Source organism: Serratia sp. TMDUHS_CL, from assembly GCF_037137105.1.
GTDB classification, from domain to species: domain Bacteria; phylum Pseudomonadota; class Gammaproteobacteria; order Enterobacterales; family Enterobacteriaceae; genus Serratia; species Serratia nevei.
On record NZ_JBBBDV010000002.1, the window covers coordinates 1 to 57,441 of the forward strand.

At 58.0% G+C, this 57,441-nt stretch carries 54 protein-coding genes (1 of these 54 only partly in view); 30 read left to right on the plus strand and 24 right to left on the minus strand.

Annotated features, from left to right (window positions below; translation table 11 throughout):
- Positions 1–172: 172 nt before the first annotated feature.
- From WCL58_RS03770 to WCL58_RS03800, 7 genes are read right to left on the minus strand one after another with little or no spacing between them, the layout of a single operon-like run.
- Positions 173–418, minus strand: a complete 246-nt coding sequence (locus WCL58_RS03770; protein WP_336850556.1) for a hypothetical protein — start codon at positions 416–418, stop codon at positions 173–175.
- 3 nt (positions 419–421) lie between these two features.
- Positions 422–844 (minus strand): hypothetical protein, encoded by a 423-nt coding sequence (locus WCL58_RS03775; RefSeq protein ID WP_019456293.1) that lies wholly within the window; start codon positions 842–844, stop codon positions 422–424.
- A gap of 44 nt (positions 845–888) precedes the next feature.
- The gene (locus WCL58_RS03780; RefSeq protein ID WP_336850558.1) at positions 889–2,262 is read right to left on the minus strand and encodes a replicative DNA helicase; all 1,374 of its coding nucleotides are present in this window, start codon (positions 2,260–2,262) and stop codon (positions 889–891) included.
- Positions 2,259–2,981 carry a helix-turn-helix domain-containing protein gene (locus WCL58_RS03785; protein ID WP_336850560.1) on the minus strand — a complete coding sequence of 241 codons (723 nt, stop codon included), beginning with the start codon at positions 2,979–2,981 and terminating at the stop codon, positions 2,259–2,261. Before WCL58_RS03785 ends, WCL58_RS03780 begins: the two co-directional genes overlap by 4 nt.
- Positions 2,982–2,983: 2 nt before the next feature.
- Positions 2,984–3,202: a hypothetical protein gene (locus WCL58_RS03790; RefSeq protein WP_047568246.1), complete on the minus strand. Its 219-nt coding sequence runs from the start codon at positions 3,200–3,202 to the stop codon at positions 2,984–2,986.
- 23 nt (positions 3,203–3,225) lie between these two features.
- On the minus strand, positions 3,226–3,678 hold the full coding sequence (locus tag WCL58_RS03795; protein WP_336850561.1) for a toxin YdaT family protein: 453 nt from the start codon (positions 3,676–3,678) through the stop codon (positions 3,226–3,228).
- Between the two features lie 60 nt (positions 3,679–3,738).
- Complete coding sequence (locus WCL58_RS03800) at positions 3,739–3,972, minus strand: YdaS family helix-turn-helix protein (RefSeq protein ID WP_072269162.1); 234 nt, start codon at positions 3,970–3,972, stop codon at positions 3,739–3,741.
- 109 nt (positions 3,973–4,081) lie between these two features.
- On the opposite strand from WCL58_RS03800, the gene WCL58_RS03805 reads away from it, so the two are divergent.
- From WCL58_RS03805 to hspQ, 11 genes are all read left to right on the plus strand, one after another.
- Positions 4,082–4,540, plus strand: a complete 459-nt coding sequence (locus WCL58_RS03805) for a helix-turn-helix domain-containing protein (protein WP_102984540.1) — start codon at positions 4,082–4,084, stop codon at positions 4,538–4,540.
- Positions 4,541–5,365: 825 nt separating this feature from the next.
- Positions 5,366–5,683 (plus strand): hypothetical protein, encoded by a 318-nt coding sequence (locus WCL58_RS03810; RefSeq protein ID WP_099032783.1) that lies wholly within the window; start codon positions 5,366–5,368, stop codon positions 5,681–5,683.
- Positions 5,684–5,693: 10 nt separating this feature from the next.
- On the plus strand, positions 5,694–5,972 hold the full coding sequence (locus WCL58_RS03815) for a hypothetical protein (protein WP_019454490.1): 279 nt from the start codon (positions 5,694–5,696) through the stop codon (positions 5,970–5,972).
- Positions 5,973–6,023: 51 nt separating this feature from the next.
- Positions 6,024–8,159 (plus strand): hypothetical protein, encoded by a 2,136-nt coding sequence (locus tag WCL58_RS03820; protein ID WP_336850562.1) that lies wholly within the window; start codon positions 6,024–6,026, stop codon positions 8,157–8,159.
- The gene (locus tag WCL58_RS03825; protein ID WP_122004081.1) at positions 8,156–8,656 is read left to right on the plus strand and encodes a siphovirus Gp157 family protein; all 501 of its coding nucleotides are present in this window, start codon (positions 8,156–8,158) and stop codon (positions 8,654–8,656) included. Before WCL58_RS03820 ends, WCL58_RS03825 begins: the two co-directional genes overlap by 4 nt.
- 41 nt (positions 8,657–8,697) lie before the next feature.
- On the plus strand, positions 8,698–8,874 hold the full coding sequence (locus tag WCL58_RS03830; RefSeq protein WP_168166355.1) for a hypothetical protein: 177 nt from the start codon (positions 8,698–8,700) through the stop codon (positions 8,872–8,874).
- 50 nt (positions 8,875–8,924) lie between these two features.
- Positions 8,925–9,125: a hypothetical protein gene (locus WCL58_RS03835; RefSeq protein WP_047568267.1), complete on the plus strand. Its 201-nt coding sequence runs from the start codon at positions 8,925–8,927 to the stop codon at positions 9,123–9,125.
- On the plus strand, positions 9,091–9,351 hold the full coding sequence (locus WCL58_RS03840) for an excisionase (protein ID WP_336850564.1): 261 nt from the start codon (positions 9,091–9,093) through the stop codon (positions 9,349–9,351). The genes WCL58_RS03835 and WCL58_RS03840 overlap by 35 nt, the downstream gene beginning before the upstream one ends.
- Positions 9,293–10,363: a site-specific integrase gene (locus tag WCL58_RS03845; protein ID WP_336850565.1), complete on the plus strand. Its 1,071-nt coding sequence runs from the start codon at positions 9,293–9,295 to the stop codon at positions 10,361–10,363. Before WCL58_RS03840 ends, WCL58_RS03845 begins: the two co-directional genes overlap by 59 nt.
- A gap of 67 nt (positions 10,364–10,430) precedes the next feature.
- Positions 10,431–11,615, plus strand: coding sequence for a 23S rRNA (cytosine(1962)-C(5))-methyltransferase RlmI (gene rlmI / locus WCL58_RS03850; protein ID WP_336850566.1), 1,185 nt, complete (start codon positions 10,431–10,433; stop codon positions 11,613–11,615).
- Between the two features lie 60 nt (positions 11,616–11,675).
- On the plus strand, positions 11,676–11,993 hold the full coding sequence (gene hspQ / locus WCL58_RS03855) for a heat shock protein HspQ (RefSeq protein ID WP_033637900.1): 318 nt from the start codon (positions 11,676–11,678) through the stop codon (positions 11,991–11,993).
- Positions 11,994–12,050: 57 nt separating this feature from the next.
- Here hspQ and WCL58_RS03860 read toward each other — a convergent pair whose 3' ends face one another.
- Positions 12,051–12,464, minus strand: a complete 414-nt coding sequence (locus WCL58_RS03860) for a CoA-binding protein (RefSeq protein WP_060419657.1) — start codon at positions 12,462–12,464, stop codon at positions 12,051–12,053.
- Between the two features lie 256 nt (positions 12,465–12,720).
- Here WCL58_RS03860 and WCL58_RS03865 point away from each other — a divergent pair, with 256 nt between their 5' ends.
- Both WCL58_RS03865 and WCL58_RS03870 read left to right on the plus strand, forming a co-directional pair.
- The gene (locus tag WCL58_RS03865; RefSeq protein ID WP_070913941.1) at positions 12,721–13,386 is read left to right on the plus strand and encodes a DUF2057 family protein; all 666 of its coding nucleotides are present in this window, start codon (positions 12,721–12,723) and stop codon (positions 13,384–13,386) included.
- Positions 13,387–13,508: 122 nt separating this feature from the next.
- Positions 13,509–13,967, plus strand: a complete 459-nt coding sequence (locus tag WCL58_RS03870) for a methylglyoxal synthase (RefSeq protein WP_060440261.1) — start codon at positions 13,509–13,511, stop codon at positions 13,965–13,967.
- A 33-nt stretch (positions 13,968–14,000) separates the two neighbouring features.
- Here WCL58_RS03870 and helD read toward each other — a convergent pair whose 3' ends face one another.
- Positions 14,001–16,055 (minus strand): DNA helicase IV, encoded by a 2,055-nt coding sequence (helD, locus tag WCL58_RS03875; protein ID WP_336850567.1) that lies wholly within the window; start codon positions 16,053–16,055, stop codon positions 14,001–14,003.
- Positions 16,056–16,221: 166 nt separating this feature from the next.
- Here helD and WCL58_RS03880 point away from each other — a divergent pair, with 166 nt between their 5' ends.
- Positions 16,222–16,674: a YccF domain-containing protein gene (locus WCL58_RS03880; protein WP_004928120.1), complete on the plus strand. Its 453-nt coding sequence runs from the start codon at positions 16,222–16,224 to the stop codon at positions 16,672–16,674.
- Positions 16,675–16,700: 26 nt separating this feature from the next.
- A complete protein-coding gene (gene yccS / locus WCL58_RS03885) occupies positions 16,701–18,836 on the plus strand; it encodes a YccS family putative transporter (RefSeq protein WP_087762286.1) in 2,136 nt (711 codons plus the stop codon).
- A 4-nt stretch (positions 18,837–18,840) separates the two neighbouring features.
- Here yccS and WCL58_RS03890 read toward each other — a convergent pair whose 3' ends face one another.
- The gene (locus tag WCL58_RS03890; RefSeq protein WP_060419667.1) at positions 18,841–19,497 is read right to left on the minus strand and encodes a TfoX/Sxy family DNA transformation protein; all 657 of its coding nucleotides are present in this window, start codon (positions 19,495–19,497) and stop codon (positions 18,841–18,843) included.
- A gap of 229 nt (positions 19,498–19,726) precedes the next feature.
- Between WCL58_RS03890 and sulA the strand changes: the two genes are divergently transcribed.
- Together sulA and ompA are read left to right on the plus strand one after the other, a co-directional pair.
- Positions 19,727–20,233, plus strand: coding sequence for an SOS-induced cell division inhibitor SulA (gene sulA, locus WCL58_RS03895; protein ID WP_336850568.1), 507 nt, complete (start codon positions 19,727–19,729; stop codon positions 20,231–20,233).
- 357 nt (positions 20,234–20,590) lie between these two features.
- Entirely contained in the window at positions 20,591–21,670 is a 1,080-nt protein-coding gene (ompA, locus tag WCL58_RS03900) for a porin OmpA (RefSeq protein WP_336850571.1), read from the plus strand.
- Between the two features lie 101 nt (positions 21,671–21,771).
- Here the strand turns inward: ompA and matP are convergent, their stop codons facing one another.
- Complete coding sequence (matP, locus tag WCL58_RS03905; protein WP_019454505.1) at positions 21,772–22,230, minus strand: macrodomain Ter protein MatP; 459 nt, start codon at positions 22,228–22,230, stop codon at positions 21,772–21,774.
- A gap of 210 nt (positions 22,231–22,440) precedes the next feature.
- Between matP and WCL58_RS03910 the strand changes: the two genes are divergently transcribed.
- Together WCL58_RS03910 and fabA are read left to right on the plus strand one after the other, a co-directional pair.
- Positions 22,441–24,189, plus strand: a complete 1,749-nt coding sequence (locus WCL58_RS03910; protein ID WP_060419669.1) for an AAA family ATPase — start codon at positions 22,441–22,443, stop codon at positions 24,187–24,189.
- Positions 24,190–24,257: 68 nt separating this feature from the next.
- Positions 24,258–24,776: a bifunctional 3-hydroxydecanoyl-ACP dehydratase/trans-2-decenoyl-ACP isomerase gene (gene fabA / locus WCL58_RS03915; protein WP_049200448.1), complete on the plus strand. Its 519-nt coding sequence runs from the start codon at positions 24,258–24,260 to the stop codon at positions 24,774–24,776.
- Between the two features lie 317 nt (positions 24,777–25,093).
- Here fabA and rmf read toward each other — a convergent pair whose 3' ends face one another.
- The 6 genes from rmf to rlmKL form a co-directional block, all read right to left on the minus strand.
- Entirely contained in the window at positions 25,094–25,264 is a 171-nt protein-coding gene (gene rmf, locus WCL58_RS03920; protein ID WP_004928150.1) for a ribosome modulation factor, read from the minus strand.
- A gap of 270 nt (positions 25,265–25,534) precedes the next feature.
- Complete coding sequence (gene pqiC, locus WCL58_RS03925; protein WP_049272921.1) at positions 25,535–26,095, minus strand: membrane integrity-associated transporter subunit PqiC; 561 nt, start codon at positions 26,093–26,095, stop codon at positions 25,535–25,537.
- Positions 26,092–27,738, minus strand: a complete 1,647-nt coding sequence (gene pqiB / locus WCL58_RS03930; protein WP_060440264.1) for an intermembrane transport protein PqiB — start codon at positions 27,736–27,738, stop codon at positions 26,092–26,094. The genes pqiC and pqiB overlap by 4 nt, the downstream gene beginning before the upstream one ends.
- Entirely contained in the window at positions 27,725–29,041 is a 1,317-nt protein-coding gene (pqiA, locus tag WCL58_RS03935; protein WP_060440265.1) for a membrane integrity-associated transporter subunit PqiA, read from the minus strand. Before pqiA ends, pqiB begins: the two co-directional genes overlap by 14 nt.
- 73 nt (positions 29,042–29,114) lie before the next feature.
- Complete coding sequence (locus WCL58_RS03940) at positions 29,115–31,019, minus strand: ABC transporter ATP-binding protein (RefSeq protein ID WP_070913944.1); 1,905 nt, start codon at positions 31,017–31,019, stop codon at positions 29,115–29,117.
- 5 nt (positions 31,020–31,024) lie between these two features.
- A complete protein-coding gene (gene rlmKL, locus WCL58_RS03945; RefSeq protein ID WP_336850573.1) occupies positions 31,025–33,151 on the minus strand; it encodes a bifunctional 23S rRNA (guanine(2069)-N(7))-methyltransferase RlmK/23S rRNA (guanine(2445)-N(2))-methyltransferase RlmL in 2,127 nt (708 codons plus the stop codon).
- Between the two features lie 103 nt (positions 33,152–33,254).
- Here rlmKL and WCL58_RS03950 point away from each other — a divergent pair, with 103 nt between their 5' ends.
- Positions 33,255–34,358 carry a YcbX family protein gene (locus WCL58_RS03950; protein ID WP_197780194.1) on the plus strand — a complete coding sequence of 368 codons (1,104 nt, stop codon included), beginning with the start codon at positions 33,255–33,257 and terminating at the stop codon, positions 34,356–34,358.
- A 6-nt stretch (positions 34,359–34,364) separates the two neighbouring features.
- Here the strand turns inward: WCL58_RS03950 and WCL58_RS03955 are convergent, their stop codons facing one another.
- On the minus strand, positions 34,365–34,913 hold the full coding sequence (locus WCL58_RS03955) for a cell division protein ZapC (RefSeq protein ID WP_004928171.1): 549 nt from the start codon (positions 34,911–34,913) through the stop codon (positions 34,365–34,367).
- Positions 34,914–35,089: 176 nt separating this feature from the next.
- Entirely contained in the window at positions 35,090–36,100 is a 1,011-nt protein-coding gene (gene pyrD, locus WCL58_RS03960; protein WP_019454516.1) for a quinone-dependent dihydroorotate dehydrogenase, read from the minus strand.
- Between the two features lie 258 nt (positions 36,101–36,358).
- Between pyrD and ssuE the strand changes: the two genes are divergently transcribed.
- From ssuE to ssuB, 5 genes are read left to right on the plus strand one after another with little or no spacing between them, the layout of a single operon-like run.
- A complete protein-coding gene (ssuE, locus tag WCL58_RS03965) occupies positions 36,359–36,937 on the plus strand; it encodes an NADPH-dependent FMN reductase (protein WP_060440267.1) in 579 nt (192 codons plus the stop codon).
- Positions 36,938–36,961: 24 nt separating this feature from the next.
- A complete protein-coding gene (locus WCL58_RS03970; RefSeq protein ID WP_197768604.1) occupies positions 36,962–37,927 on the plus strand; it encodes a sulfonate ABC transporter substrate-binding protein in 966 nt (321 codons plus the stop codon).
- A gap of 20 nt (positions 37,928–37,947) precedes the next feature.
- On the plus strand, positions 37,948–39,096 hold the full coding sequence (gene ssuD / locus WCL58_RS03975; protein ID WP_060440269.1) for an FMNH2-dependent alkanesulfonate monooxygenase: 1,149 nt from the start codon (positions 37,948–37,950) through the stop codon (positions 39,094–39,096).
- An 11-nt stretch (positions 39,097–39,107) separates the two neighbouring features.
- Complete coding sequence (ssuC, locus tag WCL58_RS03980) at positions 39,108–39,902, plus strand: aliphatic sulfonate ABC transporter permease SsuC (RefSeq protein WP_060440270.1); 795 nt, start codon at positions 39,108–39,110, stop codon at positions 39,900–39,902.
- On the plus strand, positions 39,899–40,672 hold the full coding sequence (gene ssuB / locus WCL58_RS03985) for an aliphatic sulfonates ABC transporter ATP-binding protein (protein ID WP_038874242.1): 774 nt from the start codon (positions 39,899–39,901) through the stop codon (positions 40,670–40,672). The genes ssuC and ssuB overlap by 4 nt, the downstream gene beginning before the upstream one ends.
- A 56-nt stretch (positions 40,673–40,728) precedes the next feature.
- Here the strand turns inward: ssuB and pepN are convergent, their stop codons facing one another.
- Positions 40,729–43,347, minus strand: coding sequence for an aminopeptidase N (pepN, locus tag WCL58_RS03990; RefSeq protein ID WP_060440272.1), 2,619 nt, complete (start codon positions 43,345–43,347; stop codon positions 40,729–40,731).
- 335 nt (positions 43,348–43,682) lie between these two features.
- Between pepN and WCL58_RS03995 the strand changes: the two genes are divergently transcribed.
- From WCL58_RS03995 to WCL58_RS04015, 5 genes are all read left to right on the plus strand, one after another.
- A complete protein-coding gene (locus WCL58_RS03995) occupies positions 43,683–45,383 on the plus strand; it encodes a GGDEF domain-containing protein (protein ID WP_060440273.1) in 1,701 nt (566 codons plus the stop codon).
- Positions 45,384–45,638: 255 nt separating this feature from the next.
- Entirely contained in the window at positions 45,639–46,844 is a 1,206-nt protein-coding gene (pncB, locus tag WCL58_RS04000) for a nicotinate phosphoribosyltransferase (protein ID WP_336850574.1), read from the plus strand.
- Positions 46,845–47,057: 213 nt separating this feature from the next.
- On the plus strand, positions 47,058–48,458 hold the full coding sequence (gene asnS, locus WCL58_RS04005) for an asparagine--tRNA ligase (protein WP_038874233.1): 1,401 nt from the start codon (positions 47,058–47,060) through the stop codon (positions 48,456–48,458).
- Between the two features lie 301 nt (positions 48,459–48,759).
- Entirely contained in the window at positions 48,760–49,902 is a 1,143-nt protein-coding gene (ompC, locus tag WCL58_RS04010) for a porin OmpC (RefSeq protein ID WP_049272947.1), read from the plus strand.
- Positions 49,903–50,147: 245 nt separating this feature from the next.
- A complete protein-coding gene (locus WCL58_RS04015; RefSeq protein ID WP_060440276.1) occupies positions 50,148–51,338 on the plus strand; it encodes an amino acid aminotransferase in 1,191 nt (396 codons plus the stop codon).
- Positions 51,339–51,410: 72 nt separating this feature from the next.
- Here WCL58_RS04015 and WCL58_RS04020 read toward each other — a convergent pair whose 3' ends face one another.
- The 4 genes from WCL58_RS04020 to mukB form a co-directional block, all read right to left on the minus strand.
- Positions 51,411–52,058 carry an MBL fold metallo-hydrolase gene (locus tag WCL58_RS04020; protein ID WP_038880818.1) on the minus strand — a complete coding sequence of 216 codons (648 nt, stop codon included), beginning with the start codon at positions 52,056–52,058 and terminating at the stop codon, positions 51,411–51,413.
- A gap of 64 nt (positions 52,059–52,122) precedes the next feature.
- On the minus strand, positions 52,123–52,671 hold the full coding sequence (locus WCL58_RS04025; RefSeq protein WP_336850576.1) for a YcbK family protein: 549 nt from the start codon (positions 52,669–52,671) through the stop codon (positions 52,123–52,125).
- Positions 52,672–52,851: 180 nt separating this feature from the next.
- A complete protein-coding gene (ldtD, locus tag WCL58_RS04030) occupies positions 52,852–54,660 on the minus strand; it encodes a L,D-transpeptidase (protein ID WP_071605332.1) in 1,809 nt (602 codons plus the stop codon).
- Between the two features lie 220 nt (positions 54,661–54,880).
- Positions 54,881–57,441, minus strand: the 3' portion of a protein-coding gene (gene mukB / locus WCL58_RS04035; RefSeq protein WP_087762279.1) for a chromosome partition protein MukB. Its footprint extends 1,888 nt past the window's final position; only the last 2,561 of its 4,449 coding nucleotides appear in the window; the start codon falls outside the window, past its right edge; it ends in the stop codon at positions 54,881–54,883.

Here is a 57,441-nt window from a genome sequence, read left to right on the forward strand (position 1 = left end):
TCACTGGGCGCTCTTTCATTTGGCCTCCATTTGCTTCAGTGCTTCATAGGTCAATACTTCGGTCATACCAGCACCCTACCGGCGAACACCGCCGCCACAACAGCCCAGAAAATTGCGCACGCCCAGAACATCGCCGCCCACGGTTTGCGTATTACCCACTCTTTGAATTTTTTCACCGTCCCTTCCCCTCTCTGCGATCACGCCAGTAATTCAGGCGTGCTCTGAAATGTTCCCGGTATTGCTCCGGCGCCTCTTCAATCGCCACCAGCACCTTGGTGCGGGTGATCTTCCTCGCGAATAAATCGCGTACCAGGCCACATGCGCGCAGGTCGAACTGCTCTAAATCGCGTTGTTCCTGCGTCCAGGTGCCTCGATTGAATGGCAGGCCGGGCGGTAGATAGTCCGATTGCCCGGCCATGGTTTATGCCCTCGATTCGGCCGCCAGACGGCGCATGACGTCTTTTTCACGTGGGGGTAACCCACTTGCCACGCTTTTCTGTATCTCGCGGCGTACGGCCGTTAGAGGCTTCAGGATGTGCAGCACCCGATCGAGTGGCATGCGGAGCATCAGCGCGATGCACTCGGGGGAGCGCCCTAGGCGCTGCAGCTCGTAGATACCGGTCATCACCCGGCGGCCGTAGCTGATACGGTCACCGATTTTGACGATCGGGCCAGACTCGGCTGCCGGCCGGGCGACGCGCTGGGGTTTTGGCGGTGGGCAGTACGGCGCGCGGGAACGGGCGCGGGCCGCCTGGTTGATTCTGTCCATGATGGCCGGCAGGTGGTCGCAGCCGTCATCCATCACAAACCGCTTATCGCGGATCATTTCGTTGATAGTGCTCATGGTCTTTCCTCGTTTTGGTCGTTCAAGCGCTGGTCAGGCGCCGGTTAAAATGGCTTTGTCGCGTAACGTCGTTCTTTCGGTTTGGGTTGCTGTGCCTCCTTCTGAATGCGGGTTGCCTCCTCTGCCACTACCTGATCGCAGGCGACGAAGTGGCCGTTTTTAAACTCCTGGTAAACTGTGCCACAGGGGCCGAATCGGTTTTTACCAACGATGATTTCTGCGTAGCGCGCCGCCGGTCCGTCCGGGTTATAAACCCCGTCACGGTACAGCAACACGATGCTGTCGGCGTCCTGCTCAATCCTGCCGGACTCGCTGAGGTCGGACATTGTCGGCCGCCGGGCGGTGACCGGACGATCATCGACTTTCCGCGATAACTGGCTCAGCGCCAGCACTGGCGTTTTGCTCCGCATGGCCATGGTTTTCAGGCTGCGGGAAATATGGCCCATGGCCAGATCATTGCGCTCTGCTTTGGGCTTGGCGATCAGGCCCAGATAATCGACCATGGCGACCGCCAAGTGCGGGTAGCGGCGTTTGTGCGTTTCGGTTATGGCGCGGATCTGGTCAACGTTGAGATCGGTGGCGTCAACAATCCAGATGTCGCGGTTGTTCAGCACCTCGAGCGCCGTGTGTATCCGCCCCCAGTCCTCGTCACAGAGCGATTCCGGCTTGCGCAGCTTCGACACGGACAGGTTTCCGGCCCCGGCAACTGAACGCTCTACCATCTGCAGCGCCGCCATTTCCATGCTGAAAATCAGTGCCCCGCCGCCGTCGCGCGTAGCGCCCTCGATCACCTTCAACGCAAATTCGGTTTTACCCATACCCGGGCGGCCGGCGACAACGATCAGATCTTGCGGGTTCCAGCTGCCGGTAATCGCGTCCAGCTCAGCAATGCCGCTGTGCAGGTTGCGCATTTCAGCGTCGCCCTTCATGCGGCGATCCATCAAGTCCATGTAACCGCCCAGCAGCTCGCCCAGGTGCACCGGCACCACGCCGCCGGTATCGGCAGACATTTCAATCAGCTTGCTTACTGCCGACTGGATCGCCGCGTCGCGCTGCTCTTGGTTTCTGGCGTTGCGGATGCTATCGGCGCCATCTTGCAGCAGCGTGGCCATTTGGCGGCTGCGCCAGCCCTTGGTTGCCAGCGTCGCGAAGCCTTTCAGGTTGGCCAGCGTGCCTGGCATGCGGCTGACTTCCACCAGCGAAGCCAGGCTATCGCCGCCGAGCGCCTCGCTGATCAGCACCACGTCGATCACACCGTGCGTCAGCGCCTGTTTTTTAATTTCCCGGTAGGCCTCGCGGTAAAACCGGATGCTGAAAGCGTCCTCGGGCATGGTCGCAATTACGTCCAGCGCGTCAGGTGTGGCGCCGCCAACCAGCAGGCCGCTCAGCACGGTCGCTTCCATCTCCTGCGGCGTCATAGCGAACCCTCGCGGGTTTTAACCAGCACTTCGGAGCGGAGCAGGTAATCGAACCCAGCGCGCCAGCCGCGGTTGTTGTCGCCGAAGTAAAACGGTCCGGCAGTGTCGGCGAACGTCTCGAGGTAGGCTTTCACCGCGTCAAGGGTCGGTTCATGCAGCTCGCCCAGCAGGCGCTTGATTTGGCGTTTGCGCTTGTCGTTCAGCTCCTGCACCTTCGGCAGCCGATCACCCAGGATTTCGTTGTAGGCGTCAGCCACGTCCTGATATTTAATTTTTGGAGGATTACCCGGCGCGCCAGCGTCGTCCCCCTCCTGGGGGTTAGGGGGTGATTCATTGACTGATTCAAAAGACTGACTGATTCTGGGTGCAGGAGCTGCACCACCCCCTGGTGCAGGAGATTCACCACCTGGTGCAGGAGCTGCACCATAGGGTGCAGGATTTGCACCACTGCCAGATAAGGTGATGTGGTAAACATTTGAGCGATTAAGCCCGTTCTCCGCCAGGCGTTTTTCGATGCGCACCAGTCCATCTTTAACCAACTGTTGAATGTGATTTTGCACCGACCGCTCCGAGATTTCGCACTGCTCGGCGATGTACGGTACCGATGGCCAGCATTCACCCTGATCGCTGGCGTTGTCGGCCAGTTTCAGCAGCACCAATTTGCGCAGCGGGTTGCCGACTTTGATTTTCATGGCCTGCACCATCATTTCCATGCTCATGATCAGATCCCCAGCGAGTCTGCAAGCTGGCGGCACGCGTCCTGGTACTGCTCCGGCGATAAGTTTTCTTCACGCAGCGCGGCCTTGCCCTGCTCGTATTGTTCCCAGACGGCATGCGCGGCAGCCTGGCGATCTTCAAAGATCGGTCTGATTTCTGCGGCGTCGGCGGGCATGCCATTCAGGCGCCAGCCGTTCCGGTATGTGATGTGGTTGGCTTGCATTGGTCTTTCCTCGGTACAAAGTTTTACGCGGCGCTGGTCAGGCGCTGGGTTTCCTGCAGGGCGACAAGTGCGCCGGCAATGCGCTGCGGCGTGTCACAGGCGCCGAGCAGAATTGCGATAATCGCGGCGGCAAATTCACGGATGGCCACCGAAAGCAAATACTGTTGAGTCGGGCCGGCCAGCCTGGCGCGACGTTCCGCTGGCAGCGCTGCTAGCATGGCGTCGGCCAGTTCCAGCACCTTCTCGCGCGCGGCTTTCGACTCGCTGCGCATATGGCGGAAAATCGCCTGCCGGTTGGTATTGATCGCCCGCCAGTCGGCGGCGCCGGTTTCATCCTCGATCGGGTACAGCCGAACCCGGTCACCGTCGGCGCCGAGCTGGAACCATGCACGGGAGATCTCGATGGCAACGTGTTCCTGCCCCTGCTCCGCCGCCCAGCCCACGATCTCGTTTTTCAGTTTCTCGATGTTTTCCACTTCGCGTCTCCTGTCGCTCGACCCCGATTACGCATAATCAGATTTCGGTGGGGTTGGTTGTTAAGCTGCTGTCTGCTCCGGTAAACCATCTGTCGGTTTGGGATAAATATCTGGTCGCAAGTCGTGAGGTGTAACTTGGAATTTTGTTGCTGCTGCCCATATCAAAACAGCCGGGCCACCCAACAAGCATTCCCCCGTTGCAACGCGACTTACATACCCCTGGGTTTTACCAACGAGCGCGGCGAACTCTTTCTGCTTCACGCCCGAATCTTTCAAAAAGGACTTTAAATCCATGATCGGCTCCTAGTGTCTATGGCTTACCCAAATATTAGTTTTAATAATATCCATGTGTCAATAGTAATGCGATTGGCCGATAATTAATTTTGCGAATAACATTGGCAATATGAGAAAAAAGACATTGCTTGACGCTGCTGAGATTGAGGCAGCAAGTCGCCTCAAGAGGATTTGGGACGAGAAAAAAATCACCCTGCGCCTTACCCAGGAGAAGGCGGCGGACGCCCTTGGATTTAGCACGCAGGCTACAGTTAGCCATTACCTGAATGGAAACATACCACTAAATACAGATGCCACGTTGAAGTTTGCCGCTCTTCTTGGTGTTAAGCCGGAGGATATCCGCCCTGACCTGGCTGAAATGATGAATTACGTCAGGAAATCGGGATCCCATACCGAGGATTACGCGGCCCCTGGCTGGAGATTACTTAAGCCTGAATATTCAGAGCTCATAGACCTGTATGAGCGTCTACCACAAAGCGAGAAAGAGCGACATTTATCTGAATTAAAAGAAAAAACCAAAGACTTTGATCGTCTCTTCGAAGAGCTCCTCGCGGCAAGAAAACAGTAATCCCTCCAAATCCCGGTCACCGGGATTTTTTTATCCTTGTTTTTCAATCACCTAATTAAAATATTATTTTTAGTATTATTTTCTGCTTGACCTTGAATATGCTCAAAACTAATATTCATTCCATCAACAGCGCACTAACCCTGCAGCGGTTGTTCAGAAATGTTCCGCCAGCCGGGCGATACGCGGCAAAGAATTTTGATTTGAAACGCTCCCCACCTGACGGTTGCATAGCGCTGAATGGTGTGTTTTACGAGTCCATAGGGAGTTCATGGGCCGGCCGGCCGAGGCGCGTAAACGGGCAAGCCTGATGCTCGATAAACCCGGTTAAACAGTGCCGTCCGCTCCACGTTACGGAGCACACAACGGCGTGAATCATTTCCGGCTCATCCATTAGTGCGAATGGATCGGTCACGGAAGCCACACAAGCCAGTATGCACACTGGCCCGAGTGGAGTTAAGCACGGGGATCCTTACCGGGAGAGTGAAGACTCGGGGAGATGGTTCACACCGTTGTGGCAATTGGCCAGAGGCTTCGGGGCGTTGCTTCTGGCCACCACAACCACGTTATTGCTGTGTGTAGTCTTTCGCCCCGCGCGCCGTGGCAATTTTTTCACCCAGCAAATTGAGGAAAGACCAGCGGCCTGACCAGCCTGACAGCCGGGAAAGACCGGCAACCACCAGACGTAAAAAAACCCGCCGAAGCGGGTTCTTTTACCCCGGCGCCGACCAAAGCAACCGGGAATGATACAGGGGACCAACCCTGTATCGAGGAAAGACCAACAACCCAATGAGCTGCCGATCAGCTCCGATTATATCAGGAGTCGCTATGAAAGCACTACAGATACCCGTCACGCTGTTTATCCACGCGAACGTTAGCCAGTACACCCAAGAGAAAATCTCCGTGTTCACCATGGATATGTCTCAGTACCCGGAATACGTGCTGCTGGAAACCCGCACAATCCACATCGACGTTAACCAGCCTGAGCCGATCGATATCATCGGGAAACAGGTTGAAGCGTTGAAGCTGGAAAAAGCCCGTCTGGCCGACGCCACTTACAAACGCATTGCCGAGATCGACGATCAGGTGCAGCAGCTGCTTTGCATTGAGCACTGCCCTGTCGACGCCGACGAACTCCCGTACTGAGGGCGCGGCCATGGATATCGAAACCCACAACCTGAGCGCCGAGCTGGCGCTGTGGCAGCGCCATGATGAGGCCGGGCAACGCGACCAATTCGAAGCCGCAGCGACGCACGGCTATTCCGACGAGGCGATCGAGGTTTTCACACACATCGATGGCACCGCCGCCGACACCCGCGACCGCCTGCTGATGGCCGTAATGATGGCGACGCCGGACACCCTGCAGCAACGCCAGCGTGAGCTTTACAGCTGGTATTGCGACAACGTGAAAGCCGTAGCGCTCGAGAAGTTTTAACCCACCCCGGCGCCTGACCAGCGCCGTTTTTTAACAGAGGAAAGACCCAAAATGCCTATCTACATTTCACTTTTTGAGCCGAAGAAAAAGGCTCTGGTTAACGGCGCGGTGGCGATGGTGATCGCGCTTGATGCGCCGAACAAGAAAGCGGCCGAGGGGATCGCGATCGGCAAGCTTTACGAAAAACACCCTGAAAGCGTTGATAACTTTTTCGGGGCGAAAACCGTGGAAGATCAGACCGGGCACCCTCGCCCAGCTATTGGCCAGTTCGATGAAAAGTTTGCCGCCGAGAACACTTTCGACGGCAACGCTTGGACGCCAAAAGAACCTGAGCCAGAAGTGCCGGCCGGCCCGGTCGATTTGATGGCGCAGCCTGCGGATATTCGGATCGCCGCCGTCGTCATGTACTGCAACACTGAGATCGATAACCATCAGTTGTCGATGGCTGCGGATTTCATCAACGACGAAGAAACCCCGGACGATACCGGCATGCGCGACCTGATCACTGGCCTGCAGTCGGTAAAAGCGGTCGGTGCTATGTCCCCCGAGGCGATTTTACGGCTGGCGCAGGCTGTCATTCAGAGCTTTGGGGATGATATGCCGTCGCATGACGATGTTGTCGAGTTTGCTCAGGCCTGGGTCGATAATCCGCGCGATCGCGAAAACCTTACTCAAACCAGCACCGACAATACCGGCGGCGCGGCCGACTACAACACCCTGAGCATGCACACCGCACTGTCGATCATGGGCGTTAATCCTGCGAATGCGAAAGCGGCTGACGTGAAGAACGCGAAAGAAATTATCGCGAACCGCGATAACGCCTGGCGCGCGTGGGACAAAACGCTGCGGGTGATCGTCGGCATTCTCAACGTCGAAACCGATGTGCGCCACGGCATCATTTCCGATGGACTGAAAAACCTGAAGCTGATCAGCGACGACGCCGAACGCCTGCACTTTGTGAAATCCCGTCTTGCTGGCCACCCTGCATGCCCTGAGCTGGAGTACTACGGCAAGAACCCACCTCCGTTAGCAGTGGAAAACCTTGGCGGCGGCCGCTTATCTATCGACGGCCTGATCGGCAGTGGTGAGCAGCAGCATATGGATCCAGAGACGGCGCAATCCTCCGCCTCAAGTCAGGGTGAAAAAACGGAAGTGGCGCAGCAGCAGGTTACCGACGCCGCGGCTGCGCAGGCCAAGCAGCAACTGGATCAGATGGGCTATGGCGTTTACGCCAACGTGCCAGCGGAGAAATCCCCGCAACTGCAGCAGGCGGAAGAAAACGCCGACCGCGCCGAAGCGCTGGCGCAGCAGCTGAAAGCCGACGATTTCCAGCAGCGCGCCGCGCAGGTTGCGCTAGTTATCGCTGAGCAATCGGCGGAGGATGGCAACAACCTCGGAATCTGGAACCGCGTTTATAAGACCGACGCCAAGTTTACCAAGGCATTCAGCAATAACGGTGGCGGCACATCGATCAACGGCACCTACATGGTGATGCAGGCCACCAAGGTATTCGGGCCGCAGGGCATTAACTGGGGCGTAGAAATCATCGAGGAGCGTTTTGACAATGGCGCCCCAATCCTGCGTCCGGTACGGCAGCAGGACGGGAGCACCATTCAAGAGATCATCCCGAACGGTGCCGGCGGTTATCTGTGCGAAGTAAACCACACCGTGAAAATACGTCTGTGGTACAAGCACGGCGGTAAAACTGGCGAAGTGACCTCTTACGGCTGTACCCCATACATCTACGCTACGAACAGTGGCAAGCTTTTTAGCGACGGCGAAGCTCCGAAAAAGTCCCTCACCGACGCAACCAAAAAAGCTCTATCACAACTCGGCTTCTCCGCCGACGTGTTCCTCGGCCTGTACGACGATCTCACCTACCGCCAGGAGAACGACGCAGAATTCGCGCTCAAGAACGCCAGCGAGAAAGCCGAGGGCGTAACCCGTATGCGCGAAGAGCTGGACGAGCATCTGTCGAAAGTGGCCGAGACCCTTAAAGGCGCGGTTACGGCGAATGAAGCGACCAAGGTTCACGGTTCTGTCGCACGTGAGATTGAAGCCCATCGCAAGGCCGCCGACGGCAAAGGTGATAAAGAGTTTGCCCAATACCTGGCTGGCCGCCTGCGCCGCCTGACCGCACTGAAAGATGAACGCATCGCCGCATTGACCGAGGAGAAAGCATCATGAGCACTACCGCCATTGCACTGGCCGCTGATTACGCCAAGTTTCACGAACTGATCGAAACCTCTGACGACCTGACGCCGGAGATGATCGCCGACACGCTGGAGGGAATTGAAGGAGCGCTGGGCGACAAACTGGACGCCGCTTTTATCCACGTTCGCAATATTGAGGGGCAAGCCGACACGCTGGCGGCGGAAATCAAACGTCTGACCGACCGTAAAAAATCATTCGAGAACCGCGCAAAGTCGATCCGCAAGTATGTGCTGGCGTGCCTGCTGGCCAGCGGTCAGGGCTCCATTAAAACCATCGCAAATACTTTCACGGCGCGCAAAGGCTCCGCCAGCGTGGTGGTCGACAATGCCGACCTGCTACCAGATGAACTGGTAACGGTGCAAACGGTGGTGGCGCCGGACAAGAAAGCCATCAAAGAGGCAATCGAGAACGGCGTGGAAGTCAAAGGCGCGCATATCGAAATCGGCGAGCCGTCACTGCAGGTGCGGTGATCACCCGGCCCCGGCGACGGGGCCACTACTGAGGATTTCCCATGCTGAGAATGTACCTGGCCAAAGGCGATGCGGTGCATGTGACCTTCCCTGACGGTACCACCGGAATCATTGAGGCCGAGAGCCGCGGCGAGCTGGCTTTCCATTTCCCGCAGTCTGTACGCCTGACGCGCGAGAAAGAAGCCTTTAAAAAACCAATTACGCCAAATCAGAAATAACCACCCCCGCCATGTTTGCATTGTTGGAAACCACACAACGGGGAACAGCAATGCAACCATGGCAACCAGGCGCCCGCCTACTCTCTGATTTCGATATCAAGATCGGCCGGCTGTCAGCCAGCGTCAGAAAAGCGACGCTGAGCGATGACGATATCACCCGGGCGTGTCGTGTGACCGACGACGCAATCGCCCAATTGCTGAAACCGAGGAAAGACCATGTCCAACAAACTGACCCTGGGGGAGTGGAATAAGCGGCTCCCGCGCCCGCGCAGCCATGAAACCATTCGCCGCTGGATCCGCGCAGGGAAAATCTACCCTGCACCGGTGCTGGATGGCCGGGAATATCTTTTTGATGAGCAGGCCGTGCGGCTCGATACGCCGTGCAGCCCAACAAGCGAGCTACTGCAGAGAATCACCAATGGCAAGAACCAGAAACCACGCAAGGCGCGATCTCCCGCCAAACCTCTACGTCCGTAACGGCGGCTATTACTGCTACCGCGACCCGCGCACCGGTAAAGAATACGGGCTCGGGCGCGATAAGCGCCTGGCGGTGACCGAGGCGATCGCCGCCAACATGGCGTTTTTTGGTAGTGAAGAAATGAAGCCGCTGGCGCAACGCCTGCAGGATGAAAACAATGTCACGCTGCACGCCTGGCTCGATCGGTACGACGAGATAGTGCTACGCCGCGAGCTGAAGGAAAAGACAATGGCCAACCACCGCAGCAGAATGAAAGCCTTTCGCAGCACCCTGCCGGATAAGGCGATGTGCGATTTTACAACGCGGGATATTGCCGACTTCCTGAATGGATACGTCGAAGCCGGCAAGGCGGCCAGCGCCAAGCTGATGCGCGGCGCGCTATTGGATGTATTCCGCGAGGCGGTTGCCGACGGCATCATTCAGCACAACCCTGTCGAGGCTTCGCGCAACCCGAAAGTGGAAGTGAAGCGCGCGCGGCTGCTGCTGGATGAATTTTTAACGATCCGGGCGCAGGCGGTTAACTTTCCGCACTGGTTCCGCATCGCGATGGACATAGCTTTGGTGACCGGTCAGCGTATTAGCGATATTTGTAACATGCGATGGGCCGACATTATCGATTTTCGTCTGCGAGTCGTGCAGGAAAAAACCGGTGCCAGAATAACGATCCCGGTTGAACTGTCTATCGCTGGGTTATCTCTGGAAAACCTAATCGAGGAATGCTGGGAACTGTCCGCCGGCTGCGAGTTTATTTTGGTGAGCCGTAAAGGTGAGAAAATCGCGCAGCGGACAATGACGGACTACTTCACGAAATCGCGCCGGCTCACGCCACTATCGTGGGATGCCGACAAGGAGCCGCCATCATTCCATGAGATCCGGAGTTTGTCGGCGCGTCTGCATACTGACGCGCGCGGCGGCGAGTTTGCGCAGCATCTTCTCGGCCACAAATCGGCGGAAATGACAGCCCGCTATCAGGATTCACGCGGTAGTGAATGGGATGATATTCAGATATGATTATGAACTTATTTCGACTAATAATGACCTTAGTCTCCCAACCAATTGATAATAAAGTAGTTTTAAAATGCGCTTATTTCTCGCCAAAGGACGTGAAAAGTCCTTACTCCGTCGCCACCCTTGGGTGTTCTCCGGCGCCGTTCAACGCGTTGAGGGCAAAGCCCACTCCGGTGAAACCATCGATATTCTCGACAGCCAGGGAAAATGGCTGGCGCGCGGCGCCTATTCGCCCGAGTCGCAGATCCGCGCACGCGTCTGGACCTTCCAGCCAGATGAAGAGATTAACATCGATTTCTTCATCCGCCGCCTGCAGCAAGCGCAAAGCTGGCGCGATTGGGTCGCGCAGCGCGACGGTCTGGACGGATACCGCCTGATCGCCGGCGAGTCCGACGGCCTGCCGGGCATCACTATCGATCGTTTCCAGAATTTCCTGGTGCTGCAGCTGCTGTCCGCCGGTGCCGAATACCAGCGCCCGGCCCTGCTTTCCGCCCTGCAACATTGCTACCCGGAATGTTCGATCTACGATCGCTCCGACGTTGCAGTGCGCAAAAAAGAAGGCCTGCCGCTGGCACAGGGCCCGGTGCTGGGCGATCTGCCCCCGGAACTGCTGCCGATCACCGAACACGGCATGAAGCTGCTGGTGGACATTCAGCAGGGGCACAAGACCGGTTTCTACCTCGACCAGCGCGATAGCCGCCTGGCGGCGCGCAATTACTCCGCCGGCCGTCGGGTGCTGAACTGCTTCTCCTACACCGGCGCCTTCGCCGTTTCCGCTCTGATGGGCGGCTGCGCGCAGGTAATCAGCGTGGATACCTCGCAGGCGGCGCTGGATATCGCCCGGCAGAACGTCGAGCTCAACAAGCTGGATCTGAGCAAAGCGGAGTTCGTCCGCGATGACGTGTTCCAACTGCTGCGCAACTACCGCACCCAGGGCGAGAAATTCGATCTGATCATCATGGATCCGCCGAAGTTCGTCGAGAACAAAAACCAGCTGGCTAGCGCCTGCCGCGGCTACAAAGACATCAACATGCTGGCGCTGCAGCTGCTGAATCCGGGCGGCATTCTGCTCAGCTTCTCCTGCTCCGGGCTGATGCCGACCGACCTGTTCCAGAAAATTTTGGCCGACGCCGCTGTAGATGCCGGACGTGATGTACAATTTATAGAGCAGTTCCGGCAGGCTGCCGATCACCCGGTGATCGCCACGTATCCTGAGGGGCTGTACCTGAAAGGATTCGCCTGTCGGGTGATGTAACTTGAAATGCGCTGCCTTGCCCCCATATATGAGCAAGGCATTGTTTCTCAGGAGGTCATCATGATTGCCAGCAAATTCGGTATCGGACAACAGGTTAGGCATAAACTGCTGGGGTATTTGGGTGTCGTGATCGATATCGACCCGGAATACTCTTTGGAACAACCCAAAGCTGACGAGATAGCGGCGAACGATGAACTGCGTTCCGCCCCTTGGTACCACGTGGTGATGGAAGACGAGGAAGGCCAACCGGTACACACCTATCTGGCGGAAGCACAGCTGGATAGCGAAGCCCAGGAGGCACACCCCGAGCAACCATCGCTGGATGAACTGGCGGAATCCATCCGCCACCAGCTACAGGCGCCACGCTTGCGCAATTGACCGCGCCAAGACCTGAGAAACCCGAGAGGGCCTGGCATCGCGCCAGGCCCTTTTTATTCAGCGCTCCAGCCCCAAACGCGGAATGTCGATTTTCGGACAGCGATCCATCACCACGCGCAGCCCGGCCTGTTGCGCCAGCTCCGCCGCCTGATCGTTAATCACGCCAATCTGCAGCCACAGCGCCTTGGCGCCGATCGCTATCGCCTCTTGCGCCACGCCGTAAGCCGCCTCCGAATTGCGAAACACGTCAACCATATCCACCGGCTGCGGTATAGCGGCCAGCGTAGCGTAAACCGGCTGCCCCAGCAGCGTCTGCCCCGCCAGTTTTGGGCTGACCGGGATCACCTGGTAGCCTTGCGCCAACAGATATGCCATCACCCCATAGCTGGGCCGCGACGGGTTATCGCTGGCACCGACCAGCGCGATAGTTTTCACCTGCTGCAACAGCTCGATAATCTCTTGATCTTGCATCTTTCAACTCCCGTTTATCACACCGCCACTCTCCGCTTCGAGTGTAACCGATCGGCACCCGCTCGGCTAAACGCAACGCGAGGGAAACTTCAGCGCAATCTTATGGTCAGAGGCTGTCGCGGTTCAGCTGCTCATGGTCGTGTCTAATCGCGATAAAATATGTAAAAATGTAAACATAACGCCCGATTGAAAAATTTTGACACAACCTGTGCCGTGTTCAACACTTAGAGCTACGTCACTTTATAAGGAGATAATGATGAAATTTGGTCTGGTGGTTGCGGCGTTGCTCAGCATCAGCATGCCTGCCGCGGCTACGACCCTGAAACTCTCCCCGGACATCGACCTGCTGGTGGTCGACGGCAAGAAAATGACAGGTTCGTTGTTAAAAGGCGCCGACAGTCTTGAACTGGATGGCGGACAGCACCAGCTGCTGTTTAAAGTGACCAAAAACGTCCGCGCCGGCCAGCATACGCAGGCCTATGCTTCCCTGCCGCTGGTTGCCTCCTTCAATACGCAAAAGATCAGCCAGGTGGCGATCGAACTGCCGCGCATCGAGAACGATCGCGATGCGCAACGCTTTGACAAGACGTTGAATTATCTGGTGGTCGATAAAGACGGCAACGCCCTGCCGTTCCGGCATGACGTGCTGCATCCCGACAGCGTCACCTTCAATGCCGATTTGGAAAAGGTGATGACGGATTACAACCGCCAGAATCGCTCCGCCTCCGTCGCGTCCTTCGTTCAGGCGAACGCCGGTAATCCCTCAACGCCCTCGCTGGCCGGCACGCCGCTGAACGCTCCAACGGTCACGCTGAAAGGGGAAAACGTGTCGGAACAGATGCTGCAATATTGGTTCCAGCAAGCCGACAAGGAAACACAGAAGCGTTTTCTGCGGTGGGCCAATAAACAACCGGTTCGCTGATCCTTCCCGGCGTCTTTCCCCGCAAAGGCGCCTTTTCTTCGCATTTTCAAGCGCAAACGCTAGGCAGTGAAAAACAGTTTCAGTAATCTGTCGCACATCCCCGATTAGCGAAGGACACCGAGATGGAATTGACCACCCGCACTATCGCCGCGCGCAAACACATTGCGCTGGTGGCGCACGATCACCGCAAACAGGCCCTGTTGGAGTGGGTAGAGAGCCACAAGAGCATTTTGGCGCAGCACCAGCTGTACGCCACCGGCACCACCGGTAACCTGATCCAGCGCGCCAGCGGCATTCCGGTCACCAGCATGCTGAGTGGCCCCATGGGGGGTGATCAGCAGGTTGGCGCATTGATTGCGGAAGGCAAGATAGACATGCTGATCTTCTTCTGGGATCCGCTGAACGCGGTACCGCACGATCCGGACGTGAAGGCGCTTCTGCGGCTGGCGACCGTATGGAATATCCCGGTGGCCACCAACCGCTCGACCGCGGACTTTCTGATCGACTCTCCGCTGTTCAAAAGCGAGGTGGAGATCGCCATCCCCGACTATCAGCGCTATCTGCAAGAGCGCCTGAAATAGTCCTCGCGGCCTGGCTACCGCCAGGCCTGATGCCTACGGTTTTTTCTGCACCGGTACGCCAAGATCTTGCAGCTGTTCGACGAACACCGAAGGGCGTTCACGATCCTGCAACAGCCAGACCTGGTGTTTGGCGCGAGTCAATGCGACATACAGCAGGCGGCGCTCTTCGGCATCCGGAAAATCCTCCGGCTGTGGCAGCAGCACCTCTTCCAACACCGACTCGCGCGCCACGGCCGGGAAACCGTCACGCCCGTCATGCAAACCGGCGATGATGACGTATTCCGCCTGCTGCCCCTTGCTGGCGTGGATGGTCATAAACTCCAGATCCAGCTTGGGCCAGCGGGTGGCCGCTTTCGCCAGCGCTTCCGGTTTCAGATGATGGTAGCGCGCCAGTACCAGAATACGCTCGTCCGGCTTGGCATAGCCGCTCAGTTTATCCAGCAAGGGCTCCAGCTGCTCGTGCGGCAGGATCGCCACCGACTTTTTATTGCCCTTGCTCAGGCTGTTGAGCGGTTTTTTCAACTGGTGCGGGTTCTGCTGCACGAACCGGTTGGCTACCTCACCGATACGTTCATTAAAGCGATAAGTGGTGTCCAGCGCGCACTGCGCCCCTTCACCGAAGTGAGTGGTGAACGCCGTGGTTAACGTCAACTCTGCGCCGCTGAAGCGATAAATCGCCTGCCAGTCATCCCCCACCGCAAACAGGCAGGTCTGTTTGTTTTGTCGACGCAGCGCCGCCAGCAACAGCGCACGCTGCGGCGAGATATCCTGAAACTCATCGACCAGAATATGTTTCCACGGGCTGACAAAGCGCCCCTTGTCGAGAATATTGACCGCCTGATGGATCAGACCGGAGAAGTCCACCGCCCCTTCCTCTTTCAAGGCGCTTTTCCAGGCTTTCAGCAGCGGTGCCATCAGCCGGATGCGTTTTGAAAACAGATCGCGGATTTCTTCATCCGCCTGCTCAATCATTTCCGCCTGGCTGCCGCCGTGCATGCGCATCAGCCCCAGCCAGCGTTCCAAGCGGCCCGCCAGCCGATCCGCCAGGCGTTGATCCTGCCAAAAGTCGCCTTCCGGCATTTCCCATTCCAGTTCGTCGCTCAACCATTGACGCCACCCCTTGGCCTGGGCTTTTTTCTCTGCGCACTGCTGGCGCCAATGGGTAATCAGCAACGCTTTGCGCGCTTTGGCATCGGTTTCCAATCGGCTGATGGCCGGGGCTTTGCGGCTGCCCTGTTGAATGATCTGCAGCGCCAATGCATGGAATGTCTTGGCCTGAATGCCGACATCGCCCAAACGCGCTTTGATGCGATCATTCATCTCACTCGCTGCCTGACGGCCGAACGCCAACAGCAAAATTTGGCCCGGCTCCGCCTCCTGACGGCGCAGCAGCCAGCCGGCGCGCGCCACCAGCACCGACGTTTTGCCGCTGCCGGCCCCCGCCAATACCAGAACGGAATCCTCGCCGTTGACCACCGCACGGCTCTGAGAGTCATTGAGCGGTGAACTCTCGACGGTCTGGAAGAAGTCGTGATGTTGCTCCAGCATGCGCTCGGTCCACTGCCGGTTGCGTTGTTCGACGCTGCGCAGCCCCTGCTGCAGCCATTGCAGACACAGATGATAATCAGCCCGGCAGTTATCAAACTCATCCAGACGCGCCACCGGCATCGGCAACGCGGAGAAAGCCTCGTGGATTTGCTGCTGCAGCTTGCCCAGCTCAGACTTTTTAAACCATTTGTCTTGCTGCTCGATGCGCTGGATCTGCGCCACCTGCTGTTGCAACACGCCGGCGCTGACCTCGCTCATTTCTGCGCTCCACTGCTGCCAGGCCTGCTGCAGATAATGATGAAAACGCTGCGTTTCCTGCCATTCGGTGCCGTGCAGCCGCACCACTTTTTCGTCCGGCAATTCAAATTCCAGCTCGCCCCAGACGATGCCGCGCTTGCACCTGACCTGAATCAATTGATTGAAGGGGATCAGGTATTCATGTTTTTCCCCGCTCACCTCAACGCCGGCGTGCAGCAACCGCACGCGGTTATAAGGGTGCTGAGCCAGGTGTTTCCCCAGCGATGTCGCTTTAAGTTCCATATCGTCGCGCCATGACTATGTTGAGATTAAATAACGGATATCTGCCAGTTTACCTGTGATAAGCAGTGGCACTCTAGCGCTAAAAAAAGGGTAGAATAGATTTTGCGTTTTTATCGTGAATACGCCCGCATCGCGGTTTGGCCATCATTAGAGCAGAATGACGTCTATGCGTACTGTACTGAATATTCTTAATTTTGTGTTGGGCGGTTTCTTCACCACGCTGGGTTGGCTCATCGCCACGGTGTTCAGCGTGCTGCTGGTCATCACGCTGCCGCTCACCCGCTCCTGCTGGGAAATCACCAAGCTGTCGCTGGTGCCTTTCGGCAATGAGGCAATTCACGTCGATGAACTCTACCCGGAAAAAAGCAATGCGCTGCTCTCCGCCGGCGGTTCGCTGCTCAACATTATCTGGTTGGTGCTGTTCGGCTGGTGGCTATGCCTGTCACACATCGCCGCCGGCATCGTGCAGTGCGTTTCGATCATCGGCATTCCGGTCGGCATCGCCAATTTCAAAATTGCCGCCATCGCGCTGTGGCCGGTGGGGCGCCGCGTCGTCTCGGTAGAAATGGCCCAGCAAGCGCGTATTGAGAATGCTCGCCGCCACTATCATCAGCGTTAATTTTTTCTCCGTTTGAGGAGTTTTTCGTGCTCTCTTTTGCACCCGCAGTTCGTCGTTATACCTACAACAGCAACCTGCTGTATCACCTGCGCATCCTTATTGCGCTGATCGGCACCACCGCCGTTCCCTGGTGGTTGGGCATTCCCAAGCTGACCATCCCGCTAACGCTGGGCGTCGTGGCGGCGGCCCTGACTGATTTGGATGACCGCCTGGCCGGCAGGTTACGCAACCTGCTGATCACGCTGGTGTGCTTCTTTGTCGCCTCTGCTTCAATCGAGCTGCTGTTCCCCTACCCCTGGTTGTTCGCCCTTGGCTTAACCACGTCGACCTGCGGTTTTATCCTGCTCGGTGCCTTGGGGCAACGTTACGCCACCATCGCCTTCGGCGCGCTGCTGATCGCGGTTTATACCATGCTCGGCACCGCCATGTACGATGCCTGGTATCAGCAGCCGCTGCTGTTGGTGATCGGCGCACTGTGGTACAACCTGCTGACGCTGGCGGGCCACCTGCTGTTCCCTATCCGGCCGCTGCAAGAGAACCTGGCGCGCTGCTACGATCAGTTGGCCAACTATCTGGATGCCAAAGCCAATCTGTTCGACCCCGATGCCGAGCGCGACGCCGATCTGCCCTGGATGGATGTCGCGATGGCCAACAGCGCCCTGGTCGCGTTGCTTAACCAAACCAAAGCCTCGCTGCTGACGCGCCTGAAAGGCGATCGCGGCCAGCGTGGCACCCGCCGCACCTTGCACTACTATTTTGTCGCGCAGGATATCCACGAACGCGCCAGCTCTTCCCACGTTCAGTACCACGCACTCAGCCGGCAATTCCGCCACAGCGACATTTTGTTCCGCTTCCAGCGTTTGCTGAGCATGCAGGCGCGCGCCTGCCGCCAATTGGCGCAATCGATCCTGCTGCGGCAAAAGTACCAGCACAACCCGCGCTTTGAACCGGCTTTCAGCCGCATTCAGGAGGCATTGGCGCGCATCGCCGAAACCCAGGGCAATACCGAGCAGACCAAGGCGCTGGCGCATCTGTTGAAAAACCTGCATGCGATCGATGCGCAGCTGGCCAATATCGAATCAGAGCAGACGCTGGCCAGCGGGCAAGCGGAAGAGAACAGCCTGGCCGATGACCGCTTAACCGGCTGGAGCGATATCCGGCTGCGCATCAGCCGCCATTTGACGCCCCAGTCGGCCCTGTTTCGCCATGCGATCCGCATGTCGGTGGTGCTGTGCGTGGGTTACGCCTTCATTCAATTCACCGGCATGCAGCACGGTTACTGGATCCTGTTGACCAGCCTGTTCGTCTGCCAACCGAACTACAATGCCACCCGCCGACGCCTGGCATTGCGCATCATCGGCACCCTGGCCGGTATTCTTATCGGCCTGCCAATCCTCTATTTCGTGCCTTCACTGGAAGGACAGCTGGTGTTGATCGTCATCACCGGCGTTCTGTTCTTCGCTTTCCGCACCGTACAATATGCGCACGCGACGATGTTCATCACGCTGCTGGTGCTGTTGTGCTTTAACCTGTTGGGTGAAGGATTCGAAGTGGCAGCTCCGCGCGTTTACGATACCTTGCTGGGCTGCGCCATCGCCTGGGCGGCAGTCAGCTTTATCTGGCCGGACTGGAAGTTCCGCCAACTGCCGGCGGTGGTGGATAAAACGCTGAATGCCAACTGCCGTTATCTGGACGCCATTCTGGTGCAATACCACCAGGGTAAGGATAACGGCCTCGCCTACCGCATTGCGCGGCGAGATGCCCACAACAGCGATGCCGAGCTGGCTTCGGTCATCTCCAACATGTCCGCCGATCCCAAGGCCGACAAGGCGCTGCAGGAAGCCGCCTTCCGCCTGCTCTGCCTGAACCACACACTCCTGAGTTATATCTCGGCGTTGGGTGCGCACCGCGAGCGGCTGAATACCCCTGCCACGCTCGACCTGCTCAATGATGCCGTGTGTTACGTGGACGGCGCCCTGCATCAGGAAGAACAGAACAGCCAGCGCATTGCTCAGGCGCTGGAACAGCTGGCGGAGCGTATTCGCCAAGCCGTTCCGGAACCTGAAAGCAAAGAACAGCTGGTTTTGCAGCAGGTGGGTCTGGTGCTCGAACTTCTGCCGGAACTCACCGCGCTGCACACCCAAATCAATAAGACAGCCTAATTATTCAGGGCCCGCTCGACGGGCCCTGAATCACCGGCTCATGTCCATGGCGGCGCATCGCCATCATATGATCGAACCAGCGCACCAATTCGTTATGCAATTCAGCCGGTAATGCCGCCTGATGATAACCGGCTATCGCACCGCCCAGCGACAACAGGACTCGCAATCCCAGATTGGTCTGTTGTTGCAGCAGGCTAAGATAGCTGCGTTTCGCGCCCTGCAACCGCAGGTCATAGGCGTTGCGGATACCCGCTCGCCACAACAGCCGCTCCATATTGACATCTATATTCGGCAGCGCCTTCAATCTGCCGTGGTCGCCGGCCTTGAGCCGCTGTTCCCGACGGGCCTCCCTGACAGCTTGCCAAGCCAGCCCCACCAATTCGTTACGTTCCCGCCACAGGGACTCGTCAACCCAGTAATAGCGCAAAGTGATGGGCACTCCGCGCTTGGAATAGACCATATTGACCATGCCCCGAGCGCGAAAGGCCGGTTCCATGCTCGCCGTAGCCCGCAAATACAGCTCGCCTTCCGCTATCACTGCAAACATCACCCCCTCAGCCAACAGCCCATAGCCGCCAAACTGTGACCGCGTGGTGATGGTGCCCAGCGCCGCGAAGCAACTTTTAGCCTGCGTGATTCTTCTCGTCGACATCCTTTTCATAGCGTTCCTCCTTTTTAGGTTCCGGTCGTATTATTTCTCTCATCAATGAAAAAAGTAACGTGAACAACTAATTAGAAAAATACGCACTATCCGTCTGCATGCCAATCACAAAAAACACCGGTACAAAAAATGATCGCAATTATGCGAGCCGCTACGAAAATTTGGGTTGATCTTATCCGAAATCAGGGATACTGTATAAACATACAGTAACACGACGGGCGGGAACTTTATGCGTACTCAATCACTCTACCAACCTCATTTTAGCCATGGCTCTTTTACCGCGAACAGCGTTGCGAAGAACACAAATGTCGGCAAAGAGAATGGCTTGATCAGTGAACTTGTTTACAACGAGCGCCAGCCCGCAGTGGCTCAACTGCTGTTGCCCCTGCTGCAGCAACTGGGCAAGCAGTCTCGCTGGCTTCTGTGGCTGACGCCGCAGCAAAAGTTAAGCAAGCAATGGCTGCAGCAATCCGGCCTGCCGGTGGATAAAATGGTGCAGTTGAGCCAAATCAGCCCGGTGAATACGGTTGAGGCAATGGAAAAAGCGCTGCAAACGGGGAACTACAGCGTGGTTCTCGGCTGGTTGCCCGAGCTAACGGAAGAGGATCGTCTAAAATTAAGACGTGCGGCAGAATTGGGTAATGCCTACGGGTTTATCATGCGTCCTCAACGTGACATTGACCCGACTCACCGACACTGTTCCACCCTAAAAATTCACTCTTCTTTGTATCATTAAGTAAATTTAGGATTTTTCCCATCATTTTCGCACTCCGTAGAGGGAACCTTTGCGGGATAAGGCACAAAGCTAGTCCGGCTGCGGTTTGCCAAGCAAAAACGCCCGATGAATCGCCGTTTTTTTAGGCTAAGAATGTTAGCAAATATGTACGATTCCGCGTTTTTTTTTAGAGCCTTATCACATCACACTTGTAACTTTCGCGCCACGTTGTAGACTTTACATCGCCAAGGTTGCTCTATAACGTCAGAAAAACTGGCGAGTAACAAACGAGGGCTTAAACCTTGGCGAAGGAATTTAACCAAGGGCTTAAAACAGCTTTAAAGCTCATTGCCTATTTGGATGATAACGAGGCGCAAAATGAAAAAGACAGCTATCGCATTAGCAGTGGCACTGGCAGGTTTCGCTACCGTAGCGCAAGCCGCTCCAAAAGATAACACCTGGTACACCGGTGCTAAACTGGGCTGGTCCCAGTACCACGACACTGGTTTCTACGGTAACGGTTACCAGAACGGTATCGGCAACGGCCCAACCCACAAAGATCAGCTGGGTGCCGGCGCGTTCCTGGGCTACCAGGCAAACCAATACCTGGGCTTCGAACTGGGCTATGACTGGCTCGGCCGTATGCCTTACAAAAGCAGCGTGAACAACGGTGCTTTCAAAGCGCAGGGCGTTCAACTGGCTGCTAAACTGAGCTACCCAATTGCTGACGATCTGGACATCTACACTCGTCTGGGTGGTATGGTATGGCGTGCAGACTCCAAAGCTAACTACGGCAACGGCACTCGCCTGAGCGACCACGACACCGGCGTTTCTCCGCTGGCTGCTGTTGGTGTTGAATACGCACTGACCAAAAACTGGGCTACCCGCCTGGACTACCAGTTCGTAAGCAACATCGGTGACGCAGGTACCGTTGGCGCACGTCCAGACAACACCATGCTGAGCCTGGGCGTTTCTTACCGCTTCGGTCAGGATGACGTAGTTGCTCCAGTTGCTCCAGCTCCAGCTCCGGCTCCAGTTGTTGAAACCAAGCGTTTCACTCTGAAGTCTGACGTGCTGTTCAACTTCAACAAAGCAACTCTGAAGCCACAAGGTCAGCAGGCTCTGGATCAGCTGTACACCCAGCTGAGCTCCATGGATCCTAAAGACGGTTCCGTAGTTGTTCTGGGTTACACCGACGCCGTTGGTTCTGCTCAGTACAACCAGAAACTGTCTGAAAAACGCGCACAAAGCGTTGTTGACTACCTGGTCTCCAAAGGCATCCCGTCAGACAAAATCTCTGCACGTGGCATGGGCAAAGCTGATCCAGTTACTGGCAACACCTGTGGCTACAAAGCTGGCCGCGCTACCAAAGCTCAGATCGACTGCCTGGCACCAGATCGTCGCGTAGAGATCGAAGTTAAAGGTATCAAAGACGTTGTAACTCAGCCTCAGGGCTAAGTTTACTCGCCTAATAAAAAACCCCGCATTGCGGGGTTTTTTTTCGTCCTGCTGTTATCAGAACATTCAAGACCCAGTGTAACTAAGGCGCTCTGCCCCGTTTACTTAGGTTCTTTACCGAGAATCGCCTTCAAATCTTCTTTCAACGACGACATCTGATTCGCATACTTCTCTTTGCGCTCAGCATCTTCGATAAGCTGCACAACCGTTTCCGACAGCGTGACGCCACGACGGCGCGCCAGGGCAGCTAAGCGTTGCCAAACCAAAAACTCCAGATCGATAGATTTTTTACGCGTATGCTGGTGTTCTGCGTTAAAATGACGTTTGCGGCGGGCGCGGATCGTTTGCTTCATCCGGTTATCCAGCTCCGGATTCATATGAGCGGCAATCCATGCAAGTACCTTTACCGGCTCATTTTCCAGCTTCAGCAGCTCGTTAACCGCCTCCTGAGCAGCGCTGTTTTCAATGTAGCGGGTAATAAGTTCCCCTTCCCGGTGCTTCTTCACCAGGTACTTCCATTTCCAACCGCTCTCCAGATTTTCCAGTTGCTGATATTTCATCTTGAGCTCTTCAGTGACCGCGTAACTTCAAATAAGCATAACAGCTTTGCGCCGAATTTCCCCGGCAATTAAGCCGTCTTTTAGACTGTTTTTTGCACAGTCATCGCGCGATGTCAAACTCCCTGATGCCAACTGGCACTCCACATGTATCAAGCCGCCGTTATTCTTGTATAATCGCCCTTTCCCTTTTTAACGATTGCATCTAACACTTTGACCAATAACCGACTTGAATGGCAATCTTTATTGCCGGACGTAACGCCTTATCAGGCGATATTTGATACCGCCGCTCAGTTGGCACCCGTGCCCTTTTCCGCCATTCAGCCTCGGCTGGAAAATGCCCTGACGCTATTTTGCCACCCTCAATCGCCACCGCGTTTCATGCTGTTGAAAGCGCAAGAAACGCGAGAGTACCTGGAACTGATCGCTCACGCCGTCACACCACTGCTGGCTAAGAATACGGCATGCCGCGGCAGCCACTATGCCATTCAGGATGGCAAGGTCAGCATAGAGCCGGCCAGCCGTGGCGATGAGCCTTTCGCCGCCGGCGGTGCTTGTCTGTTCCAGGAGTGGATTGAACCGGAGCAGCTGTTTGGTTGCGTACGGATCCACAATGGCGACATTACCCTGCAACCGGGTCTGGTGCACCAGGCCAACGGCGGCGTCCTGATCCTGTCGGCTCGGGCGCTGCTGGCTCAGCCATTGCTATGGCTGCGGCTGAAGCAGATGATCGGCCAGCGCCAGTTCCATTGGGTTTCGCCAGACGAAACCCGCCCGCTGCCGGTAGCCATTCCACCGATGCCGCTGGACCTGCGGCTGATTGTGGTCGGCGACCGTCACGGCCTGGCCGATTTCCACGATATCGAGCCGGAACTGAGCGAACAAGCGGTCTACGGCGAATACGAAGACGATCTGCAGCTGACCGAAGTCGATGATATGGCGCAGTGGTGCGGCTACGTCAACGGCGTGATTGCCGATCGGCAGTTGCCGATGTTAGCGGCCGACGCCTGGTCGCCGCTGATCGTCCAGGCTGTGCGTTACACCGGCGATCAGGGCATCCTGCCACTCTCGCCGGTTTGGCTTGGCCAGCAGCTGTCCGAGGCTGCACTGTATGCCGAAGAGGAGCGCATTACCGCCAAAGCGTTTGAGGCAGCGTTGAATGCCCGCGAATGGCGCGAAAGCTATCTGGCCGAGCGTATGCAGGATGAGATTGAGCTGGGTCAGATCCTGATTGAGACCGAGGGTGAAGTGATCGGGCAGATTAACGGCCTGTCAGTCCTGGATTATCCCGGCCATCCGCGCAGCTTCGGCGAGCCCTCGCGCATCAGTTGCGTCGTGCATCTTGGCGACGGCGAGTTTACCGACGTCGAGCGCAAAGCCGAGCTGGGCGGCAACCTGCATGCTAAAGGCATGATGATCATGCAGGCGTTCCTTATCGCCGAACTGGATTTGGATCAGCAGTTGCCCTTCTCCGCTTCCATCGTCTTTGAACAATCTTACGGTGAAGTGGACGGCGACAGCGCCTCGCTCGCCGAGCTGTGCGCCTTGGTCAGCGCTCTGTCGCAGCAGCCAATCACACAGCAGATCGCCGTCACCGGCTCCGTCGACCAATTCGGCAACGTACAGCCGATAGGCGGCGTTAACGAAAAGGTCGAAGGTTTCTTCGAAGTTTGTTTACGCCGCGGCCTGACGGGCAAACAGGGCGTCGTATTGCCCGTGACCAACGTGCGCCACCTGTGCCTGCGTCAAGATGTCGTCGACGCGGTACGCGAGGGGCAATTCCATCTGTGGGCGGTAGAGAGCGCGGCGGAAGCCTTGCCTTTGCTTACAGGTTGCCTCTACTCTGATGAACAACAGCCGAATTTGTTGGCGGCCATTCAGGAACGGATTGCGCAGGTGAGCCTGCAGGAACGCCGTCGTCCATGGCCGCTGCGCTGGCTCAACTGGTTCAACCACGGCTGATCGGACTTGTTCAGCGTACACGTGTTAGCTAACCTGCGTCCTTCATTAAAATAAGGCTTACTGAGAACATGGTAGATAAACGCGATTCCTATACGAAAGAAGACCTCGAAGCATCCGGCCGTGGCGAGCTGTTCGGCGCCGGTGGCCCACCGTTGCCGGCAGGTAACATGTTGATGATGGACCGCGTGGTCAAAATGAGCGAAGACGGCGGGACTCACAACAAAGGTTATGTGGAAGCGGAGCTGGATATTAATCCGGACCTATGGTTCTTCGGTTGCCACTTTATCGGCGATCCGGTCATGCCGGGTTGCCTGGGCCTGGATGCCATGTGGCAGTTGGTCGGTTTCTACCTCGGTTGGCTGGGCGGCGAAGGCAAAGGCCGCGCGCTGGGCGTCGGTGAAGTCAAGTTCACCGGCCAGGTGCTGCCAACCGCCAAGAAGGTGACTTACCGCATTAACTTCAAGCGCGTTATCACCCGCAAGCTGATCATGGGCGTCGCCGATGGCGAAGTGCTGGTTGACGGCGAAGTGATCTATACCGCTACCGATCTGAAAGTGGGCCTGTTCAAGGATACCGCAGCGTTCTAATCACGCTGACGAGAAGACGGCCACCGCCTTCTTTTCCAACGATCGCGCATGCCGTCACGTCTCTCGTGGCGGCATTTCTTTTATCCCTCAATGCCTTGCACCGCCTCCGCCCTCCCTTTAAGGATCTCCTGTTTACCCACCGCCAGAGCGCCTAAAGCGTGCCTCGTCTATACGAATCACGCTTTCTCGCTCCTCGTCAGGCCAGCGCGAAGCAATAACCCCACTGAGAACGCCCTGGGTGATGCCACCTCAGAGGCCACAAACAAAAACCTCCGCCAAAGGGCGGAGGTTATTCCTTTTATTTGACAGGGAGCCGCTTAAGCGGTCACAGCCCTGTCTTCCATGGCTTCTCGCCAACCTCCCAGCCATTGAGACCGGGCGTCCACTGATGATTGGTAGGGACAATGTTCCCTGGAACGCCCTAAAATACCTGCCTGATACCCTCTCGAATGCGCCCTTTCCAGACGATCGCGTTTCTGTCTCTTCATGCCTCGTTTCCCTCATTTTGGTCTGGTGGAAAGAAAACAATGGCTGCTTTTTGCGCAGCCACGAGTTATCAATAGCGCTAAAAGAAGAGAAGATCAATGCGCAAAATTCACGCCAATGTCATATTTGTGAGCTACGCCCGAGGAAAGTGCTAAGTGGCTGATCTGCCGGGAAAGGGTTTAACTTTTTGAAATGAAAAAGAAATCCCTGCCAGGGAGAAAAAAAGACTTTTCACGCTGACAGGGATTAGACGATTTTAGACCAAATTATGACTAAATGCCGCCCATCTGTGCTGCGATAGCCTGGGCTTCCTGCTGCCAGCCCTGCGCCAGCGTGCGCACCAGGGCATCATAGCCGTCCTCACCCTGTTTCAACTCCAGGCTGAAAGGCCGTTTGATCAAGCGCCCCTGGCGGTTCAGCACCCACTCGCCGCGAACGATCGCCTTGCCGTCAAAGCGGCCATGGAAACCGCTGATGGTCACGTTCAGCACATCCTGATCGCTGCTCATCGGTTGCGAAGAAACCACCCAGCCCGGCAGCGCGCTGCTCAGGTTGGTGACCAGCGTTTGCTGCAGCTGCTGGTCGAGCGGGCTGGCCCACAGGTTGTTCTGGGCTATCACATACTGTACGTCGTTGGTTTGATACACCACGCCGCTCTGCGCCAGATAATCCGCCACGCTCACGTGCTCCAGCCACAGCTGGCGCGTGGAAGCGCCGCTGCTGCTGGCAGCGGCCGGCGCCCCCAGCGCCGGCAACTGATAGTAGGTCTTCTGTGGCGAACTGCTGCAGGCGCTGAGCAACAGCGCCAGGGCTACCGGGATCCATTTCATCATTTCGTGGCCTTCTTCGGCTGAGGGTCAGTGCTGCCGGCGGCTTCAAACACCAGCGCGTTGCTCTTCTCATTCAGGGTGCGCAGCACCGGTTGCAGCTCACGCAACACCTGGTCGAGGCGCTGCATATCGCCCACCATCTTGTTGTAAGCCGGTGAACCAGGCTGGAACCCTTTCATGCTGCGGTTCAGCTCCAGCAGCGTTTTCTGCATGTCCTGCGGCAGCGCCTGCATCTCTTTGCTGGCGATGATGTCGTTCAACGACTTCATGGTCTGCTGCGTCGACTTCATGGTTTTCTGACTTTCCGCCAGCGTCTTGGTCGCTTCGTTGATCATCGGATTGATCGGCATCGCGTTGATCTTGTCCAGCGTCTGCATCAGTTTCTGCTGGATCTGCGCCAGCCCGCCGCTGGTGGTCGGCATCAGCGGATAACCGAACAGTTCGCGCGGCCCTTTCCACGGTTTCTCCTGCGGATAGAAGTCGAGATCGATATACAGCGAACCGGTCAGCAGGTTGGCGGACTTCATCGAGGCGCGCATACCGCGCGATTCCGCGTCCTTCAAATGCCCTTCGATATCGAAATTACCGCCCAGCTGTTTCTGGAAGCGATCCGGCTCGATGCGGATCAGCACCGGAATGCGGTAGTCGTTATCCAGGCGTTGCGCCATGCCCTCTTTATAGAATGGCACCTGAGCCACCGTGCCCAGGCGGATGCCGCGGAACTCGACCGGGGCGCCCGGCTGCAGGCCGCGTACCGAATCGGAGAAGAACAGCAGGTAGTCCTTATGCACGGTATACAGCGAATCCTGCGTGCTGCGCTGGTTGTCGAACAGCTGGTACTCCGCCTTCTCTTTCGCCAGTTCACCGCGATCCCAGCCGTCCGGTACGTCGAAGCTGACGCCGCCGCTGAACAGGGTAGTCAGCGATCCCATCTCCACCCGCATCCCTTGCGCCGACATGTCGAACGCCACGCCGCTGTCTTTCCAGAAGCGCACGTTGGTGGTGACCAGTTGGTCGTAAGGCGCGGTGATGAACAGCTGATAGCGCATGGCGCGTTCTTTAGGATCGAAGTAGCTGGTTTCCACCGACCCGACGCGATAGCCGCGGAACAGCACCGGATCGCCGGCGTTGAGCTGGCCCGATTTCTCGCTGTCCAGCACGATGCGCAGCCCCTTGGCGTCCGGGGAGGCCAGCGGCGGCGCGTCGAGCAGCTGATAGTTGTCTTTGCCGTCTTTGCCCTTGCTGCCCGGCTGCAGTTCGATATAGGCGCCGGACAGCAGCGTGCCCAACCCGGAGACGCCTTCACGGCCGATCTGCGGCTTCACCACCCAGAAGGCGGAGTCCTGACGCAGCAATTTCTCCATACCGGAATTGAGACGCGCTTGCACCATCACCTTGCTCAGATCATCGCTCAGCGTGACGGTTTCCACCACGCCGACGTCCACGCTGCGGCTTTTGATTTTGGTTTTACCCGCTTCCAGCCCTTCCGCCGTCGTGGTGACCAGCGTCACCACCGGCCCCTGATGGCTGAAGTGGTAAAACAGGATCCAGGCGCCGATCAGCGCGGTCACGATGGGAATGATCCACACCGGCGACCAGCGTTTGATCTTCTCAACGTCTGCGACGCTATGATTATTTTCCGTCACCTTGCGGCTCCTTGTTGATTGTTTCACTTGCGCGATCCCAGGTCAGCCGGGGATCAAATGTCATGGCGGCGAACATGGTGAGGATCACCACCAGCGCGAACAGCACGGCGCCCGTCGCAGGATAAATGCTCATCAACTGCCCCATTCGCACCAGCGCCGACAATACGGCGATCACAAATACGTCGATCATTGACCAGCGGCCAACGAACTCGACCACTTCATAAATCAGGTGCATCCGCTCGCTGTCGGCACGCGGCTTCTTCCTGCCGTTGGCATCCCAGCACAGCCAGCCGATCGCCAGCATTTTCAGCGACGGCACCATGATACTGGCGATGAAAATCACCATCGCCACCGGATAAGAGCCGTCCCCCCACAGCAGGATAACCCCCGCCATGATGGTGGAGTTCATCTTGTTGCCCAGCGCCTCGGTCACCATGATCGGCATCAGGTTGGCCGGGATATACAGCATGATGGAGGTCACCAGCAGCGCCAGCGTCCACTGCAGGCTGTGGCGGCGGCGCACGTAGCCGTTGGTGTGGCAGCGCGGGCAGCGTACCTGATTGGCCGGCAGGATCGCCGTGCAGCAGGCGCAGGAGCGCACGCCCTGGCGCATGCCGGTGCGCCCCACCGTCAGCGGACGATCGAGACGCGGCGCCGGTTCGATGTCCTGCCACAGCCAGCGCCGATCCACGCACTGGAAGGCGCGCACCTGCAGCAGGCAGAACAGGCAATAAGGCACGAAGCTGCTGCCGATGCCGATATCGCCGTAGGCCATTAGCTTGACGAAGCTGACCAGCACCCCGGCGAGGAAAATTTCCACCATGCACCAGGTTTTGAACTGGAACAGCACCCGGGCCATCCACTCTTTGAGCCCCAGCGGCAAGCGCACTTTGGCGCACAGCAGAACGATCGCCACCATGCAAAACGCCGGGATCAGCTGCACGAACACCATAAACAAGGTGGCCATACTGGCGTAATCTTCCGCCACCATGACCTCCGGGATTTGAATCAGCCGGATTTCGTTGCCGAGGCCGGCGACGCGCATGTTGATAAACGGGAAAATGTTGGCCAGCACCAGCATGAACAAGGCACTGAGCGCGTAACCGATCGGCCGCTTGCGCGGTTCGTCCCAGCGGACGCTGAGCGTGGTTTTGCAGCGCGGGCATACCGCTTTGCTGCCATAGGCCAGCGGCGGTAGCGCCACCAGCATGTCGCACTGCGGGCACAGCATCAGGTTATCCTGGTGCTCCGCCGAAGGTACGGAATGACTATGCTGCTGATGATTGTTGTGGGAACACACCATATTCCTCCTCAATAACGTTGCTCACCGGCACGTCGATACCGCCCGCAGCAGCGCGCGGGCGGTATCGCAACGGTCAGCCGTTTTTCATCGCTTCCAGCTCTTCCCAACGGGTGAAGGCCTGCTCGAGCTCCTGCTCTGCGTTAGCCAGCGCCGTCAGCACTTCTTGCGTTTCGCTGTGCGGCCGCGTGAAGAAGTCGGCATCGCTCATCTGCGCCTGCAGCGCTTCGATTTCTGCCTCCAGCTGTTCGAGCCGCTGTGGCAACTGTTCCAGTTCGCGCAGCAGGTTGTAACTCAGCTTGGCCGCCGCTTTCTTCGGCTGTTCGGCCTTTTTCTCCGCCGCCGGTTTGCTCGCGCTCGGCGCCGCCTGACGAATCGGTTTCGCCGTGGCGCGCTGATGATGCGCATCGTAATAGCCGCCGACGAAGGCGTTGATCACGCCGTTGCCTTCAAAGATCCAGCACTCGGTCACCGAGTTGTCGACGAACTGGCGATCGTGGCTGACCAGCAGCACGGTGCCCTGATAGCCGTCGATCAGCTCTTCCAGCAGCTCCAGCGTTTCGACGTCGAGATCGTTGGTTGGTTCATCGAGGATCAGCAGATTGCTCGGTTTCAGAAACAGCTTAGCCAACAGCAGGCGGTTACGCTCACCGCCCGAAAGTGCCTTCACCGGCGTCATCGCACGTTTCGGGTGGAACAGGAAGTCCTGCAGGTAGCCCAAGACGTGACGAGGACGGCCGTTGACCATCACTTCCTGCTTGCCCTCCGCCAGGTTGTCCATCACCGTGCGCTCCGGATCGAGATCCGCGCGGTGCTGGTCGAAGTAAGCCACTTCCAGCTTGGTGCCGCAGTGCACGCGGCCGCTGTCGGCTTTCAGCTGACCGAGCATCAGTTTCAGCAGCGTAGTTTTGCCACAGCCGTTCGGCCCCACCAGCGCAATCTTGTCACCGCGCTGTACCTGAGCGGAGAAACCGCGCACCAGCACTTTTTCGCCGACCTGATAGTTGACGTCTTCCAGCTCGAATACGATTTTGCCGGAGCGGGTCGCCTCTTCCACCTGCATCTTGGCGGTGCCCATCACTTCACGGCGCTCTGAACGCTCGACGCGCAGCGCCTTCAGCGCGCGCACGCGCCCCTCGTTACGGGTACGGCGCGCTTTGATGCCCTGACGGATCCAGACCTCTTCCTGCGCCAGCTTGCGATCGAACTCGGCGTTTTGCAGCTCTTCCACCCGCAGCGCTTCTTCTTTGCTCTGCAGATACAGATCGTAGTTGCCCGGCCAGGAAACCAGCTTGCCACGATCCAGATCGACGATGCGCGTCGCCATGTTGCGGATAAACGAACGGTCGTGCGAGATGAAGACGATGCTGCCGTCAAACTCTTTCAGGAAGCCTTCCAGCCAGTCGATGGTTTCGATATCCAGGTGGTTGGTCGGTTCGTCGAGCAGCAGCACGCGCGGCGAGCTCACCAGCGCGCGGCCCAGCGCCGCTTTACGCAGCCAGCCGCCGGACAGCGAGGAAAGCTCGGCGTCGCCGTTCAGCCCCAGCTGCAGCAGCACTTCGCTGATGCGGCTGTCAAGCTGCCAGAGCCCCTGGTGGTCGAGGATCTCCATGATTTGCGCCATGCGCGCCAGGTTTTTCTCGCTCGGATCGCTCTCCACCAGGTGGGAAATCGCATGATACGCCTTCAGGTGTTCCGCCTGCTCCGCGACGCCTTCGGCCACGAAGTCGAACACGCTGCCGCCGATATTGCGCGGCGGATCCTGTTGCAGGCGCGCCACGATCAGATCCTGTTCGTAGATCACCCGGCCGTCGTCCAGCGGGATCTCTTTGCCAAGGATCTTCAGCAGCGTGGACTTACCGGCGCCGTTGCGCCCGACCAGACACACGCGCTCGTTGTCTTCGATATGAATTTCGGTGTTGTCTAAAAGCGGCGCATCGCTGAAAGAGAGCCAGGCGCCGGACATGCTGATTAACGACATAGTAATTATTTTCCTTCGCCGGCGTGAGTCACCAGCCAGCAGTTGTGGATCTGACGGTTACGGGCAAAGTCCTGCGACAGCGTCTTGGCGGTGATCTCTTTCGCCTGCAGGCCCAGCGCGCTCAGCCCTGCCATATCCATTTGGAAACCGCGCTTGTTGTTCGAGAACATGATGGTTCCGTTACGGCGCAGCAACCGTTTCAAATCTTTCATCAGCGCCAGATGATCGCGCTGCACGTCAAAAGTGTTCTCCATCCGCTTGGAGTTGGAGAACGTCGGCGGATCGATGAAGATCACGTCGAACTGTTCGTTGGCGTTGCTCAGCCACGACAGGCAGTCGGCCTGGATCAACCGATGCTGACGGCCGGTCAGGCCGTTGGCGCGCAGGTTCTTCTCCGCCCATTCCAGATAGGTACGCGACATGTCCACCGTGGTGGTGCTGCGCGCGCCGCCCAGCCCGGCGTGCACGCTGGCGGTGCCGGTATAGGCGAACAGGTTGAGGAAGTCCTTGCCGTTGCTCATCTCGCCCAGCATGCGGCGCGCGATGCGGTGATCGAGGAACAGGCCGGTATCGAGATAGTCGGTTAGGTTGACCCACAGCTTGGCGTTATACTCTTCCACCAGCAGGAATTCGCCTTTCTGCGCCAGTTTCTCGTACTGGTTCTTACCCTTCTGCCGCTCGCGGGTTTTCAGGATCAGCTGATTCGACGGCAATTCCAGCACCGCCAGCGTCGCGTTGATCACATCGAACAGGCGCTGACGCGCTTTTTGCGCATCGACGGTTTTCGGCGGCGCATACTCCTGCACCACCACCTTGCTGCCGTAGCGGTCCACCGCGACGTTGTATTCTGGCAGATCGGCATCGTACAGGCGGTAGCATTCAATGCCCTGCTGTTTCGCCCACTTGTCGAGCTTCTTCAAGTTCTTGCGCAGACGGTTGGCGAAATCTTCCGCCACCTGCACGCCGCCGGTAGTGGCGCCGGCCGGGTTCGCCGCCAGCTGATAGTTTTTCTGCACGCACTCCAGCGGGCCGTTTTTCGCCTTGAACTGGCGCTCGGCGCGCAGCTGCAGGCAGCTCAACAGCTCCGGCGAGGCGCTGAACAGCGAAAGCTGCCAGCCGCCGAAGGCGCTTTTCATCACGCGGCCCAGCATGTTGTGCAGCGCGATCAGCGCCGGTTCGCTTTCCAGACGCTCACCGTACGGCGGGTTGCTGATCACGGTGCCGTGCGGGCCTTCCGGCAGCGGATTGGTCAAGCGCGCCACGTCGCCGACGTTGAAGGTGATCAGCTCGGCGACGCCGGCGCGGCGGGCGTTGCCGCGCGCCATTTCAATCACCCGACGATCGATATCGGAGCCGAAGAAGCGAGAGGCGGTTTCCTGCAGGCCGCGGCGTGTGCGCACCTGCGCTTCGGTGGTGACTTCACGCCACAGTTCGGCGTTGTGGCCGTTCCAGGCGCTGAAGCCCCAGTGTTGGCGGTGCAGGCCCGGCGCGCGATCGGCAGCGATCATTGCCGCTTCGATCAAGAGCGTGCCGGAGCCGCACATCGGATCGAGCATCGGCGTGCCCGGCTGCCAGCCGGAACGCAGCACGATGGCGGCCGCCAGGTTTTCCTTCAGCGGCGCCTGGCCGGTGAGATCGCGGTAACCGCGCTGATGCAGGCCTTCACCGCTCAGATCGAGCGCCACGCTGGCCATATCGCGCTGCAGGAAGACGTTAACGCGAATATCCGGCTGCTGCTTGGCGACCGTCGGGCGTTGGTCAAGTTTGCGGGTAAAGCTGTCGACGATGGCGTCTTTCACCTTCAGCGCGCCGTACTGGCTATTGCGGATCTCTTCGTTCACGCCGCTGAAATGCACGGCAAAGGTTTTATCCACGCCAAAAATGCTCGGCCAGTCGATCGCCTGCACCCCGAGGTACAGATCCAGATCGCTGTGCACGCGGAATTCGTTCAGCGGCAACAGAATGCGCGAAGCCAGGCGGCTCCACAGCAGGCTTTGGTACAGAAGACGATCGTCACCCTGAAAATGTACCCCACCCTGCACCACTTTGCAGTCGTGAGCGCCAAGCGCTTCCAGCTCGCTTTTTAACAGTTCTTCCAATCCACGCGCCGTGCTGGCAAACAGAGAGTTCATATCGTGCTTATCACCAAAAAGAAAATTGTTGCGCATTATAGCTAATCCGCACCGCTTGTCATAAAGTTGCTCCCTTCTATTTAATAATCGCACGGAGATAAGGGTGATCACGCTTTCCAGACTCTACGTCCATCCGGTTAAATCACTGCGCGGTCTGCAGCTTTCTTACGCCCAGGTCGGCAGCAGCGGTCTGGCCTTCGACCGCAACTTTATGATCACCGAGCCGGATGGCACCTTTATTACCGCGCGCCAATACCCGCAGATGGTGCTGTTCACGCCGGCGCTGCTGCCGGACGGGCTATTCCTGACCGCGCCGGACGGCGAAAACGCCGCCATTCGCTTCAGCGACTTCGCCGCCGCGCCGCAGCCGACCGAGGTATGGGGCAACCATTTCACCGCGCTGATCGCGCCGGATGAGATCAACCGCTGGCTGAGCGGCTATTTCCAGCGTGACGTGCAGCTGCGCTGGCTGGGGCCGGAGTTGACCCGCCGAGTGAAAAAGCACCCCGAAATCCCGCTGACGTTTGCCGACGGCTATCCTTATCTGCTGATTAACCAGGCTTCGTTCAACGATCTGCAGCAGCGTTGCCCCGGCAGCATCAAGCTGGAGCAGTTCCGCCCCAATCTGGTGGTGAGCGGCGCAACCGCCTGGGCCGAGGACGGCTGGCAGGTGATCCGCGTCGGCGACGTCATGTTCGATCTGGTGAAACCCTGCAGCCGCTGCGTGCTCACCACCGTCAGCACCGAGCGCGGCCGCAAGCACCCGAGCGGCGAACCGCTGAGCACGCTGCAAAAATTCCGTTCCGCCGACAACGGCGACATCGATTTTGGCCAGAATATGATCGCGCGTAACAGCGGCATCATTCGCGTGGGCGATACGGTGGAAGTTCTGTCGACCAAGCCGCCGCGCCCTTATGGCGCCGGGAAAGTGGTGGAGAGCGTGCAAGCGCCGCAAGACAGCGAGCACAGCGTCACTATCGAATACGAAGGAAAGGTGTTTACCGGCAATAACCAGCAGATCTTGCTCGAGCAGCTGGAACAGCAAGGCATCCGCGTACCTTACTCCTGCCGTGCCGGGATTTGCGGCAGTTGCCGCATTACGTTGCTGAGCGGTGAAGTCGCGCCCCTGAAGAAAAGCGCGCTGGGCGACAACGGCACCATCCTGTGCTGCAGCTGCATCCCGAAAAGTGATTTGACCCTGGCGTAATCCGCCTTATACCGCCCTGTCGTAAGCCGGGGCGGCGCTTTCATCCTGCGCACAGGGTTTCAACCGATCGTGCATCACCTTGATGGCATCGCCCAATACCATGGTGCGGCCGGCGACCGTCAGCTGATTTTGCGCCAGCAGGCACAGGCTGGCGTTATCCCCGGCCTCTACCACCAGCAGGCGCGCTTCCGCGCCGCTTTCCATCACTTTCACCGCCGCCAGCTCGCCGTTTTTCGGCTGCAACGGGTAATGCTGCTGCGAGAAATGCCAGCTCTTCGGCATCAGCGGTTTCAGGAAACGGTAGGCGACCAGCGCATTCAACACCAGCTCGGCGCGCTGCTCATGGCTGAGTTTGACCTGTTTGCACTGTTCTTCATAGGTGAAATAAAGGGCAGCGTCGTCCACGCAAAAAGCGCATTCATCGAAGGCGTCCGGCGTTAACATTTTGGCCGGGAAACGTGAACGAAAGATCATACCATTAGCTAAATCCAGCATTAGCCGATCGTGTTCGGCATCAAAATACCAACGCCAATTATCGTCAGGTTTTATCTTCATTTCGTATCCTTCTCGCTGCCTATGCCAACGCTGCACTCACCCTAAAAGGCGATTTTATCACCGATAAAATAGCTTAAACATCGGATAATTCCGCGAACGATATTTATGCTAACGAACAAAATATAGACGAGCCGGGGGCAGAAATAAACCCCCGGAATAAAATGAGAGGAAAAATATTAGATATGGGTAACGATATCTTTAATCAAACGTGGGCCATGATAGATAAATCCGGAATAAATTTGCAGCAGGCTCGCGCCGGCCTCCATTTTTTCGCGCGCCGCCGTCAGCGAATCGATGCCGCCCACGCCGATAATCGGCAGGCGCCCTTGCAGTTCGGTGGAGAGACGACGGATCACTTCGGTGCTGCGTGATTGCAACGGACGCCCACTTAACCCGCCCGCTTGTTCGCAGTAATTCAGCCCCTGGATCAATTTTCGATCCAACGTGGTATTGGTGGCGATCACGCCATCGATATTATGCCGCACCAGGCTATCGGCAATTTGGATCAATTCTTCTTCTGAAAGATCCGGCGCGATCTTTACCGCCACCGGCACATATTTGTGATGGCGCGCATGTAATTCCTGCTGCTTATTTTTAATCGCCGCCAAAAGATCGTCCAGCGCTTCGCCATACTGTAAGGATCGTAACCCCGGCGTATTCGGTGAAGAGATGTTAATCGCGATATAACCGGCATACGGATAAACTTTATCCATGCAGATCAAATAATCGTCTTTGCCCTGTTCGACCGGGGTGTCTTTATTCTTGCCGATATTGATCCCAAGAATGCCGCCGAAATGGGATTTCTTAACGTTTTCAACCAGATTGTCCACGCCATGGTTATTGAACCCCATGCGGTTGATCAGGCCTTCCGCCTCGACCACGCGGAACAAGCGCGGCTTGTCGTTGCCCGGTTGCGGGCGCGGCGTCACGGTGCCGACTTCCACATGGCCGAAGCCCATCGCGCCGAACGCATCGATGCACTCGCCATTTTTATCCAGACCGGCGGCCAATCCCAGCGGGTTTTTAAACGACAGCCCCATGCAGCTGACCGGTTTGGTCGGCACGGACTGACGGACAAGAAACGCTAATGGGGTGCCAGTAATACGGCTGAGCTGACGAAAGGTCACTTCGTGCGCACGTTCCGGATCGAGCTGGAACAACGCTTTCCTGATGAGGGGGTAGTACATGGACTCTCCTGATTTCCCGGTTGCAAACCGGGGGCGTATTATCCGGTATCCCCCGCCCAATTGGAATTGATTAAAGGCAAAAAAAGCGGTTTTTACGCAACCGTTTTCCCGCTTCGCCGCCAAATCGGCGCCAATCCGCTTTTGCGCATATCGAAATCAAAAAATGAGATTTAAAAAACGCGCCCGATTGCTGGTAGGTTTAAAACACTTCCTGTTGATTTTCTAATTAAACCTAACTTTTAGTTATAAGGAGTGGCAATGCGCGTTATATCACTGGCCGGCAGCCCACGCATCCCATCACGTTCCGCCGCACTGCTCGCGCTGAGCCAGAACTGGCTGCGGCAGCAAGGGGTGGAAGTGACGGCTTATACCCTGCACGACTTCGATGCCGAAGACCTGCTGTATGCCAACTTCAACAGCCCGGCGATCAAGGCGTTTGCCGACCAGCTGGCGCAGGCCGACGGCCTGCTGATTTCCACGCCGGTTTATAAAGCGTCGTTTTCCGGCGCGCTGAAGACCTTGCTGGATCTGCTGCCGGAACGCGCTCTGGATCATAAGGTAGTGCTGCCGCTGGCAACCGGCGGTTCGATCGGCCACATGCTGGCGGTGGACTATGCGCTCAAACCGGTGCTGGCAGCGCTGAAAGCGCAGGAAGTGCTGCACGGCGTATTCGCCGACGACAGCCAGGTCCAACTGACCGGTGAAGGCGCCACGCTCACCGACGCCGTCGCTACCCGGCTGGAAGAGGCGTTGGCCAGTTTTTATCTGGCGCTTGGCCGCCGCAAACCGCCCGCGCTGCGCGTCGCCTCGCCGCTGGCGGCGCGTCAGACCGCCTGAAAGGCCTGGAAAAGGAGAGCCTGAATGAAAAAACGCATCGCTTTACGGCGCTGGCTGAGCGCCGCTACCCTCACTGGCCTGCTGTCGCTGGTCTGGGCCAATGCCGCCGCTGCGCAGGATCCGGCGCAGTTCCGCATCGGCTACCAAAAAGGATCGGTCAGCCTGGTGCTGGCGAAGAGCCACCGGCTGCTGGAGGAACGTTTCCCCGCCACCCGCATCAGCTGGATCGAGTTTCCCGCCGGCCCGCAGATGCTGGAGGCCTTGAACGTCGGCAGCATAGATCTGGGCAGCACCGGAGATATTCCGCCGATCTTCGCGCAGGCGGCCGGCGCTGACCTGCTGTATGTCGGCGTTGAGCCGCCCAAACCCAAGGCGGAAGTGATCCTGGTGCCGGAAAACAGCCCGATCAAAACCGTCGCCGATCTGAAAGGCCATAAGGTCGCCTTCCAGAAAGGCTCCAGCTCGCACAACCTGCTGCTGCGATCGCTGCAAAAGGCCGGCCTGCAGTTCACCGATATCCAGCCCGCCTATCTGACGCCCGCCGATGCGCGCGCCGCCTTCCAGCAGGGTAACGTCGACGCCTGGGCCATCTGGGATCCTTACTATTCCGCCGCGCTGCTGCAGGGCGGCGTGCGAGTGCTCGGCGACGGCACCGATCTGAACCAGACCGGTTCCTTCTATCTGGCGGCGCGCCCCTATGTCGAAGCCAACGGCGCCTTTATCAGCCAGGTCTTGACGGTGCTGACCCAGGCCGATGCGCTCACCCGCAGCGACCGGGCGCAAAGCGTGACCCTGCTGGCTAACGCCATGGGGCTGCCGGAACCGGTGATCGCCAGCTATCTGGATCACCGCCCGCCGACCGCCATCACACCGCTCGATGCGCGGACGATCGCCGCGCAGCAGCAAACCGCCGACCTGTTTTACGCCAACCGGCTGGTGCCGGTGAAGGTTGACATCTCGCAACGCATCTGGCGCCCAAGCGCACAATAACTCATGGGAGAAGATTAACGATGAGCCTGAACGTTTTCTGGTTTTTACCCACCCACGGCGACGGCCACTATCTTGGCAGCGCACAGGGCGCGCGCAGCGTCGATCACGGTTATTTGCAGCAGATCGCCCAGGCGGCGGATCGGCTGGGATTCGGTGGGGTACTGATCCCCACCGGCCGCTCGTGCGAAGACTCCTGGCTGGTGGCCGCCTCGCTGATCCCGGTCACCCAGCGGCTGAAGTTTTTGGTCGCGCTGCGGCCGGGCATCATCTCCCCTACGCTGGCGGCGCGCCAGGCGGCGACGCTGGATCGCCTGTCCAATGGGCGTGCGCTGTTCAATCTGGTCACCGGCGGCGATCCGGAAGAGCTGGCGGCCGAGGGGCTGCACCTGAGCCATGAAGAGCGCTACGAAGCCTCAACCGAGTTCACCCATATCTGGCGCCGGGTGCTGGAAGGCGAAACCGTCGATTTCGACGGCAAGCATATTCAGGTGAAAGGCGCCAAACTGCTCTTCCCGCCGGTGCAGCAGCCGCGCCCGCCGCTCTATTTCGGCGGATCCTCCGCCGCCGCGCAGGATCTGGCCGCCGAACAGGTAGAACTGTATCTCACCTGGGGAGAGCCGCCGGCGCAGGTTAAAGAGAAGATCGAAGAGGTGCGCGCCAAAGCAGCGGCGAAAGGCCGCCAGGTACGCTTCGGTATCCGCCTGCATGTCATCGTGCGTGAAACCACCGAAGAGGCCTGGCGCGCCGCCGACCGGCTGATCGCGCACCTCGATGAGGAAACCATCGCTAACGCGCAGCAGGCCTTTGCGCGTTTCGACTCCGTCGGCCAACGGCGCATGGCGGCGCTGCACGGCGGCAAAAAGGATAACCTGGAGATCAGCCCGAACCTGTGGGCCGGCATCGGCCTGGTGCGCGGCGGCGCCGGCACCGCGCTGGTGGGCGACGGCCCGACGGTCGCGGCGCGCATGCAGGAATATGCCGATCTGGGCATCGACACCTTTATTCTCTCCGGCTATCCGCATCTGGAAGAGGCCTACCGCGTCGGCGAACTGCTGTTCCCGCACCTCGATCTGGCGCAGGAGGAAACGCCCGCGCGCCTTCAGCCGGTGCGCCCGCAGGGCGAAGTGGTGGCCAACATCTATGTTCCGCAAAAAGTGTCGCAGAGCTGAGGAGTGCCCCGATGGCAAAGAACGCGCAACGCATCCTATATCGGCTGGCCCCCTGGGCGCTGCCGCTGGCGCTGGTGATCCTCTGGCAGATCGCTGTCGAAACCGGCTGGCTGTCCAACCGCATTTTACCGGCGCCGAGCGCAGTGCTGGCCGCCTTCTGGAGCCTGAGCCAAAGCGGCGAACTGTGGCAGCATCTGAGCATCAGCAGCCAGCGCGCGTTGATCGGCTTTGCCATCGGCGGCAGCATCGGGCTTACCCTCGGCTTTATTACCGGGCTGTCGCGCTGGGGCGAACGCCTGCTGGACAGCTCGGTGCAAATGATCCGCAACGTGCCGCACCTGGCGCTGATCCCGTTGGTGATCCTGTGGTTCGGCATCGATGAATCCGCCAAGATCTTTCTGGTGGCGCTCGGTACGCTGTTCCCGATTTATCTCAATACCTATCACGGCATCAAAAACATCGATCGCGGCCTGTTGGAGATGGCCCGCAGCTACGGCCTGAGCGGTTTCCGCCTGTTTACACAGGTGGTGCTGCCGGGCGCGCTGCCGTCGATTATGGTCGGCGTGCGTTTCGCTCTCGGCTTCATGTGGCTGACGCTGATCGTCGCCGAAACCATCTCGGCCAATTCGGGCATCGGCTATCTGGCGATGAACGCGCGTGAATTTCTGCAAACCGATGTGGTAGTGGTGGCCATCGTGCTGTACGCCCTGCTCGGCAAGCTGGCGGACGTGGGCGCGCAGCTGCTGGAGCGCGTCTGGTTGCGCTGGCATCCGGCCTATCAACTGAAACAGGGAGAAGCACTATGACCCTTCCCGCTCGCCTTGCGCAAGGCACGCCGGTGACGCTGGAGTCCATCGGCAAAGGTTACGGCAACCGCACGGTGCTGGACAATATTCAGCTGCACATCTCCGCCGGGCAGTTCGTGGCGGTGGTCGGCCGCAGCGGCTGCGGCAAAAGCACCCTGCTGCGCCTGCTGGCCGGCCTGGAACAGGCCAGCAGCGGCGTGCTGCTCAGCGGCAACGCGCCGCTTGCCGCCGTTAAAGAGGATACCCGGCTGATGTTTCAGGATGCGCGCCTGCTGCCGTGGAAAACGGTGATCGACAACGTGGGGCTGGGGCTGCGCGGCCAGTGGCGCGATGCGGCGCTGCAGGCGCTGGACGCGGTCGGCTTGGCGGATCGCGCCCGCGACTGGCCGGCGGCGCTGTCCGGCGGGCAAAAGCAACGGGTCGCCCTGGCGCGCGCGCTGATCCACCGCCCTCGCCTGCTGCTGTTGGACGAACCGCTCGGGGCGCTGGATGCCCTGACGCGCATCGAGATGCAGGGGCTGATAGAAACGCTGTGGCAACAGCACGGTTTTACCGTGCTGTTGGTCACGCACGACGTCAGCGAAGCCATCGCGCTGGCGGATCGGGTGATCCTGATCGAAGAGGGGCGTATCGGGCTGGATCTCTCCCTCGATCTGCCGCGGCCGCGCCGCAAAGGCTCGGCCCGGCTGGCGGAACTGGAAGCCGAAGTGCTGGAACGGGTATTATCGCCGCCGGCTACCGGGGCCAGCCCGCGCCAGGCGGCGAATTGAACGGATAAAAAAAGGGACGGCAAAAGCCGTCCCTTGATCTATTCAGCGTGAAAAAATCAGGCGTCGAGCGCCTTGCTGATCTTCTCGTACAGATCGCCGGACAGGTTTTCCAACCCTTTCAACTGTTCCAGCGCCTTGCGCATCAGCGCCTGGCGGCCCGCGTCGTAACGCTTCAGGCGAATCAGCGGTTCAATCAGGCGCGCGGCGATCTGCGGGTTACGCTGGTTGAGATCGCTGAGGATCTCCGCCAGGAACTGATAGCCGCTGCCGTCCGCCGCATGGAACGCCGCCGGGTTACCGGAAGCGAAGCCGCCGATCAACGAGCGGGTGCGATTCGGGTTGCTCAGGCTGAACGAGCGGTGTTGCAACAGCGCACGCACCTTGCTCAGCACGTCTGCCGCCGGGCTGCTGCCCTGCAGCACGAACCATTTATCCATCACCAGGCCATCCTGATGCCAGCGCTCGTCGAACGCCGCCAGCAGCGCATCGCGGCACGGCAGCTGGGCCGCGACCGCGGCGGACAGCGCCGCCAACGAATCGGTCATGTTATCCGCCTGGCGATACTGTTCGCTCACCAGCTGATCCGCCAGCGCCACATCTTCGCCGAACGCCAGGTAGCCCAGGCACACATTGCGCAAGGCGCGCTTGGCGATCTCGGCGTGCTCCACGCGGTAGCCGTCGGTCTTGTTGGCGTGATACACCGCCAGCCACTCATCGGCCAACTCACGCGCCAGGCAGCGTACTATCGCTTCGTGTACCGCAGCGATCGCTTCCGGATCGATGGTGGCGAACAGCTCGGCGATTTCGTTCTCCGACGGCAGCGTCAGGATCTGCGCCGCCAGCGCCGGATCCAGTTTTTCGTCCAGCAGCACCGCGCGGAACGCATCGGCCACGTGCAGCGGCAGCGACAACGGCTGCTTCTGCTGGTGCCGCGCCACGTTCAGCTTGATATAGGTCGCCAGCAGGCTCTGCGCCGCATCCCAGCGCGCAAATTCATTGCGCGCGTGCTGCATCAGGAAGGTCAGCTGCTGGTCGCTGTACGGATAGTCCAGCTTCACCGGCGCGGAGAATTCGCGCAGCAGCGACGGCACCGGCTTGTGCGCCACGCCGTCGAACACGAAGGTCTGCTCCGCTTCGGTGACGTTCAGCACGTTGTTGACCGGCAGGCCGCCCTTTTGCAGTGGAATGACGTTGCCTTCGCTGTCGTACAGTTCGATATCCAGCGGGATATGCAGCGGCAACTTCTCCGGCTGATCGGCGGTTGGCGCGGTTTTCTGGCTGACATGCAGGCGATACTGCTGAGTTTGTGCGTCGTATTCGTCGCGCACCGTCAACAGCGGCGTGCCGGACTGGCTGTACCAACGGCGGAAGCGCGACAGATCGACGTTGGACGCATCCTCCATCGCCTGCACGAAATCGTCGCAGGTGGCGGCGCTGCCGTCGTGGCGTTCGAAATAGAGCTGCATCCCTTTCTGGAAATTCGCTTCCCCCAGCAAGGTGTGCATCATGCGGATCACTTCGGAACCCTTTTCATACACCGTCAGGGTGTAGAAGTTGTTCATCTCGATCACTTTGTCCGGGCGGATGGCGTGCGCCATCGGGCTGGCGTCTTCGGCGAACTGCGCGCCGCGCATCACGCGCACATTATCGATGCGGTTGACCGAGCGCGATCCCAGATCGGAACTGAACTCCTGATCGCGGAATACCGTCAGCCCCTCTTTCAGGCTGAGCTGGAACCAGTCGCGGCAGGTCACGCGGTTACCCGTCCAGTTGTGGAAGTATTCGTGGCCGATCACCGCTTCGATGTTCAGGTAGTCCTTGTCGGTGGCGGTTTCCGCCTTCGCCAGCACATATTTGGAGTTAAAGATATTTAACCCTTTGTTCTCCATCGCGCCCATATTGAAGAAATCGACCGCCACAATCATATAAATGTCGAGATCGTATTCCAGGCCGAAGCGGGTCTCGTCCCACTTCATCGAGTTCTTCAGCGACGTCATCGCCCAGTCGGCGCGATCCAGGTTGCCGCGATCGACGAACAGCTCCAGCGCGACCTTACGGCCGGAGCGGGTGGTGAAGCTGTCGCGCAGCACGTCGAAGTCCCCCGCTACCAGCGCGAACAGGTAGCAAGGTTTCGGGAACGGATCCTGCCATTGCACCCAGTGGCGGCCATCGGCCAATTCGCCCTGGCCGATGCGGTTGCCGTTCGACAGCAGGAACGGATAGCGCGCCTTGTCGGCCACGATGCGGGTAGTAAAGCGTGCCAGCACATCCGGGCGGTCCTGATAATAGGTAATGTGGTGGAAGCCTTCGGCTTCGCATTGCGTGCACAGCGCATCGCCGGACAGGTACAGCCCTTCCAGGGCGGTGTTTTTCGCCGGGTGAATGTCGTTGACGATGGTAAGAGTGAATTGTGCCGGCAACTCTTCGATGATCAGCTGGTTATCCTGCTGACGATAGGCGCTCCACGGTTGACCGTCGACCTGAATGCTCACCAGCGTCAGATCTTCGCCATCCAGCACGAGCGGGGCGCCGGCCGTGCCCTGACGTTTGATTTTACTGACGGCGGTCACGCGCGTGGTTTCCGCGTCCAGACTGAAGTCCAAATCGATATCGGTCGTGGTGTAATCAGGCGCGCGATAATCGTGGCGATATTTTGCCTGTGGCTGTTGTGTCATAAAAACCCTTAAACGTCTCAGTGAGTTATAGGTGCAGGCCGCTCTTCTCCTCCGCGCCGCAGCCGGTGTGTTCCCCTGCGGCGCACGGCGGACCTGATTGTGAATAAACTGTATCACAGCTGGCCGAAAAGCCCAGAGCCGCCGGGCGACCACGAGAGAGAAATCAGAGGCAAATCATAAATCGCCCGCCAGACGACAGCGCGGGTGACCAATGGCTAAATAGAAATCAGCATTTCATGCTAAAAAACCGCCGTCCGGGCGCGCCGGCATAGTTGAGGCGGCACAGGCGGCATAGTGGTATAATTGCCGAATCAGGCCCAGGGATGACTCGCACTATGAAAATCAAATACGCAATCTATTTTTTTACCCTGTGCCTGATGACCTCCTTCTCGCTGTTCATCGTCGAGGAGCTGCTCGAAGCCCATACCGACTACCGAGATAACCAACTCAACCTGTATAAGATCGATCGCGCCAAAGAAATCTCCGAGGCCTTCCAGGCTTCGCTGCAGGCTCACCGCCTCAAACGATTGAGCCTGATCGATCCGCAAATCACCCGCGCGCAATGTTTGGCCGCCGATCGGGTGGCGCGTGAGAAAATTACCCGGATCCGCGAGCATCTGAACGATCCGGTCGCCAGGCAGCTCGGAGTACGGCAAAAAATCGCCGCGCTGTCGATGATCGGCCTGATGGAACAGCTGTTGGATAACGACAACCTGCAGCTTTCGCAGGTCAACAACGCCAATGCCAATCTGTTCAACATCAACAGCGCCTATTACATCTCGCAAACCAGCAAGAGCTATTACCGCTACACCTACGATACCCGGATGGTGGATACCGATTCCTTTATGTTTCTCGAGGCCATTCGCCTCAACAACCGGCTGAATATGTCACTGACGGAGTTAAGCGATCAGATTATCGACGTCAACGTCAACCCGCTCGATCGCAAAGACGCCTACCTGAAGTCCATTCAGTTGACCGGCGTGCTGAACGCGCTGAGCACCCGATTGATCTTCATGAAGATCAACTACGACGACGTGCAAACCACCGAGCTCGTCAATCAGTTGCTCACCCTGGTGTCGGCCGAACGTCTCAAGCAGATCACCGATGGGTTATACACCGCCATCAATACTCAAAAACCCTATCCCGCAGCGCTTATTTCGCGCTATGTCGACGAGCTGAGCGGGCTTTCGCAGGCGCTGTATCAACGCAGCTTCGAGCTGGAAACCGTCGCTTCGCGTCACAAAATTTACGATAGCCAGACCACCATTTACGGCATGATCGCGCTCGCCGGCCTGGTGGTGTTGCTGTTCATTTTGCCGGCGCTGGTGTTCTGCACCAACATCAACCGTTGGCTGACCAAGACTCACAACAATATCGTTCGGCTGTCGCGCGGCGAGATGAATATCGATCGCAACGACGCCTTCTACAGCCGGGAACTGATCGCCATCAGCGACGCCATTCAGCAGCTCAGGCAATACCAGCTGGACAAGGTCTCGCTGGAAAGTGAGAAGCAACTGTTGATTAAAGAGCTCGAGGCCTCTTCCTTCCTCGATCCGCTCACCAATATTTATAACCGCCGTAAATTCTTCCTTGAATGTCAGCTGCTGGGTGACAGCAGCTATCCACAGGCCTTTTGCCTGATCGATATCGACAACTTCAAACAGCTCAACGACAGCTATGGCCACGACGTAGGTGACCAGGCGCTGGTGGCATTCGGCCACCTGCTGCAACGCGCGTTCCGCGCCAGCGACATTTTCTGCCGCTACGGCGGCGAAGAGTTCGCGGTGCTGCTGGGCAACTGTTCGTTGGACAACGCGCGGGACATCATGGAGCAATTGCGCACCCGTACTCATCGCCTGACGCTAAATCTGACCGACGGACGGCAAGTGCGTTTCACCACCAGCTGCGGCATTGCGCCGGTCAACGCGTTCACCGCGCTGCAGGCCGCAATCAAACAGGCGGACGAAGCGCTCTATTTTTGCAAAAAGAACGGCAAGGATCGGGTCAGCGTACACACTCAGATCGGGTTTATCTGATTCGCTGTTTAAAATAATTAACATTATAATTTTTATGACTAATTAGGCTAAGTCATTCACCTTACAGGCATATCTGGCTTTTTTTCCTCCCCGCCGCCGCCAGGCCGCCATAAAGGCACGTTTAATCCTCGACCCGCTTTGGTGATTTATGGTGTGATGCAGCTTCAATAACAGGATAATCCGGGTATACTCCACCCCCACTTTTATGATTATCCGGATTTGGACACGCGCCTGACGAGGATGCTGTAACGCGCTATGACTCAATACGCTTCCCCGATTTTGACATCACTGCTTGATACCGATGCTTATAAGCTTCATATGCAGCAAGCAGTGTTCCATCGCTATCCCGCGATCAGCGTGGCGGCGGAATTCCGCTGCCGCAGCGACGAACTGCTGGGCGAATATGCCGACGAGATCCGCGCCCAGGTGGCGCTGATGAGCCGGCTGGCGCTGACCGACGCCGAATTCGCTTATCTCTCGGGCCTGCCCTTCTTCCGCCAGGATTACCTGAGCTGGCTGCGGACGTTCCGCTACGATCCGCAGCAGGTGATCGTCGAGAACCGCGACGGCAAGCTGCATATCCGCATCGCCGGGCCGTGGCGCGAAGTGATCATGTGGGAAGTGCCGCTGCTGGCGGTGATCAGCGAAGTGGTGCACCGCCGGCGTTCGCCGCTGGCGACGCCGGAACAGGCGGTAGCACATCTACAAACTAAGCTGGCGCAGTTCAAAACGCTGGCGGGCGATCTGGACCTTTCGCGCTTCAAGCTGATGGACTTCGGTACCCGTCGCCGTTTCTCTCAGGGCGTTCAGCAGGCCATCGTCAGCACCTTGCAGGCCGAATTCCCGTACCTGTCGGGCACCAGCAATTACGATCTTGCGCACCAGCTCGGCCTGGCGCCGGTCGGCACGCAGGCGCATGAATGGTTCCAGGCGCACCAGCAGATAAGCCCGGTGCTGGCCAACAGCCAGCGCGCCGCATTGCAAGCCTGGCTGGATGAATACCCGGACCAGCTTGGCATCGCGCTCACCGACTGCATCACCATGGATGCCTTCCTGCGCGACTTCGGCCCGCAATTCGCCGAGCGTTATCAGGGGCTGCGCCACGATTCGGGCGATCCTGTCGAGTGGGGTGAAAAAGCCATTGCCCACTACGAGAAACTGGGCATCGACCCGATGAGCAAAACGCTGGTGTTCTCGGATAATCTGGATCTGGACAAAGCGCTGACGCTCTACCGCCACTTCTATCAACGCATCAATCTCGGCTTCGGCATCGGCACGCGCCTGACCTGCGATATTCCCGGCGTCAAGCCGCTGAATATCGTGATCAAACTGGTCGAATGCAAAGGCAAGCCGGTGGCCAAGCTCTCCGATAGCCCCGGCAAAACCATTTGTCAGGATCAGGCGTTCGTCAGGGCCCTGCGCAAAGCCTTCGATCTGCCGCTGGTGAAGAAAGCCAGCTGATCCTTCTTTATATAGAGAGAAAGCCGGCCCGGTTCACGCGCCGGCTTTTTTGTTTTTATCCCGAACGCCCTCTTTTCAGCCAGCCGCGATAAATGTTGCGCCAATCCGATGATTTCTGCTTGTGCTCTGCACCGCGGCAAGTAACATAGCCATTACCCCCATATTCTTGGGTTGTAAGCTATTTCTAAACCAAATTATTAAAGAGAGAAATCTATGAGCGTAGTGCCTGTAGTCGACGTACTGCAAGGTCGTGCTGCGGTTGACAGTGAAGTCACCGTACGCGGCTGGGTACGTACCCGGAGAGATTCAAAAGCTGGTATCTCCTTCCTGGCCGTCTATGACGGTTCCTGCTTTGATCCGTTACAGGCCGTCGTTAATAATTCTCTGCCGAATTATCAGGATGAAGTACTGCACCTGACCACCGGTTGCTCGGTTGAAGTGACCGGTAAGGTCGTTGCCTCACCGGGCGAAGGCCAGAGCTTCGAACTGCAGGCCACCGCGATCAAAGTGGTCGGCTGGGTCGACGATCCGGACACTTACCCAATGGCGGCCAAACGCCACAGCATCGAATACCTGCGCGAAGTGGCCCACCTGCGCCCGCGCACCAACCTGATTGGCGCCGTGGCGCGCGTGCGTCATACCCTGGCGCAGGCAATCCACCGCTTCTTCCATGAAAACGGCTATTTCTGGGTATCTACCCCGCTGATCACCGCCTCCGATACCGAAGGCGCCGGCGAGATGTTCCGCGTGTCCACGCTGGATCTGGAAAACCTGCCGCGCACCGACAAGGGCACCGTCGACTTCAGCGAAGACTTCTTCGGTAAAGAAGCCTTCCTTACCGTTTCCGGCCAGCTGAACGGCGAAACCTACGCCTGTGCGCTGTCCAAGGTTTACACCTTCGGCCCCACCTTCCGCGCCGAAAACTCCAACACCAGCCGCCACCTGGCGGAATTCTGGATGATCGAGCCGGAAGTGGCCTTCGCGACGCTGGACGACGTTGCCGGCCTGGCCGAAAGCATGTTGAAGTATGTGTTCCAGGCGGTGCTGGATGAACGTGCCGATGACCTGAAATTCTTCGCCGAGCGCGTGGATAAAGACGCAATCTCTCGTCTGGAGCGTTTCGTTTCTTCCGATTTCGCCCAGGTGGACTACACCGACGCCATCGAGATCCTTCTGGCCTCGGGCCAAACCTTCGAAAACCCGGTTTCCTGGGGCATCGATCTCTCTTCCGAGCATGAACGTTACCTGGCTGAGAAACACTTCCAGGCGCCGGTGGTGGTGAAAAACTACCCGAAAGACATCAAAGCGTTCTATATGCGCATGAACGAAGACGGCAAAACCGTCGCGGCCATGGACGTTCTGGCACCGGGCATCGGCGAAATCATCGGCGGCTCGCAGCGTGAAGAACGCCTCGACGTGCTCGATCAGCGTCTGGAAGAAATGGGGCTGAATAAAGAAGACTACTGGTGGTATCGCGATCTGCGCCGCTACGGCACCGTGCCGCATTCCGGTTTCGGCCTGGGCTTTGAACGTTTAATCGCCTATGTCACCGGCGTGCAAAACGTGCGCGATGTGATTCCATTCCCGCGCACACCACGTAACGCAAGCTTCTAATTTATACGATCAAACGTTTTTTAAACGATTTCGTTACAAAACAAAGGCCAGCATCGCTGGCCTTTCGCATTTTTTAATATTGACGCACGTCACAAAGTTCCCTAAAAATTACATTTGGTTACACATACTTTCTTTTTGCAACCTGATTGGGATATTGGTATCATTTTCGTCCTAGATTAACCCGCCTGTGAATGGAACACTGCGTTCAGACACAGGACGACACCAATCTATCAACAATAGTTCCCAAAGAATTATTGGCGGCAGTGGCAAAGGTGTCCGAATAACACCAATGAGGGTAATAATGATGAAGCGCAACATTCTTGCAGTGGTTATCCCGGCTCTGTTGGCTGCTGGTGCAGCAAACGCAGCTGAAATCTACAACAAAGACGGCAACAAGCTGGATCTGTACGGCAAAGTTGACGGTCTGCACTACTTCTCCAAAGACAAAGGTAATGACGGCGATCAGACCTATGTTCGTTTTGGCTTCAAAGGTGAAACCCAGATTACTGACCAACTGACCGGTTACGGCCAGTGGGAATACAACGTTCAGTCCAACCACTCTGAGTCTCAGGGCACCGAAGGCACCAAAACCCGTCTGGGCTTCGCCGGTCTGAAATTCGCTGACTACGGCTCCTTCGACTACGGCCGTAACTACGGCGTACTGTACGACGTGGAAGGCTGGACCGATATGCTGCCAGAGTTCGGTGGCGATACCTACACCAACTCCGACAACTTCATGACCGGCCGTACCAACGGCGTTGCGACCTATCGTAACAACAACTTCTTCGGTCTGGTTGACGGCCTGAACTTCGCTCTGCAATACCAGGGCAAGAACCAGAACGACGGTCGCGACATCAAGAAACAAAACGGCGACGGCTGGGGTATCTCCTCTACTTATGACATCGGCGAAGGCGTAAGCTTCGGCGCTGCATACGCTTCTTCTAACCGTACCGATGCCCAGAAAAACAAATCCAACGAGCGTGGCGACAAGGCTGACGCATGGACCGTGGGCGCGAAATACGACGCCAACAACGTTTACCTGGCGGCCATGTACGCAGAAACCCGCAACATGACTCCTTACGGCGGCAACAACTCGCTGAAAGATGGCACCACCTCTTGTGCTGACACTCAGAACAACAGCTGCGGCGGCTTCGCCAGCAAAACTCAGAACTTCGAAGTGACCGCTCAGTACCAGTTCGACTTCGGTCTGCGCCCAGAAGTGTCTTACCTGCAGTCTAAAGGTAAGAACATGAACGTCCCAGGCGCGGGTTCTGACCAAGATCTGGTTAAATATGTTTCTGTTGGTACCACTTACTACTTCAACAAAAACATGTCCACCTACGTTGATTACAAAATCAACCTGCTGGATGACAACGCGTTCACCAAAGCAGCCGGCATCGCTACTGACGATATCGTAGCTGTTGGTCTGGTGTACCAGTTCTAAGTTGTCTCGCTTAACGGCGGTTTACCGTCGGCTAAGTTAAAAAAACAGGGCCTCGGCCCTGTTTTTGTTTGTGTCATCCGGTAATTTTTTATCCTGCCAATTTCTCCTTCCCCATCATTTTTTCTGCCTAATACTCCCCCTTCGCAAGATCGCGGTGTTTTTGTCGCAAACGGTTGGCAAAGCCGGTAACTGGCGTTACCCTGATGCTTCTGTCTGCTTAACTCCGAGATTTGGAAGCACCTGACATGTTTGAAAAAATCACCGCCGCACCCGCCGACCCGATACTGGGCCTGACCGACATTTTCCGCGCCGACGCCCGCCCGAATAAAATCAATTTAGGGATTGGCGTTTATAAAGACGAAACCGGTAAAACCCCGGTGCTGACCAGCGTAAAAAAAGCTGAGCAGTATCTGCTGGAAAATGAGACCACCAAAAACTATCTCGGTATTGAGGGCATCCCGGCGTTCGCCAGCTGCACGCAAGCGCTGTTGTTCGGCAAAGAGAGCCCGATCGTCGCCGATCGTCGCGCGCGCACCGCACAGACGCCAGGCGGCACCGGCGGCCTGCGCGTGGCGGCAGACTTTATCGCTAACCAGACCAGCGCCAAACGCATCTGGATCAGCAACCCAAGCTGGCCGAACCACAAGAACGTCTTTAGCGCCGTGGGCCTGGAAGTGCTGGAATACGCCTACTACGACGCCGCCAACCACGCGTTGGATTTCGACGGCCTGCTGAACAGCCTGAAACAGGCGCAGGCCGGCGATGTGGTTCTGTTCCACGGCTGCTGCCATAACCCGACCGGTATCGATCCAACGGCGGAGCAGTGGGCGCAGCTGGCCGAACTTTCCGTCGCCAACGGCTGGCTGCCGCTGTTCGACTTCGCTTATCAGGGCTTCGCCAATGGACTGGAAGAGGATGCGCAGGGCCTGCGTATTTTCGCCGCCAAACATAAAGAGCTGATCGTCGCCAGTTCCTACTCGAAAAACTTCGGTCTGTACAATGAGCGCGTCGGCGCTTGCACCATTGTGGCTGCCGATGCCGAAACCGCCGATCGCGCCTTCAGCCAGGTGAAAGCGGCGATTCGCGCCAACTATTCCAACCCGCCGTCACACGGCGCGGCCGTGGTCGCCACCATTCTGGGCAACGACGCGCTGCGCGCGATGTGGGAGCAGGAACTGACCGACATGCGCCAGCGTATTCACCGCATGCGTCAGCTGTTTGTGAACACCCTGCAGGAGAAAGGCGCGCAGCAGGACTTCAGCTTCATCATCCAGCAGAACGGCATGTTCTCATTCAGCGGCCTGACCAAAGAACAGGTGCTGCGTCTGCGCGAAGAGTTCGGCGTCTACGCCGTGAACTCAGGCCGGGTGAACGTGGCCGGCATGACGCCGGACAACATGGCGCCGCTGTGTGAAGCCATCGTCGCCGTGCTCTAAAAGCATCGACGCAGGCCATAAAAAAAGGGGCGCTCTATGCGCCCCTTGATTTTTCCTGCCGGGAAATAATCGTTACCACACCGCCGGCTCTTCGCGCAGGAACGGGTTGGTCTGGCGCTCGTGGCCGAAGGTCGACATCGGGCCATGGCCGGGAATAAAGCGCATGTCGTCGCCCAACGGCAGCAGTTTGGTACGAATAGAGGCAATCAGCGCCTGATGGTCACCGCGCGGGAAGTCGCTGCGCCCCACGCCGCCGTTAAACAGCACGTCGCCCACCAGCGCCAAACGCGCCTGCTCATTGATAAAGACGATGTGGCCCGGCGTATGCCCTGGACAGTGCAGCACCTTGAGCGTCATCTCGCCCACCTGCATCTCATCGCCTTCCGACAGCCAGCGGGTCGGCGTCAGCGGCGCGCACTCTTCCAGTCCAAACATCCGGCTCTGCGCCGGCAAACCGTCCAGCCAAAACGCGTCTTCTTTATCCGGGCCGTAGATCGGCACCTGATAATGGTCCGCCAGCTCCGCCGCCGCACCGACGTGATCCAAATGACCGTGCGTCAGCAGAATCTGAGTGATCGTCACCCCCTGCCGCGCGACTTCCGCTTTGATTTTCTCCGCTTCACCGCCGGGATCGACCAACGCCGCCTGCTGCGTGTTTTCGCACCAAATCAGGCTGCAATTCTGGCTAAAGGCGGTAACGGGAATAAGATGGTATTTCATAAGGCTCCAACGACAATAACGCCGCATCCGCAAGGGGCGGCGTTATTCACTGATGGCACAGCGATTACCAGGTCCGAACCGGGCCGGTATCGATGTGTACGAAGTTGCTACGTGGGTAATATCCTACACCACCGGTGCGCATTTTTAACGCCGCTTTACGGATATTACTCAATTGGATGCCTTCGATATGGAAATCCATCGCCTGGCCTTTGGTGTGGTAGCTGTGCTTGGCCACGCCGCGGCTATGCGCACGCAGTTCGTTGTTGGTATCTACGGAACGGTATCCGGAGATCAGCTGCACCGGCTTGCTGGTGCCCAGCAGCCCCTGCAGGCGATAGAGGTGATCAAACAAGCGGGGATCGATCGATTTAACCTTGTTGGCGCGATAATCGCGGAACAGATGATTTAGCCGCACCAACTCTTCTTTATTGTAACCTTTGCCGTCAAAGAACTCGGCTTTAATAGATTCACCGGTATTCAGGTTATTCAACACTAAAATACGCGGCCGAGCGGTGGAAAGACTGGCAAACGCCTGCCCTGGAAGCAGCGCTATGCCCATAGCGGCGCCACCTAGCGCCAGCCATTTACGGCGGTGATGATCAATTTTGTCCATGACTCTGTTAAACCCGGCAAGAATGTCAAAATAAATGCACAAAGCAGCGCACTGTCCGAACCATAACCGCCTGCGTATGCTGAGTCAACCCGCGATACGCCTAGGTTTACAGGCCCCCGGCGACGAGGGCCTGCGGTATAGCCAAACATTCTGACCGTTATTTATTTATAATTACTGCATTTACTGCATTAATTTTTTGGCCTGAGCCAAAATTTGTGCGCCCGATCGCACCGTATTATCATAATTGTAAATATCTGTACGGAATTGCGGTTGGCCGTCATCCGAAACCCAGGCGGTCAGATAATACAGTTTTACGGGAATACGCTGGCGAATATTCACATAAGTGGTATTCCCCTCTTTCAGCGTGGAAGACACGCGGCTGTTGTTCCAGCCTGCGTCCTGCAGCAGCATATTCGCCAAATCGGAAGCCTTGTTCACCCGCACGCAGCCGGAGCTGAGCGCACGGATATCTTTCTGGAACAGGCTGTGGTTCGGGGTATCGTGCAGGTAGATGGCGTCCGAGCTCGGCATATTGAACTTGAAGCGCCCCAGCGAGTTGGTGGCACCCGGCGCCTGACGGACGCGATACGGGAAATTGCGCGCAGAAACCATGCTCCAGTCGATCATCGCCGGGTTGATCACTTCCGCATCGTTGCTCCAACCCGACAGCACCGTATAGCCGTGTTTCTGGAAGTAATTACCGTCGCGCATCGCCTTCGGCACAATGTCCTCGCGCACCAGCGTGGTCGGCACGTTCCACGGCGGGTTGACCACCACGTTGTTCAACGCGCTGCTCATCAGCGGCGTCTTACGGCTCGGCCGCCCGACGATAACGCGGGAAGACAGCACTTCATTGCCGTTCTGGTAGTAGGTCAGCGAGTAGTTGGGAATGTTCACCATAATGCCGGTGCCGACATGCCCCGGTAAAATTCGCAGGCGTTGTATATTCAGCGCCAGCAGCGCGGCGCGGGTTTTCGGTGACACGTTGAGCCACTCACGGGTGCGCACGCCGATCACGCCGTCCGCCGTCAACCCCTGCCATTTCTGGAAGCGCTTGACGCCCTCTACCAGCTCATTGGTATAAAGATTGTCGCTCACCACGCTGCCAATCTGCGGCGGCGTCTGCTCCGCAGTCAACTCCGTTACCGGCGCCGCCGATGGGCTGACCGTCACGCGGCTTTTCTCTTCGTCTACCGTCAGCCCGCCGTCGTCGGGCTCATTGCTCTTCGCCGAAACCACCGCCGGTTCCGGCTCCGCTTCCGGCGCCGAGGCGGCCAGCATGCCGGTACGCGTCAGGATCTCACGCAGCGCCGGGATATCGTTGCTCATTTGGCCTGGGCGCAGGCTCGGGCCGCTGCCCACCTGTGGCCACGGACGATTGTCCGCCAGCATGTCGCGCAGCGCCTGATGCATCTTGGCGTATTGCGGATGCTGCGGCGCGAGCGAATTCACATAGCTCAGGGTACGCGCCTGGCGCACCGCCAGCTGCCATTGGTTGATCACCGCGGTGGGCGGCAAGCCAAGCTTGTAGGGAATATTGCTGTACAGCCAGTTGTTGCCGTTGGCACCGATGGCAGAGACGAACTGCAAATAGCCCAGCATCGCATCGGACAGCACCGCATCGCGGCCCGCTTCACTGAGCGCCGGATCGGTCAACATCTTCACCCATTGGGTAAACTGCGGCTGCACGCCGGACATCGCCAGTTCGGCCAGCTGCTGCTGAAACTGCTGAACGGCTTCGCGATCCTGCCACATCGGCTGCATGTGATTCGCCGCATACAGCGGTGCCAGCGTGGAAAGGTAGTGCAAATCCATGCCGCGCGGCAACGCGGCCAGCAGCTCAGAACGGCTCTGCGCAACGGACATGCCTGCTGATGCCACCGGCAACGCCGTGACGGTAGCCGATGCGGAAAACGACGACACAAGACTACAGGCGATAGCGCCACTCAGCGCCAAACGTCGTAGAGAGTTTCCCTTTTTAAGCAACATCCCTTGCCCCCTGTATGCTCACAAAAAAAACGTCAAAAACTGCATATAGTTTCAGTATACAAACAGAAAGGCCGTTTCGCCCTGCGGGCGTCGAATAACTGTTTATGTGATTAAACTAACCGCTTTTCAACGGATAAAAAAGCAGGACTATCATCCACGCGCACAAAAAAATAGCCACCCTGCGGCGGCTATTTTCGGATTTTTAGGGCGTTTTTCTGCGTTACGGCGTTTCAACCGGCGCAGTACCCAGCGCCGGCGGCTCACCGGCGAAACCGCGCAGCCCCACCACGTGCACATGCTCGTGGTTCTGGAACACTTTACGCACCAGTTTATAGGTGGTGCCCTTCTCCGGACTGATGTTTTCCGGCGCCGCGATGATCAGCTGCATTTCCAGACGGTCGCACAGTTCGAACAGCGTAGCGATCGACTTGGCATCCAGACGCGCCGCTTCATCGAGGAACAGCAGGCGACACGGCGAGATGTCTTTACCGCGCAGGCGGCGGGATTCTTCTTCCCAGCTCTGCACCACCATCACCAGGATTGACATCCCGGTACCGATGGCTTCACCGGTAGACAACGCGCCGCTTTCCGCACGCAGCCAGCCGTCGGAGCCACGGTATACCTCCACTTCCATCTCCAGGTAGTTGCGGTAGTCCAGCAACTCCTCGCCGATGGTCTGTGGCGTGCGCTGCCCCATGTCGATCTGCGGATTCAGGCGCTGATACAACTTGGCCAACGCTTCAGAGAAGGTCAGACGGTTGCTGTTGAACAGATCCTGATGCTGCTCCTGCTGCTCGGAGAGCACATCCAGCAGGGTGGCATGCGCTTCGCGCACATTGACGTTCAGGCGCACGCTCTTCACCTGGCCGAAGGAAACGGCCTGCAGCCCCTGGTTCAGCATGCGAATGCGGTTCTGTTCGCGCTGAATGGTTTTGCGAATGATGTTGGCCACGCTTTTCGAACTGATCGCCAGCTTCTGCTCGCGCGCGGTCAGCTCTTCGGTCAGACGGCCCAGCTCAATTTCCATCTGTTCGATGGCCTCGACCGGATCGTCGGTGCGGATGATGTCCTGACGGATGCGCTCGCGCAGGTGCTGGTACACCGCGATATAGAACTGAATCTTACGCTCCGGCCGCTTCGGATCTTCCGACAGGCGCAGCACATCGCGCAGGTGTTCGTTATCCGCCACGGCCAGACGCAGCGCACCGAGCGCCTTATCCGACATCGAGCGCAGCTCGTCGCCATCCATATACGCCAGCTCGCGGCGGTGCAGGCGGCGTTCCACGCCGTTGTCTTTCACCAGGCGCATCACCGCGCACCAGCCCGCCTTGGCGGTCACCACCTGCTCACGCAGCTGATGATAATCGCGTTCCAGCTTGCGCAGTTTCTTCTGCAGGCCGTCCATTTCGGCTTCGCAGAAGGTCAGCTGCTTCTCCAGCTGGTTGCGGCGAGCGCGGTTGTTGCTCAGCGCCGCATGCAGTTCGTCGCGACGCGCACGGGCGCGCGCTTCGGCATTGGCGTCGGCCTGCACGCCGATGTCCACCAGCTCTTGGCTCAGCTCTTTCAGCATGTCGCGCTTGGCGTCGTACGAGCTTTTCAGCGAGGCCAGCACCTGGCTATACTGGGTGAACTGGGTTTGATACTGACGCAGTTGCTCACGGGCGCGGGCGCGTTCGGCTTCCGCCTGCTCCAGACGCTGGCGCAGCTTATCGTTCAGATCGTTGTTGGCATTCTGCATGCCGGCAGAATCGGTGTAGCTGAAGTGCGCACGACGCTGCACCACTTCAGTGAGCGCGAACGCCTGCTGTTTAGCCTGACGCTGCACGCTTTGCGCCTGCGCGTAATCCTGCTGCAGCTGTTCATGCTGCTGCGGATCGCTCTGCAGCACCGACAGCAGCGGTTCCAGCTTGGTCAGCGACATGCCGTGCTGTTGGATATGACGCGCGGCGTCCTGCGCTTCTTCCAGCTCTTCGCGGATCTCGTCGACGCGGTCCTGCAGCGTTTCATCGTTCAGCAACGACACCAGCGGCATCAGGCGGTTGAGTGCGGAAATGCCCTCTTTGGCCTGTTCGTACTGCTGACGCTGCTGCTGGTTCTGCGCTTCGTGATTGTTCAGCGCACGTTCGATCTCGCCACGACGGGCGTTCAGGCCGCGGATCTCCGCTTCCGGGTCGGCGTCGAACGCCACCGCCAGATGGGTACCAATAAAGCGGCTGAAAGCCTGGTGCGAGCGCTGGGTTTTCTGCACGTCGAACGACAGCGTGGCGTAGCGCTCCGCCAGCGTTTCACGCTCGGCATGCAGCACTTCCAGACGGTTTTCGCGCGCCGCGCGGCCGAACAACGGCACTTCCGGATAACGGGAGTAACGCCACTGGCGATCGGCGATTTTCACCACCACCGCTTTGTCCTGCTCTTCAACGGCGAACACGCTGTCATCGAACGACTGCGGATCCCCTTCGATCAGGTAAAGATCTTCCGGGCAATCTTCCAGCCCTTCAAGCATCTCACGCACCAGCGACAGATCCGGCACCACGATAGCGTGGCGCGAAGGGCCGTACAGCGCCGAGAAGTAAGGCGCGTCGTCGATGGTGACGTCATCGTAAATTTCCGACAGCAGCACGCCGCCGAAACGTTCGGCCAGCGTGACCAGGCGCTGATCTTCCGCGCCGCCCGGCTGGCTGAGACGTTCGATCTGCGCTTCCACTTCACGTTTGCGGGCCGCCACTTCGTCGCGCTCGACGGTGGTTTCACGCTCGCGCTCCAGCAGCTGCTGCATGTATT

Bases quoted from the DNA above. Each gene is read 5' to 3' on its own strand.
- WCL58_RS03880 (WP_004928120.1), top strand. From the start codon at position 16,222: ATGCGTACTGTACTGAATATTCTTAATTTTGTGTTGGGCGGTTTCTTC.
- sulA (WP_336850568.1), top strand. From the start codon at position 19,727: ATGCGTACTCAATCACTCTACCAACCTCATTTTAGCCATGGCTCTTTT.
- WCL58_RS03800 (WP_072269162.1), bottom strand. From the start codon at position 3,972: ATGGATTTAAAGTCCTTTTTGAAAGATTCGGGCGTGAAGCAGAAAGAG.
- pqiA (WP_060440265.1), bottom strand. From the start codon at position 29,041: ATGGTGTGTTCCCACAACAATCATCAGCAGCATAGTCATTCCGTACCT.
- WCL58_RS03780 (WP_336850558.1), bottom strand. From the start codon at position 2,262: ATGACGCCGCAGGAGATGGAAGCGACCGTGCTGAGCGGCCTGCTGGTT.
- hspQ (WP_033637900.1), top strand. From the start codon at position 11,676: ATGATTGCCAGCAAATTCGGTATCGGACAACAGGTTAGGCATAAACTG.
- ompA (WP_336850571.1), top strand. From the start codon at position 20,591: ATGAAAAAGACAGCTATCGCATTAGCAGTGGCACTGGCAGGTTTCGCT.
- WCL58_RS03820 (WP_336850562.1), top strand. From the start codon at position 6,024: ATGCCTATCTACATTTCACTTTTTGAGCCGAAGAAAAAGGCTCTGGTT.
- WCL58_RS03805 (WP_102984540.1), top strand. From the start codon at position 4,082: ATGAGAAAAAAGACATTGCTTGACGCTGCTGAGATTGAGGCAGCAAGT.
- WCL58_RS03860 (WP_060419657.1), bottom strand. From the start codon at position 12,464: ATGCAAGATCAAGAGATTATCGAGCTGTTGCAGCAGGTGAAAACTATC.
- WCL58_RS03835 (WP_047568267.1), top strand. From the start codon at position 8,925: ATGCAACCATGGCAACCAGGCGCCCGCCTACTCTCTGATTTCGATATC.
- helD (WP_336850567.1), bottom strand. From the start codon at position 16,055: ATGGAACTTAAAGCGACATCGCTGGGGAAACACCTGGCTCAGCACCCT.
- WCL58_RS03890 (WP_060419667.1), bottom strand. From the start codon at position 19,497: ATGAAAAGGATGTCGACGAGAAGAATCACGCAGGCTAAAAGTTGCTTC.
- rlmI (WP_336850566.1), top strand. From the start codon at position 10,431: ATGCGCTTATTTCTCGCCAAAGGACGTGAAAAGTCCTTACTCCGTCGC.
- fabA (WP_049200448.1), top strand. From the start codon at position 24,258: ATGGTAGATAAACGCGATTCCTATACGAAAGAAGACCTCGAAGCATCC.
- WCL58_RS03790 (WP_047568246.1), bottom strand. From the start codon at position 3,202: ATGCAAGCCAACCACATCACATACCGGAACGGCTGGCGCCTGAATGGC.
- asnS (WP_038874233.1), top strand. From the start codon at position 47,058: ATGAGCGTAGTGCCTGTAGTCGACGTACTGCAAGGTCGTGCTGCGGTT.
- WCL58_RS04020 (WP_038880818.1), bottom strand. From the start codon at position 52,058: ATGAAATACCATCTTATTCCCGTTACCGCCTTTAGCCAGAATTGCAGC.
- pepN (WP_060440272.1), bottom strand. From the start codon at position 43,347: ATGACACAACAGCCACAGGCAAAATATCGCCACGATTATCGCGCGCCT.
- ldtD (WP_071605332.1), bottom strand. From the start codon at position 54,660: ATGTTGCTTAAAAAGGGAAACTCTCTACGACGTTTGGCGCTGAGTGGC.
- WCL58_RS04025 (WP_336850576.1), bottom strand. From the start codon at position 52,671: ATGGACAAAATTGATCATCACCGCCGTAAATGGCTGGCGCTAGGTGGC.
- matP (WP_019454505.1), bottom strand. From the start codon at position 22,230: ATGAAATATCAGCAACTGGAAAATCTGGAGAGCGGTTGGAAATGGAAG.
- WCL58_RS03970 (WP_197768604.1), top strand. From the start codon at position 36,962: ATGAAAAAACGCATCGCTTTACGGCGCTGGCTGAGCGCCGCTACCCTC.
- rlmKL (WP_336850573.1), bottom strand. From the start codon at position 33,151: ATGAACTCTCTGTTTGCCAGCACGGCGCGTGGATTGGAAGAACTGTTA.
- rmf (WP_004928150.1), bottom strand. From the start codon at position 25,264: ATGAAGAGACAGAAACGCGATCGTCTGGAAAGGGCGCATTCGAGAGGG.
- WCL58_RS03845 (WP_336850565.1), top strand. From the start codon at position 9,293: ATGGCAAGAACCAGAAACCACGCAAGGCGCGATCTCCCGCCAAACCTC.
- WCL58_RS03785 (WP_336850560.1), bottom strand. From the start codon at position 2,981: ATGAGCATGGAAATGATGGTGCAGGCCATGAAAATCAAAGTCGGCAAC.
- WCL58_RS03775 (WP_019456293.1), bottom strand. From the start codon at position 844: ATGAGCACTATCAACGAAATGATCCGCGATAAGCGGTTTGTGATGGAT.
- WCL58_RS04015 (WP_060440276.1), top strand. From the start codon at position 50,148: ATGTTTGAAAAAATCACCGCCGCACCCGCCGACCCGATACTGGGCCTG.
- pqiC (WP_049272921.1), bottom strand. From the start codon at position 26,095: ATGATGAAATGGATCCCGGTAGCCCTGGCGCTGTTGCTCAGCGCCTGC.
- ssuE (WP_060440267.1), top strand. From the start codon at position 36,359: ATGCGCGTTATATCACTGGCCGGCAGCCCACGCATCCCATCACGTTCC.
- WCL58_RS03840 (WP_336850564.1), top strand. From the start codon at position 9,091: ATGTCCAACAAACTGACCCTGGGGGAGTGGAATAAGCGGCTCCCGCGC.
- WCL58_RS03825 (WP_122004081.1), top strand. From the start codon at position 8,156: ATGAGCACTACCGCCATTGCACTGGCCGCTGATTACGCCAAGTTTCAC.
- ssuD (WP_060440269.1), top strand. From the start codon at position 37,948: ATGAGCCTGAACGTTTTCTGGTTTTTACCCACCCACGGCGACGGCCAC.
- WCL58_RS03995 (WP_060440273.1), top strand. From the start codon at position 43,683: ATGAAAATCAAATACGCAATCTATTTTTTTACCCTGTGCCTGATGACC.
- ompC (WP_049272947.1), top strand. From the start codon at position 48,760: ATGATGAAGCGCAACATTCTTGCAGTGGTTATCCCGGCTCTGTTGGCT.
- WCL58_RS03810 (WP_099032783.1), top strand. From the start codon at position 5,366: ATGAAAGCACTACAGATACCCGTCACGCTGTTTATCCACGCGAACGTT.
- WCL58_RS03955 (WP_004928171.1), bottom strand. From the start codon at position 34,913: ATGAAGATAAAACCTGACGATAATTGGCGTTGGTATTTTGATGCCGAA.
- WCL58_RS03830 (WP_168166355.1), top strand. From the start codon at position 8,698: ATGCTGAGAATGTACCTGGCCAAAGGCGATGCGGTGCATGTGACCTTC.
- WCL58_RS03770 (WP_336850556.1), bottom strand. From the start codon at position 418: ATGGCCGGGCAATCGGACTATCTACCGCCCGGCCTGCCATTCAATCGA.
- WCL58_RS03870 (WP_060440261.1), top strand. From the start codon at position 13,509: ATGGAATTGACCACCCGCACTATCGCCGCGCGCAAACACATTGCGCTG.
- pyrD (WP_019454516.1), bottom strand. From the start codon at position 36,100: ATGTACTACCCCCTCATCAGGAAAGCGTTGTTCCAGCTCGATCCGGAA.
- pncB (WP_336850574.1), top strand. From the start codon at position 45,639: ATGACTCAATACGCTTCCCCGATTTTGACATCACTGCTTGATACCGAT.
- ssuC (WP_060440270.1), top strand. From the start codon at position 39,108: ATGGCAAAGAACGCGCAACGCATCCTATATCGGCTGGCCCCCTGGGCG.
- WCL58_RS03865 (WP_070913941.1), top strand. From the start codon at position 12,721: ATGAAATTTGGTCTGGTGGTTGCGGCGTTGCTCAGCATCAGCATGCCT.
- WCL58_RS03815 (WP_019454490.1), top strand. From the start codon at position 5,694: ATGGATATCGAAACCCACAACCTGAGCGCCGAGCTGGCGCTGTGGCAG.
- ssuB (WP_038874242.1), top strand. From the start codon at position 39,899: ATGACCCTTCCCGCTCGCCTTGCGCAAGGCACGCCGGTGACGCTGGAG.
- WCL58_RS03940 (WP_070913944.1), bottom strand. From the start codon at position 31,019: ATGTCGTTAATCAGCATGTCCGGCGCCTGGCTCTCTTTCAGCGATGCG.